The following is a 54,410-nucleotide window of genomic DNA, read 5'->3' as shown; positions in this document are numbered from 1 at the left end:
TGGTCACCTGGGCTCCGTGGGCTGCCATCCGAAAGCCCAGCCTATTACGCATCTGCAACATGAATGCAATTGCGACTTAGTTTCACGAAAGCCGGGTAAAGATCAGCCCTAAAGCGCGGTGTAGAGACAGGTCGCGCCCAGGATGATGCCGGGCACATTGGCGACGATGATCGGCCAGTCCTTGTCCTTGTGCAGCCAGCCATAGGCCGCCCACAGGCAGGTATTGAGCACGGTCGCCAGCGGCTGGATCACCGATCCCTTGTCCCCGGCCAGGTTCATCCGGATCTGGTCCAGATAGGAACCATACATGAGGATGGCAGTGACGGTCGCGATCCAGCCGACCACCCGCAACGTCCGCTCGTCGAGATGCCGTGCCATCCTGCCCCCATGCCTGTCGTCCGCGGCACTTAGCCACCGACCGCCGCCCGCGCGCAAGACCGCAATTACCCGGAGGCGCGCATGGCACCGCCGGGCATGGGGTAGCAGGCAACCTCCCCCCGATGGAAGGAGGCGCCGGGCGTCAGTCCAGGTTCGGGCGCAGATAGCGCTCGGCGGTTTCCAGGTCGATGCCGCGGCGCTGGGCATAATCTTCCAGCTGGTCGCGGCCGACGCGGGCGACGCCGAAATATTCGGCCTGCTGATGGCCGAAATAGAAGCCGCTGACCGCCGCCGTCGGCAGCATGGCGAAGCTTTCGGTGAGCGTCGCGCCGGTCGCATGATGGGCGTCCAGCATCTCGAACAGGATCAGCTTCAAACTATGTTCCGGGCAGGCCGGATAGCCGGGCGCCGGGCGGATGCCGCGATATTCTTCCTTGATCAGCGCCTCATTGGTCAGTTGCTCGCCCTCGGCATAGCCCCAGAGCGCGGTGCGGACATAATGGTGCAACCGTTCGGCAAAGGCTTCGGCGAGACGGTCGGCCAAGGCCTTCAGCAGAATATCCGAATAATCGTCGATCGCATTCTTGAAGCGGGCGAGGTGCGGCTCGATGCCGTGGATCGACACGGCAAAGCCACCCATCCAGTCGCCATCATGGCTGATGAAGTCGGCCAGGCACATGTTCGCCCGGCCTTCGCGCTTGGCGATCTGCTGGCGCAGCATCGGCAGGGTGTAATGCTTCTCGTCCTCGACATGGACGATGATGTCGTCGCCCTGACGACGGCAGGGCCACAGGCCGGCGACGCCGCGCGCGGTCAGCCATTTCTCGTCGATGATCTTGGCAAGCATCTTCTGCGCATCGGCGAACAGGCTGCGGGCGCTTTCGCCGACAATCTCGTCATCCAGGATGGCGGGATAATTGCCGGCCAGTTCCCAGGCGCGGAAGAAGGGGGTCCAGTCGATATAGTTGACCAGATCCTTCAAGTCCCAGTCGGGGAAGCGATGGGTGCCGGGCAGCAGCGGGCGCGGCGCCTTCAGGCTCTCGTCCATTTCGAAGCCGTTGGCGCGGGCGTCCTCGAGCGACAGGAGCTGGCTCTGCCCCTTGTTCGCGCGGGCGACGCGGACATGCTCATAATCATCCTTGGTCTTCTGGACGAAATCGGCCTTCTGCGTTTCGGACACCAGGGCGGTGGCGACGCCGACCGCGCGGCTGGCGTCGAGCACATGGACGACCGGGCCGGTGAAGGCCGGGTCGATGCGCAGCGCGGTATGGACGCGCGAGGTGGTCGCGCCGCCGATCAGCAGCGGCATGGTCATGTTGGCGCGCTGCATTTCCGCTGCCACCGTCACCATCTCGTCGAGCGAGGGGGTGATGAGGCCGGACAGGCCGATCATGTCCGCGTCATTCTCGTTCGCGGCCTTGATGATGTCCTGCCAGGGCACCATCACGCCCATGTCGATCACCTCGAAGCCGTTGCACTGGAGCACGACGCCGACGATATTCTTGCCGATATCATGGACGTCGCCCTTGACCGTCGCCATGATGATCTTGCCCTTGCCCTTGGCGCCGGGTTCCTTGGCCGCCTCGATGAAGGGCAGCAGATGGGCGACCGCCTTCTTCATGACGCGGGCGGACTTCACCACCTGCGGCAGGAACATCTTGCCCGCGCCGAACAGGTCGCCGACCACGTTCATGCCGTCCATCAGCGGGCCTTCGATCACCTGGATCGGCTTTTCGGCGGCGAGGCGGCATTCCTCGGTGTCTTCCACGACATACATGTCGATGCCCTTGACCAGCGCATGTTCGAGGCGCTTGGCGACCGGCCAGCCGCGCCATTCCTGCGCGGCCTTTTCCGATGCGGCGTCCTTGCCCTTGAAGGATTCCGCGAGCGCAACGAGGCGGTCGCCGGCTTCGGGATCGCTGTTCAACAGCACATCCTCGCACGCCTGGCGCAGCGCCGGGTCGATCGCGTCATAGACGTCGAGCTGGCCGGCATTGACGATCGCCATGTCGAGGCCGGCGGGGATGGCGTGATAGAGGAAGACCGAGTGCATCGCCCGGCGCACCGGTTCGTTGCCGCGGAAGGAGAAGGAGAAGTTGGACAGGCCGCCCGAGATATGGACATGCGGGCAGCGCTTCTTGATCTCGCGGCAGGCCTCGATGAAGTCGACGCCGTAGTTGTTATGCTCCTCGATCCCGGTCGCGACGGCGAAGATATTGGGGTCGAAGATGATGTCCTCGGGCGGGAAGCCGATCGTCATCAGCAACTTGTAGGCGCGCTCGCAAATCTCGACCTTGCGGGCCTGGGTATCGGCCTGGCCGGTCTCGTCGAAGGCCATGACCACCACGGCCGCGCCATAGGCCATGCAGAGTTTCGCATGGTGCAGGAAAGCCTCCTCGCCCTCCTTCATGCTGATCGAATTGACCACCGGCTTGCCGGAGACGCATTTCAGGCCGGCTTCAATCACTTCCCATTTTGAGCTGTCGATCATCACCGGCACGCGGCTGATGTCCGGCTCCGACGTCATGAGCTTGAGGAAAGTGGTCATCGCCTCGACCGCGTCGAGCAGGCCTTCGTCCATGTTCACGTCGACGATCTGCGCGCCATTTTCGACCTGCTCGCGGGCGATATCGATCGCCGCGGCATAGTCGCCGGCCATGATCAGCTTCTTGAACTTGGCGGAGCCGGTGACGTTGGTGCGCTCGCCGATATTGACGAAGGTGGCGCCAGAAAGATCGGGGGAGGTCGTGGTCATTTTATTACCTTCTCCCCTCCCTATAGGGAGGGGTCGGGGGAGGGCATGTAAGGAAAAGCCGCAAACAGGCCCTCCCCTAACCCCTCCCGCAAGCGGGAGGGGGACTAATTCGCGCTAGGCCGCGATGTGCATCGGTTCGAGGCCCGCGAGGCGGGTCACGACCGTCAGTTCGGGCACCTGGCGCGGCTTGTGGCCGTCGAGCGCCTTCGCCACCGCGCCGATATGGGCGGGCGTCGTGCCGCAGCAACCGCCGACCATGTTGACCAGCCCTTCGTCCACCCACTGACGGATCAGCTTCGCGGTGGTTTCGGGCAGCTCGTCATATTGCCCCAGTTCATTGGGCAGGCCGGCATTGGGATAGGCCAGGATCAGCGTGTCGGCATTTTTCGACAGTTCGGCCAGATAAGGCCGCAGCAGGTCCGCGCCAAAGGCGCAGTTCACGCCGATGGTCAGCGGCTTCAGATGCCGCAGCGAATACCAGAAGGCGTTGATCGTGTGGCCCGACAGGTTGCGGCCCGACATGTCGGTGATGGTGAAGCTGAGCATCACCGGCACCGAACGGCCCGCCGCTTCCTCCGCCTCGCGCGCGGCCATGCCGGCGGCCTTGGCATTGAGCGTATCGAAGCAGGTTTCGATCAGCAGGAAGTCGACGCCGCCGGCGATCAGCGCATCGCACTGTTCGCGATAGTCGGCCTTCAGCGTATCATAGTCGACCTCGCGATAGGCGGGATCGTTGACGTCGGGCGAAATCGACAGCGTCTTGTTGGTCGGGCCGATCGAGCCGCAGACGAAGCGTGGGCGTCCGTCCTTGGCCGTTGCCTTCTCGCACGCCGCGCGCGCGATCTTGGCGGCCGCGACATTGATGTCCCACACCAGATGTTCGCAGCCATAGTCGGCCATCGCGATCTTGGTCGAGGAGAAGGTGTTGGTCTCGATCATGTCGGCGCCATTGTCGAGATAGGCGGTATGAATGCCCTCGACGATGTCCGGCCGGGTCAGGCAGAGCAGGTCGTTATTGCCCTTCTGGTCCTTGGCAAGGTCCAGGTCACCGCGATAATCGGCTTCGGTCAGGCCATGCTTCTGGATCGACGTGCCATAGCCACCGTCGAAGATCAGGATCTTTTCCGCCGCCAGGGCGCGCAAACGTGCTTCGGCGTTCATGCCGTCTTCTCCAGTTCAGCCGCAACCTGCGGGCGCAGGCCCAGCAGGTGGCAGATCGCATAGCTTAGTTCCGCCCGGTTGAGCGTATAGAAATGGAAGTCGCGCACGCCGCCCATATAGAGATTGCGGCACAGTTCCGCCGCCAGCGTGGCAGAGACGAGCTGGCGCGCGGCGGGATGCTGGTCCAGCCCGTCGAACAGGCGGCCCATCCAGGCGGGGACATCGGTGTTGCACATCGCCGACATCCGCTGGACCGCGGCGAAATTGCTGACCGGCATGATGCCGGGAATGACGTCCGCATCAATGCCGGCGGCGGCGACCGTGTCGCGGAAGCGGAAGAAGGTGTCCGCCTCGAAGAAGAATTGGGTGATCGCGCGGGTCGCGCCGGCGTCAATCTTGCGCTTCAAATTGTCGATGTCGCTCTGCGCGCTCTGCGCATCGGGATGGGTTTCGGGATAGGCCGCGACCGAAATCTCGAAATCATGGCGCTTGCGCAGCCCCTCGACCAGTTCGGCCGCGCCCTTGTAACCATCGGGGTGCGGCTGGAAGGCGGTGCCGGCCTCCGGCGGATCGCCACGCAGCGCGACGATATGGCGCACGCCCGCTTCCCAATAGGCATCGGCCACTTCGTCGATCTCGGCCTTGCTGGCAGCGACGCAGGTCAGGTGCGCGGCGGCGGCCAGCGGCGTTTCCCTGGCGATGCGCGCGACCGTATTATGGGTGCGCTCGCGGGTCGAGCCGCCCGCGCCATAGGTCACCGACACGAATTTGGGCGCCAGCGGCGTCAGCGTCTCGATCGCCGACCAGAGCTGCTCCTCCATCTTCTCCGTCTTGGGCGGGAAGAATTCGAAGCTCACATTGAGGTCGCCGGCCAGATCCGCATAGAGCGGCCCTTCGGCATCATGGCGGGCGCGGTCAGTCTGGGTCATGCGGAAATCCGTTCTTCGATGGGCAGGATGTCGGCGCCGCGCTGGCGCCCGAGCCACAATTGTACCGTCAGTTCCTGGCCGGGCAGCATGTCCACCCGCTCCAGTTCCAGGCCCGCCTGCGCGAACCAGCCTTCGATCTGCATGTCGGAAAAGCCCAGCCGCGCATGCTGATCGCGGGTGCGCAGCTCCTCGCGTTCATGGGCGGCGAAATCGACGATCAGCACCCGGCCGCCGGGCCGCAGCACCTGCGCCGCCTGCGCGATCACCTGCTCGGGCGCCTGAGCATAATGCAGCACCTGATGCAGCAGCACCGTGTCGACACTGGCGGGATCGATGGGCAGCGCGGCGAAATCGCCGAGCAGCAGCGCATATTTGTCGCCCGCATCCTCGGGCAGCTTGGCACGGGCGAGCCGCAACATATCGGGGCTGCGATCAAGCGCCGTCACCTGATCGGCGGCGGGGCCGAACAATTCGATCATCCGCCCGGTGCCAGTGCCGATATCGAGCAGATGGCCGATCGCCTGCCCGTCCAGCATCGCGCGCATCGCCGCTTCCACATCGGCTTCGGCGACATGGAGCGAACGGATCGCATCCCATTCCTCGGCATGTTCGGCGAAATAGGCTTCGGCGGCGCGCGCACGCTCGGCCCGCACGGCGGCAAGGCGCGCGAGATCCGCATTTTGCCATGCGGCCTCGGCGGCCGACGGCTGCAACTGGTCGAACAAGGTGATGAAGGGTTGGACCGACGCCTTCTGGCCCAGCCGCAGGAAGACCCAATTGCCCTCCTTGCGCCGCTCGACCAGGCCGGATTCCACGAGAATGCGGATATGGCGCGACACCCGCGGCTGGCTCTGGTCGACCACCTGCGCCACTTCGCCCACGGCCAGTTCCATCGCCCGCAACAGGTGGACGATGCGCAGCCGCGTCGGGTCTCCAAGAGACCGGAAAATGTCGAGGGCGCCACTCATGCAGCAATCATATAAAGAAATCTTTATATGCGTCAATGGCCGTCCATTGCGGGCACTTCCGACAAAAACCGCGCCTTATCAGGCCCTCCCGCTCAGGAATGGGATTGCCTTGCTTCGCCCAAAGCATTACGAATCAGCGCGCAGGCGCAATGGGGGGTGAGCTTTTCTCCGAGAGTGGTCTGCATCTTTTTTTTCTCTGAGAGGGGTTTGCCCATGTCCAAGTCGATTGCTCTTTCGCTCGTTCTCGCCGCTTCGCTGGGTCTGGCTGCTTGCGGTGGCCACACCGCCGAAAACGCTGCCAACAACGCCGCCAACGCTGCTGAGAACGCTTCGAACGCTGCCGACAACGCCATGAACGCCGCGATGAACGCTGCCGACAACGCTGCGAACGCCGCTTCGAACGCGACCAACAACGTCGCCAACGCGATGTAATTTCCCTTTCGGGAAGAGTTTTTGGAAAAGGGCCGCACCGGAAACGGGAGCGGCCCTTTTCTTATGCGCGAAAGGATCGGCGATTGACCAAGCGACCTGCCCTGCTGCTCCTGCTGGCGCTGGGCGCCTGCAATTCCGGCCAGGATGATGGCGTCGGCGGCGTCAGCGCGGCCGAAGCCAGCGCCCTCAATGCCGCCGCGGCGCAGCTCGATGCGCGCGCCGGTGCCGCGTCGCCGCAGGAGGCCGGGCTCAACCCCGCCGCCGTCGCAGCCGCCCGCGCCGACCGGCGACAGGGCGCAAGCAACGCCGCCCGATAGCAAGAAGGCCGCCCCCTTCACGGGGACGGCCCTTCATCGTCATCAGTTGGGGTGACGCTTAGCAGTTGCGGTCGATCGCGCGGCCAGCCAGCGCGCCGACGCCTGCGCCGATGATGGCGCCCGTGGTGCCGTCGCCACGACCATAGCGGCTGCTGCCCTTGCCGACTTCGTTACCGAGCAGACCACCGGCGATCGCACCGATGATGGTGCCGCCCGTGCCATTGTCCCGGCAGCGATAGCCGCCGCGATAACCGCGATAATCATTGCGGTAATAATTGCCGCGATAGCCGCCACGATAGCCACGGTCGCCGCGATAATAATCGCCCCGATACCCACGATAGCCACGGTCACCGCGATAGCCGCGATCACCCCGGTAATAGTCGCCGCGCTCATAGCCGCGGCCCCAGCCATCGCGCGCCATGGCGGGCGTCGCGGTGACGGCCAGGGAGGCAGCGCCCATGGCGAGCGCAGCACCCAGATTGATCAGATACTTCATCTTCATGGCGTTGCTCCTCAGATTGCCATTTCCGCAGTGAACCGGACGGGCCGATCACCAGGATTGATGCCCTTATGACTGATTCGCGTTGAGTGGAGCCTGAATGGCGGTGACAGCCACCGTTCAGCTGGCAACGCTTTGCCACTCCCCTGCTGCGTCCCGCCGACATTTCCCCTATGGCAGAGCGCGATGCGTCGAATCCTGATCGTTCTCGCTCTTGCGATCCTGCTGCTGCCTGCCCCGCCGTCCACCAAGCCCGCCGCCGTGCGGCCGGGCACCTTGCTGGTGACGGCGCGGGCCGTGCCGCTCGACAGCAGCGATCCCGATCGCCGCCGGGTCGGCACGCTCACCTATCTGGGCGGCTGGCAGCTTGGCAGCGACAATCCGGGCTTTGGCAGCATATCCTCGCTGCTGGTCGACGGACCGGGCCAGATATTGGCGCTGAGCGATGCCGGCGTGCTGATGGGCTTCCATGTCGGCCCCGGCCGCGCCAGCCGCCGCCCCTTCATCGCGCCGCTGCCGGTAAGGGCGCAGGACAGGGACCGGCCCTGGTGGTCCTGGGATTCGGAATCCATGACCCATGATCCGGCCAGCGACCGCTATTGGGTCGGGTTCGAGCTGCTCCAGGCGATCTGCCGCTATTCGCCCGGCTTCGCGCGGGTGGAGGCGTGCCGGACCTGGCCGGAAATCGTCGCCTGGCCCAAGACCGGATCGATCGAATCCTTCACCCGCCTGCCCGACGGCCGCTTCATCGCGATCGGCGAGATGGGCATGACCGCCGACGGCCATCATGACACCTTGCTCTGGTCGGGCGATCCGGCCGAACATGACACCGCCGATCCGATCCATCTCCATTATGTCGCGCCGCAGGGCTATCGCCCGACCGACATGGTCGCGCTGGACGATCGCCATCTGCTGGTGCTGAACCGGCGCCTGACCCTGCAGGAACTGTTCACCGCGACGATCGCGATGATCGAGCTGCCTGAAAATCCCGCACCGAACACGGAGCTGCGCGCCCGGACGCTGGCCCGGCTGGCGCCGCCGCTGCTGGCCGATAATTTCGAAGGACTGGCACTCAGCCGGGAACAGGGCCGGACGATCCTGTGGGTCGCATCCGACGACAATCACGAATTCTTCCAGCGCACCTTGCTGCTGAAATTCCGATTGGATTGATCGGGCTGGTGCGGCGCATTCCCTGCTCAGCAGGGAATATCAGAAAACGCAAAAAAGCGGCCTGTTGCCAGGCCGCTTCTTATGCCGAAACGAATCGAAGCGAATCAGGCGGCTGCGGCAGCCTGCTTCTTGACGATGTCGCGCTTCAGGCGACGGGCCTTCAGCGACAGCTTGTCGTCGCTGGTCTTGACCAGCCAGTTGTCGAGGCCGCCATTATGCTCGACCGAGCGCAGACCATGGGTCGACACGCGCAGCTTGACGGTGGTTTCCAGCGTTTCGGAGATCAGCGACACGTTCTGCAGGTTCGGCAGGAACACGCGCTTGGTCTTGTTGTTGGCGTGGGAAACATTGTGACCCACCTGGCGACCCTTACCGGTCAGCTCGCAAATGCGCGACATAGTCAATCAACCTTTGAAATTCGGGTTCGTTCGGAAAGCGGCGCCGATAGCGGGATTCCCGCTCGCCGTCAACCTTCCGCTCGGTTCGTGGCACTATCGCAACCATTTCACCGGGCCCCGCGTTCATCCCCCCGTTCAATAGAGGAGAGTGCCATGCGTTTCATCGGCGGATTGCTGCTGATCGCGCTTATCGTCATCGGCGCCGGGATAGCAACCGGATTCATCGACCTGCAGAAGACTCAGGAGGGTCGCCTGCCCGAAGTCTCCGTAAAACAGGGCGCCCTGCCCAAATATGAGGCGAGCGTCGCCAAGGTCGAAGTGGGCAGCCGCAACGAAACGGTCGAGGTTCCGACCGTCGACGTGAAGAAACCCTGAGTCGATTCGCGGCATTTTGATGCGCCTCCCGGCGCATGGACGGCACCAGCCCGCACCCCCACCCGGCCACCCAACAGCATATCCTGGAATGGGCGGCCGGGTGGGGGTGCGGGCTGGTGCGGCCCTCCCTCTCCGACTAAGGCGGGGTCATGACCTCGCCCTTTCCCTTGCCCGAACCGATGCGCCGCGCCTTTGCGCTGGCGCGGCAAGCCGAAGCGGCGGGCGAGGTGCCGATCGGCGCCGTTGTCACGCGCGATGGCGTCATCATCGGCGAGGGCGAGAATCGCAACCGCCGCGACAATGACCCCACTGCCCATGCCGAAATGGTGGCGATTCGTGCCGCCGCCACCCGGATCGGCGACTTCCGCCTGACCGGCTGCGACCTGTGGGTGACGCTGGAGCCGTGCCCGATGTGCGCGGGCGCCATCTCCCACGCGCGGGTAGCCCGGCTCTATTATGCGGTGTCCGATCCCAAGGGCGGCGCGGTCGAACAGGGACCGCGCCTCTTTGCCCAGCCGCAATGCCTGCACCGCCCCGAAATCTATGGCGGGCTGGCCGAGGCGGAAGGATCAGCGCTGCTGCGCGACTTTTTTGCCGCCCGGCGCTGAATAATTGATGCGGTAGAGCGTGTAGGGCAGCGTCATAGCCGTCTTGAGCGTCACCGGCTGCAACCAGGCGGGAATCGTGCCGCGCATCAGGTCCGCATAGAAGCCGCGCGGGCTGCGCGACTGATAGATGGTCCCTTCGGGGAAATTGGGACAGACCAGCAAATAGGTCGCATGATGCTTCGCCGCGATCGGGCGGAAGGCGGCGGCCGGCCCGTCATAGGCATGATGCATGTCGAGGATCGTCGCGCCATTGCGATGATAGGGGCCGGCCACCGCGCTATGATGCGTCGTGGCGATGATGCGCGGTCCCAGATCGACCATGGTGAAGATGGTCGCCGGCGGCAGCTGGTCCAGCACCTCCAGCGCCGGCAGCGTGCGACAGCGGCCATTGGCCTTCTTGATCGCGTCGGTGCGGGCGATGGCGGACGGGCGCCAGGGCTTGGGCTTGGTGCCGGTCGCCTGCTGCCACAGCGCGATCACCTGCGGATAGAGCGGATAGGCACAGGCAATGGCGCCGACCAGAAGCGCGCCGATGCCCGCCAGGATGCGCACCCGGCGCGATCCGGTGAAGATCGCCGTCACCAGCCGCCATCCGGCCCAGGCAGCGGGCGGGATCGCCAGCAACTGCGCCGCCGGCCCGGCGCGCAGCTGCCAGAAGAGCAAAGCGGTCGAGAAAAGCATCATCAGGCCGATCGTCGCGAACGCCCAGAGCCGGTCGCTGTCGCGCCGCAATTCCCATAGCGCCCAGATCAGGCCGATGAGGCCCACCGCCGGCAGCGCCATCAGCGGCACGACCAGGCTCTGGGCCTGCGCGGTGATCGGCTTTGCCTCGCGGATATTGGCGAGCCAGAGTTGCTGCAGCTCGGGCGAGATCTGATAGGGGGTCAGGCATTGCGGCCAGTTCAGAAGGAAGAAGAGGCCCACCGCGCCGCCGACGATCATGCCGGCGATCAGCCGCTGCCACCAGAGCCGCAGCGGCAGGCGGCTCAAGAGCACCATGCCCGCGCCGGCCGCGCCGAACACCGCGACCCAGATGGGCGAGATGGCGTCGCACACCATGTGGCGATTATCGTAGCTGGCGAAGAGGACGTAGCAGAGCGAGGTCGCCCCCGCGAGGCTGAGGCCATAGGGCAGCATCCGCCGCCCGGCGCCATCGCGGAACACCCAGCGCAGCGCCACCAGCGCGCCGCCGGCCGCCAGATAGACGATCATCTCCATGCCGATCGCCACCGACAGGGCGCTCGACACGCCCGCCACCACGCCGCCGCGCAGCCAGTTGCGATCGATCAGGCCCGCCATCATCGTCAGCGCCAGCGCCAGCTGCCAGCCATGATGGTCGATCCGCATCGGCGCGAACATGCCCAGGCCCATCTGCGCGGCAAGCGGCGCCAGCACGGCGAACAGCCAGGCCCAGCGCGCGCCGACCGCGTCGCCCGCCAGCCGCCGGGCGATCGATCCCAGGCTCAGCATCAGCAGGAACAGCGGCAGCAGCGGCGCGATCGCGCAGGCCAGCCGGTCGGCCAGATCCTGTTCGACAAAGGCGCGGAAGAACAGCATCAACCCGGCGAGCGGGATGTCGACCAGCCGCGACCAGTGGATATTGGCGCCGCCCGGCGGATCGAGCCGATATTGGCGCAGATCATACCAGCCCTGCCCGGCCAGCCAGTCCTTGACCTGGACGAAGCGGATATTGTCGTCCGTGTCGCTGAGCGTCAGCCAGTGGATGGCGGGCCAGCGATCGACCAACATGCCGACCAGGATCGCGATCCAGATCAGGAAGGTCAGCCACTTCCAATAGCGATCGGCATAGGCGGTGAGGATCGCGAACCAATGGGACGCGCGGGCGCGGAAAGCAGGCCAGCTTTGCAAATTCATGGCCGGTGGATTAGACGCTCCACACCAAAGCGCAACGGGGCTCCATGAAAATCATCGACCGACTGTCGCCGGCCCATCAGGCCCTGTTCTGGCAGATATTGCGCTATGGCATCAGCGGCCTGTTCATCACCGCCTGCCAGGCGGCGATCTACTGGACGCTGGCGGCGCCGGTCGGCCTTCATCCCCAGATCGCCAACGGCATCGGCTATCTCTGCGCCGTGGTCATCGGCTATGTGCTGCACAATGCCTTCACCTTCCGCGGCCATGGCAGCCAGGCGGGCCATGCCGCGCGCGGCTTCCGCTTCGTCGCGGTCTCGCTGGTCAGCTATGCGCTCAACGCCCTGTGGGTCTATCTGTGCGTCACCCATATGCGCTGGCCCGAATGGTCGCCGATCCCGGCGATGATCTTCCTCACCCCCGCCGTGGTCTTCGGCCTCAACCGGCAATGGGTGTTCCGCTAAGGGAATCCCCCCGATCTCAAATCGCCAGCGCCCGGTTTGGCATGGCGCGCAAGCGGCCGACGTCGCGCTGCGGTGGGGCGCCGAACAGGCGGCGATATTCGCGGCTGAACTGGGACGGGCTGTCATAGCCGACCTGATAGCCAGCCTCGGCCGCGTCGATCCGCTCCGCCAGCATCATCTGCCGCGCCTGCTGGAGCCGCAGTTGCTTTTGATATTGCAGCGGCGTCATCGCCGTCGCCCGGCGAAAATGATCGTGGAAGCTCGACAGGCTCATGCCGGCAAGATCGGCCAGCACAGGGCCGCTGAACGGCTCGCGATAATGGGCCTTGAGCCAGCGGATCGCGCGCGCGATCTGGCCGGTGCGGCTGTCGCCGCTGGCAATCGCGCGCAGCAGCCCGCCACTCGGCCCCATCATCAGCCGCAGCAGCAATTCCCGCTCGACCAAGGGCGCCAGCAGCGCGGCACTGTCCGGCTGGCCGAGCAGGCCGGTGAGCCGGCTCGCCGCGTCCAGCAGTTCGGGCGTGATCGGATGGAGCGAGAGCGCCCGGCCCTCCTCCACTACCGCAGCAGCCGGCAGGGCCAGCGCGATGTCGGACAGCAGCGCCGGGTCGAGATAGAGGCAGAAGCAGAGATAGGGGCTGTCCGCATCCGCCTGCGTCACCGTGCCGGTGATCGGCAGGTCGAGCGAGGCGACCAGATAGCTGGCCGGGCCATAGGCTATGACCGCGTCGCCCATCATCACCTGCTTGGCGCCCTGCGCGATGATGCACAGTGCCGGGCGCTGGAGCATATGCACCGGCTCGCCCGGCTGCGACCAGCGCACCAGCGTCAGGCGCGGGATCCGCGTGTCGACTATGCCGTCCGCGTCCATATGGCGGGCGATCTGCTCGCCCAGATGCTCATGAGTCATGCGCGCCACATCCCAGGAATTTCAGGCAATCGAGATAGCCCATAAGCCCACCAATGGCCACGCCCGATCATTCATTCGGAATATCGTGCAATCATGGCGCAGGACCATTCTACCGCTCCACGGCCGAACGGGCGCATTCCTGCTCCATCGGATCGGATGTCGATCCGCCCCAAGGATGGAGCTTCAATCATGGCTATCGAGAACAAGGTCATCGCGATCACCGGCGCCAGCAGCGGCATTGGCGAGGGCACGGCGCGGCTGCTGGCGGCGCGCGGGGCGAAGTTGATGCTGGGCGCCCGCCGCACCGATCGACTGGCGGCGCTTGCCGACGAACTCAATGCTGCCGGCGGCACGGTCGCTTTCCGCGCGCTCGACGTCACCGACCGCGCCGATGTCGAGGCGTTCATTGCCGCGACGGAGGCCGAATTTGGCCGCATCGACGTGCTGGTCAGCAATGCCGGGCTGATGCCGCTGTCGCGCTTCGACAGTTTGAAGGTCGAGGAATGGGACCGGATGATCGACGTCAATGTCCGCGGCGTGTTGCACGGCATCGCCGCCGCCCTGCCCCGCTTCAAGGCCCAGCGCAGCGGCCATTTCGTCAATATCTCGTCGATCGGCGGCTATCGCGTCTGGCCGACCTGCGGCGTCTATTCGGCGACCAAATATGCGGTGCGCGCCATTTCCGACGGGCTGCGGATGGAACATGACGATATCCGCGTCACCATCGTGTCGCCCGGCGTGGTCGAATCCGAACTGGCCAGCACCATCACCGAAGCGGGCGCCGCCGCCGCGATGGAGGATTTCCGCGCCATCGCCCTGACGCCGGACGCGATCGCCCGCGCCATCGCCTATGCGGTGGAACAGCCCAACGATGTCGATGTGAATGAATTGATCGTCCGTCCGGTGCGGACGATGGACTGAGGAAAAGGGTGCGGGATCGGTTCAGGCCATCCCGCACCAAACGGCCGGCCGCCCCTGCACGGGCGGGCGGCGCCGTTTCGTCAGTGGACGAAACGCGCGACGACGTCGCGGTAGGAACGGCTGACCTTCACCTGGGCGCCGGATTCCAGCACCAGGAAGCATTCGCCGTTGGTATGGGGCTTCACCTGGCGCACCTGGCTCAGGTTGACGATAGTCGAGCGATGGACGCGCTGGAAATTGCGCGGGTCGAGCCGCTTTTCCAGATCCTTCATCGTCTCGCGCAGGATCAGCGAATTGTCGGCGGTATAGATGCACATATAGTCGCCCGCCGCGTCGATCCGCTCGATCGAATCCACGTCGACGCGGAAAATCTGCCCGCGATCCTTGATGTTGATGAGCTTCTCGAAGCGGTTCGACGCCGGCGCATCCTCGTCGCCATTGGCAAAATCGTGCATCGCGTCGGGCGCCACTTCGGCCAGCACCTCGCGCAGCTTTTCCGCTTCCTGCACCTGCTTCTTCTCGGACAGGCGCAGGCGCACCCGGTCGAGCGCATCGGCCAGGCGGCCTTCATCCACCGGCTTCATCAGATAATCGACCGCCTGCGCCTCGAAGGCGCGGATCGCATGGTCGCTATAGGCGGTGACGAAGATGAACAAAGGTGGTTCGACCTCCATCATCCCCTGGACGACGGAGAAGCCGTCGAAGCCGGGCATCTGGATATCGAGGAACACAAGGTCGGGTTTATGCGTCTTGATGGCACGGATGGCTTCGCGGCCATTGGTGCAGGTCTCGATGATTTCGACATCCTCATGCGCTTGCAGACGGAGCTTAAGGCCTTGGATAGCCAGGCTTTCGTCGTCGACGAGGATTGTTCTGATGGTCATGCGGCCACTTTCGATGTTTCATCCATGTTAAGCGGAATTTCGATGATGACCGAAAATCCGCTTTGCGTGGAACGCGTTTCGAAGCGCTGTCGTTCCCCGAAGGCCTGAATTAACCGGTCCCGGATGTTCGGCAGGCCGACGCCCGTCCCCTCGCTGACCGGAATGTGTGGCTTCATTGCGCCATCGTTCAATCCCGGCCCGCTGTCCGACACGACGATCCGGACATTTTCACCGGCGGGTTGCGCCGAGACCGAGATTTCCGCCCCTTCCTCCTTGGGCGTGACCGCATATTTGATCGCATTTTCCACCAGCGGCTGCAGCAGCAGCGACGGCAGGCGTGCATGGGCGACCGAGGGATGGACGTCGAAGGACGGGCGCAACCGGTCCTCGAAGCGCATCTTCTCGATCTCCAGATAGAGTTTCAGCGTCTCGATCTCCTGCTCGATCGTCACCTGCGCGGTCGGCTCGTTGATCAGCGTATAGCGCAGGAAGGAGGACAGCCGCGACAGCATCGCATTGGCGCGCGTCGTTTCCTTGAGCAGCACCAGGGTCGAGATGGAGTTGAGCGTGTTGAACAGGAAATGTGGATTGAGCTGATAGCGCAGCATGGCGAGCTGCGCGCTCGACGCCTGATTCTCCAGATGCAGCAGCTGGTCCGCCTGCTCCTCCACCGTCAGGTAGAAATTGATCGCATAATAGAGCGCCGACCAGGCGCCCAGCAGCGTCATCGACAGATAGAAGGCGCCCAGGAACAGCTGCAACCCGGCGGTTTCGCTGCCCTTATTCTGGGTCGAAAAGACCCAGGCATCGATGAAGGCGACCATCGCGGCGGCGGCGACCACGGTGACGATCGACGCGCCCCAGGTCAGGATCGGCCGCTGTTTCTGCAGGAAGCGGAAGGCGACCGCGATCAGCAAGGTCGCCGAATAGCCGGTAACGGTGGAGATCAGCACCGGGATCAGGCTGGACAGCGGCTGACCATTGGCGATGGTGGACGACCCGCGCAGCAGGAAGGCCCCGGCCCAGCCAAGCGACTGGAGGTTCCAGAAAGCGCGATTCTTGTCCGCGAAAAAGGGTTTGGGCTGCAGGGGATGGACTGACATTGCCGACAGCCTAGGCGATTTCAGCGCCATGGTGAAGCCGCCCCGTCGTCCGGTATCAGGCCGCCGCAGCCGGCTCTTGCGCCATCGGGGTCACTTCGTCGCGGCACAGCCAGACCAGATCGCTCAGGTCCAGCGTGCGGCCGTCATGCGCCTGGATCGCGATCGCGCGGATCGGCAGGCCATCACGCTTGTCCGCCAGCACCTGGCAAAAGGGCGGCGCGCTGCCCCATTTCTCGCCCCACTGGCGCAGCGCGATCATCGCGGGGGCCAGTTCCTGCCCCTTTTCGGTCAGCCGATATTCGACCTTGCGCCGGTCGCACTGCATCGGCTGGCGCAGCATGATGCCATTTTCGACGAGCCGCGCGAGGCGGTTGGCCAGGATGTTGCGGGCGATGCCCAGCGTCGACTGGAACTCCTCGAAATGGCGAATGCCCGACAGGGCACCGCGCAGGATCAGGAAGGACCAGCGCTCACCCATCGCCTCCAGCGCGGCGGGAAGGGCGCATTGTTCCAGGTCCTGGGCAAGATTATGTTTCATGATGTCGATCTAATAGCGCAAAGCGGCAACCGTTGCAAAAGTTGCACAAAGGCAACCCAAATCACACAGATCGGGATTTTTTTGTTGCGCTGCAAGGCGCTTCCCACACAATCGGGAAACGATGCTACGTCAATATGAACTTGTCGAACGGGTAAAGCGCTACGATCCGGATGCGGATGAAGCGATGATCAACCGCGCTTATGTCTTCTCCGTCCAGAAGCATGGCAGCCAGAAGCGTGCCAGCGGCGACCCTTATTTCAGCCATCCGATCGAGGTCGCGGGTATCCTGACCGACTTCTATCTGGACGACCAGACGATCGTGACGGCGCTGCTGCACGACACGATCGAGGATACGCTGGTCACCTATGACGAGATCGAGGAGGCGTTCGGCAAGGATGTCGCCCGCATGGTCGACGGCGTGACCAAGCTGTCCAAGATCGAGGCCATGTCCGAAAATGAGCGGGCGGCCGAGAATCTGCGCAAGTTCCTGCTCGCCATGTCGGACGATATCCGCGTGCTGCTGGTGAAGCTGGCCGATCGCCTCCACAATATGCGCACGCTGCACTTCATCAAGAATGAGCAGAAGCGCCGCCGCATCGCCAAGGAGACGATGGACATCTATGCCCCGCTGGCGGAGCGGATCGGCATGTATGACTTCATGCGCGAGATGCAGTTGCTCGCCTTCCGCGTGCTGGAACCCGAAGCCTATGACAGCATCACCAAGCGGCTGGAGCAGCTGAAGGAAGGCGGCCATGACAAGGTCGACCGGATCGGCGCGGAACTGCAATTGCTGCTGGGCGGCCATAATCTGTCGGTGACCGTGTCGGGCCGCGAGAAGCATCCCTATTCCATCTGGAAGAAGATGCAGGAGCGGCACATCAGCTTTGAACAGCTGACCGACGTCATGGCCTTCCGCGTCATCACCGAGACGACCGAGGATTGCTATCGCGCACTCGGCGTCATCCACCAGACCTTCAAGATGGTGCCGGGCCGGTTCAAGGATTATATCTCCACCCCCAAGCGCAACGGCTATCGCTCGCTGCACACCACGGTCATTCATCAGGAAAATGCCCGTATCGAGGTGCAGTTGCGCAGCCGCGACATGCATAATGACGCCGAACTCGGCCTCGCCGCGCACTGGGCCTACAAGCAGAAGGGCGACGCCACCGATCAGAATGCAGCCTGGCTGCGCGACCTGGTCGAAATCCTGGAACAGAGCCAGGATGCCGACGAACTGCTCGAACATACCCGCATGGCGATGTATCAGGATCGCATCTTCGCCTTTTCGCCCAAGGGCGAGCTGCACCAGTTGCCCAAGGGGTCGACCCCGGTCGACTTCGCCTATGCCGTCCACACCTCGCTCGGCAACCAGACCGTCGGGGCAAAGGTGAATGGCCGGGTGGTGCCGCTGCGCACATCCCTGGAAAATGGCGACCAGGTCGAAATCCTGAAATCCGCCGGCCAGGAACCCCAGCCCGGCTGGCTCAGCTTTGCCATCACCGGCAAGGCGCGCGCCGCCATCCGCCGCTTCATCCGCCAGAAGCAGCGCGGCGAGGAAGTGGCGCTGGGCGAAAAACTCTATGAGGAAATCATCGGCCGCTTCTCGCCCGAACTGGCGAGCGAGCTGGGCGACAAGGCGCTCAATGCCGCGCTCAAGCGGTTGAAGCTGGAGGATCGCGCCTCGCTGATGGTGGCGATCGCTACCCATCGCCTGCTCGATTCCGAAGTGATGGAGGCGCTGATCCCCGGCTCCACCAGCGGCGAGGAACTGGTGGAAGCCCATCCGCGCCAGCATGCCCCGGTCTCGATCCGCGGCCTGACGCCGGGCATCGCCTACAAGCTGAGCGAATGCTGCCACCCGGTGCCGGGCGACCGCATCGTCGGCATCCGCCGCACCGGCGAGCCGATCGAGGTCCACACCATCGACTGCCGCACGCTGGAGGCGGGGCAGGACGACGACTGGGTCGATTTGAGCTGGGACAGCAAGTCCAAGGGCGGCACCGCCCGGCTGCAGGTCATCGTCAAGAACCAGCCCGGCGCGCTCGCTGCGGTCGCCAATGTGTTCGGCGCGACCAAGGCGAACATCCTCAACCTGCAACTGGTCAACCGCGAAGGCCCCTTCCACACCGATATCATCGACTTGGAAGTAGCCGATGCCCAGCATTTGAGCCGTATCGTCTCCGCACTCCGTGCCCTCGACACGGTGGTGCAGGCGGACCGGGTCTAGGACCATCCTCGCTTCGGCGGTGGCACCTATCGCCACTGCCGAAGCGGGCCATCGATCAGGCAGCCGCCTCGATCCGCATCCGCAGGCCCAGCGCCGGCAGCAGCTTCAACATGCTGCCCAGCGTCGGATTCCCGTCGGGGCCGAGCATCCGATAAAGTTGCTGGCGCTTCATGCCCGTTGCCTTCGCCAGTTCGGTCATGCCATGCGCCCGCGCCACGATCCCGATGGCCTGGGTGATGACATGCACGTCACCGGTGGCGAACGCATCGGCGAGCAGCTCCGCCTGATCCTCCGCTTGCGTCAGCGCCTCAGCCGCATCGAAGCGGGTCAATTCGATCGTCATACCAGCCTCCTTGGCCGGGTCGATGAGGGACAGCTCAATCGATCCGGGCCGCCATATCCTTTGCCCTGGCGATGTCCCGCGGCTGGCTCGACTTGTCGCCACCAACCAGCAGGACGATCAGCCGATCCCCGCGCCGCACGAAATAGAGGCGATAGCCCGGACCGAAATCGACACGCGCCTCCAGCACACCATCGCCCACCGACTTCACATCGCCCAGCAATCCCAGTTCGAAGCGGGCAATCCGCCCGGCAATCTTCGACCGCGCCCGGCGATCGCGAAGCGCGGCGAACCATTCTGCAAAGATCGGCGTTTGCAGCACTTCCATGCCGACAACATATATGTGACACGTCGACGCTTATCAAGCCATCGTCGGCCGCACCCGCCGTCCTGCCAGCGTTTATCCGTTGCGTTCCATGCCCAAAATCTGTAAGGGCGCCCCAGCAGACCCGTGGCTGATGCCATTGGTCTTCCGTCCGAGACAGTTGGTGAAGGGAATTTGCCCTTCTTAATCTCCAGCCTAGACGGGGAAAAGTTCTTTACCGGACGGGCCACGCGCCCGATTCGGGTCTGCCTGATTTCCTTTTCGAGGATATGGGCCAGTCGACCTCTCCCCTTCGGACTTAACTGCCCCATGGCTTGCCATGGGTTTTAGCCGTTCGCGTGGCGCAAGCGACGCGAACATGAAGTGGAGAATGGCATGGATCGTAATCAGAAATCTGAGATCGTCTCCGCGCTGAACGCTCAGCTGGCAGAAGTTGGCGTGGTCGTCGTGACCCGCAACCTCGGCATGACCGTCGCTCAGTCGACCGTCCTGCGCCAGAAGATGCGCGACGCCGGTGCGTCCTACAAGGTTACGAAGAACCGCCTCGTCAAGATCGCCCTCGAAGGCACCGACTATACCGGCATCAGCGACCTGCTGACCGGCCCTGTCGGCCTCGCCTCGTCGGTCGATCCGGTTGCAGCCGCCAAGGTTGCAGTCGATTTCGCGAAGACCAACGACAAGCTTGAGATCGTTGGCGGCGCGATGGGCGAAGTGCTGCTCGATGCGGAGGGCGTCAAGGCCCTGGCATCGATGCCGTCGCTGGATGAACTGCGTGCGAAGCTGGTCGGCCTTCTGGTCGCCCCGGCTACCAAGCTCGCAACCGTCACCCAGGCACCGGCTGCGCAGCTTGCGCGCGTCTTCAACGCCTATGCGGAGAAGGAAGCGGCCTGAGCCGCCCCTCATCCTCATTAACTTTTGAACCTCATTTGTTCGGGGCGATCGCCCCTTAGAAGGAATTGAAAAATGGCAGACATCAACGCTCTGGTCGATCAGCTCTCGGCCCTCACCGTCCTCGAAGCCGCTGAGCTGTCGAAGGCTCTGGAAGAAAAGTGGGGCGTTTCGGCCGCCGCTGCTGTCGCTGTGGCCGCTCCGGCTGCTGGCGGCGCCGCTCCGGCTGCTGAAGAGCAGACCGAATTCGACGTGATCCTGACCGGCGACGGTGGCAAGAAGATCAACGTCATCAAGGAAGTCCGCGCCATCACCGGCCTGGGCCTGACCGAAGCCAAGGCTCTGGTCGAAGGCGCCCCGAAGGCTGTCAAGGAAGGCGCCAGCAAGGACGAAGCCGAAAAGCTGAAGAAGCAGCTGGAAGAAGCCGGCGCGACCGTCGAGCTGAAGTAAGCTGTTGCGGCCTTGCTTCGGCAAGGCCCGGCTTTCCGGTTGCAACCGGAGAAATTTGGGGTGGTGCCTTCGGGCGCCGCCCCTTTTTCTTTGTCCGATCAAGCTGATTGATTTCCGCGCCATATTTGCCTCTATTCCCGCCCAGACAATGGAATGGAGGATGCAGGCGATGCGGCGGACCACTATCATCGGGCTGAGCGCCCTGTTGCTCGGCACCGGCACCCTTGGCACGGCGCCGCTCGCCGCCCGTTCCCCCACGCCCCAGCCGCAGATGGTCCAGACCGAGGCGGGTATCGTCCATGGCGCGCTCGACGCCGGGGTAGAAAGCTGGAAGGGCATTCCCTTCGCCGCGCCGCCGGTCGGCGACCTGCGCTGGCGCATGCCCCAGCCCGTGGCCCGCTGGCAGGGCGTGCGCGAAGCCACCGCCTATCGCAACGACTGCATGCAGCTTCCCTTCCCCAGCGACGCCGCGCCGCTCGGCACCCCGCCGGCCGAGGATTGCCTCTACGCCAATGTCTGGAAACCCGCCGGCGCGAGCGCGAAGCTGCCGGTCCTGTTCTGGATCTATGGCGGCGGCTTCGTGAATGGCGGATCGTCGCCGCCGACCTATTCGGGTGCCGCGCTGGCAAAGCAGGGGCTGATGGTGGTCAGCTTCAACTATCGGCTCGGCCGCTTCGGCACCTTCGCCCACCCCGCCCTTGCCGCCGCAAATGAGGACAAGGGCCTCGCCGGCAATTACGGCCTGATGGACCAGGTCGCGGCGTTGCAATGGGTGAAGCGCAACATCGCCCGCTTCGGCGGCGATCCCGCCAACATCACCATCATCGGCGAAAGCGCGGGCGGCATGTCGGTCCATGCGCTGCTGACCTCGCCTTTGTCGCAGGGCCTGTTCCAGCGCGCGGTCATCATGTCGGGTGGCGACGGCCAGATGATGGGCCCCAAGGACGGCAGCGCCGCGACGATCGGCGAAGCCTTCGCCGCGACCAAGGGGATCAAGGGCAGCGACGCCGCCACGCTCAAGGCGCTGCGCGCCCTGCCCGCCGACCAGGTGATCGACGGCCTCAATCTGGAGGGCATGTTCAAGGGCCAGCTCGGCCCCTACAGCCCGCCCTTCCCCGACGGGAAGATCGCGGTCAATCCCGCCGCCGCCTATGCCAGCGGCAATTTCGCCCATGTGCCGGTGATGGTCGGCGCGACCGGCGCCGACATTGGCGGCCCCACGGGCTTCATGGTCGGCGGCGCCCGCACCGTCGCCGCCACGCTCGCGGCGGCGAAGCTGCCGGTCTATGCCTATCGCTTCGACTATGTCGCCACTTCGATGGGCAAGCCGGGCGCCGGCCATGCCACCGACATCCCCTATTTCTTCGACACCCAGGCGATCAAATATGGCGCCGCGACCACGCCGCGCGACAATGATATGGGTCGCACCATCAGCGCCTATATCGTCAATTTCGCGCGCAGCGGCGATCCGAACGGCACCGGCCTTGCCGCCTGGCCGCGCTATGACGCGAGCGAGGACCGGATCATGTTGTTCAACCCCGGCGGCAAGGCCGCAGCGCAGAAGGATCCGCTACCGCCGGTCACGCCCTGAGGGTAGATTGGCCGGTCAGTAGTTCCACTGCACCTGGGTGCGGATCAGATTGCCTTCCGCCCGGCCGGTGCGGCGTTCGTCGGCTTCGGCGCGCTTCATCCGGCTATAGGCGAAGGTGAATTCCAGCGCCTTCCACGGCTGCCATTCGATACCCAGTTCGAACTCGTCGGTTTCCAGCCGCGGCGCGTTGGTGCCGGCCTTCCACCCGCCGCGATAATGCTGCCAGCGGCCATAGGGCATCAGCGCACCGATCGTCTCGGTCGGCAGGCGATACATCATCTGGACATAGCCGCCGCTCAGATTCTTGGTCGTGATCGACTGGAGGTCGCGGTCATATTCCGGCCCCTTGCCCCAATTCCATTCGGCCTGGATGCCGAAGGGCTGGGGATAGAGGATGGCGTGCAGGCCGACGCGATCATCGTCATAGGCGATCGTGCTGACGCCGCCGCTACGCAGTTCGGGCTGCACATCGTTCATCATCGCCGATCCGCCGATTTCCAGCACCTGCCCCTCAAAGGCATCGCCCAGCCCATCCAGCTCGAACGGCCAGGTCGCAAAGGCGACCTTCATCAGCCCGCGATTCTGTTCGGTTCGGTTGGTGCCCTGCCCGTTGAAGACACCAAGGCCGAACGCGCCATAATTGCCGAACAGCTTCTGCCCGTCATGCCCCAGCCGGTCCCAGATCTGCTGCACCGACGACGGGGTATAATAAGTGACAATGCCCAGATCGCGCTCGCTGGGCACTGCGCTGTTGATCGCGTCGCTGCGGTCCAGTGTCAGCCGGTTGGATGAGGACTGCATATTTTCCCAGCCGAACGGCACCTTCGACTGACCGAAGCGCACACGCCAATTCTTGTCCTTGTCGAGGAAGACGTCGGCATAGGCATCGCGCAGCTGGACAAAGCCCTCGCGCCGCTCGCTGCCCGCCTGGTTGTTCACCGCCGACGCGAAATCGGACTGGAGATAGAGCGACACCCGGTCCGACACATCGCCCTGCAGCACCAGCCGCGCCCGGCGCAGCGAGAAGCCGCCGCGGTCCGAGATCGAACTGTCATGGGGAGAACGCAAACGGGACTGGCCGGCCGGCGCCGTATCGTCGCCCGACAGGAAGGCGTTGTAGCGCATCTGGGTATAGCCGCGCAGCGACAGCTTCTCATACCAGGCCTTGGACTTGGGCGCCTCCGCCGACACCGGGACGGCCGCCGGCGCGGGCGGCGCAGCGGCGAGCGTGACAGGCGCAGCAGGCGCCGCAGCGGCTTCCACTGCGGGCGCGGGCGCGGCCGCCATCGGCTGCGTGCCCTTGTTGGCGGCCAGTGCGGCGGTCAGCGCCTGCACCTGCGCCTTGAGTTCGTCGATCTGGCGCTGCAAGGCCGCATTATCCTGCGCCTGTACCGGCGCGGAGATCATCAGCGTAGCCAGCGCGGTGCCGGCGGCCAGTCGCAATCGGAGCGTCATTCCTGTCCATTCCCCTGTTTCGGGGACGCCAGTATGAATCTTATGTTACATCGCAGCGTCTTTCAGATGTCGGTTTTGTGACATCGGCAGAAGCGCCGATCGCGGTTGGCGGCGGCGCCCCATCGGGCTAAGCCCGTTCCTGCATGTTCGCCGTCCCGCCTCGCCTGCGCGCCCTGTCGCGCCGCGCCGCCCTGATCGCCGGGGCCAGCCTCGGCCTCGCGCTCGGCAGCTGCTCCGACGAAGGCAGCGGCCCGGTGGTGGTCAGCGTCATCGGCAGCCGTACCGAACTTGCCAAGCCCTTGCAGAACCTGCCCAATCCGGCGGCCAAGCTGATCCTGGAGGCCACCGCCCAGGGGCTGGTCGCCTTCGATGCCGGCGGCGACATATTGCCGGCCCTCGCCCAGCGCTGGGTGGTGGAGGATGATGGGCGCAGCTATATTTTCCGCCTGCGCCGCGCCTTCTGGGCCAATGGCGCCCGCGTCACCGCGCCCGATGTCGCCCGCATGCTGATGGCGCGGATCGAGATGCTGCGCCAGCTCGACCCCGACGGGCCGCTCGACGCGGTGCAGGCGGTCGTGCCGATGACCGGCGAGGTGATCGAGATTCGCATGGCCGCCGCCCGCCCCTATGTGCTGCAGATGCTGGCCCAGCCGCAAATGGCGGTGCTGTCGCGCGACGGCGGCACCGGCCCCTATCGCAGCGTCTGGCGCAGCGGCGCGGCGATGCTCGCCCCGGTCGATCGCCTCAGCGGCGACGATGCCGACAGCGATGAGGAGGAAGCCGGCGTCCCCGCCTGGCAGACCCGCGTGCTGCGCGCCGAGCGCGCGTCCCTCGCCATCATCCGCTTCCGCGAGAAACAGTCGGCGCTGGTGCTGGGCGGCCGCTATGCCGACCTGCCCCTGCTGGTGCCCGCCGGCATCGATCGCGACGCCGTGCGGATGGACCCGGTGCAGGGCCTGCTGGGCCTTGCCGTTACCGGCAAGGGCGATCTGCTCGACGATGACGGCGTGCGCGCCGCGATCAACATGGCGGTCGATCGCAACCAGCTGCTCCAGATGTTCCCGCTGGGCGGCTGGGCGATCAGCGAGCAATTGCTGCCCGGCCAACTCGACCTGCCGGTGGCGCCGCCAACGCCCGCCTGGGTCGGGCAGGCGATGGATGATCGCCGCGCACAGGGCCGCGCCATCATCGACCGCTGGCGCGCCACCCATGGCGATCCGCCGCCACTGCGCATCGCCCTGCCCGCCGGCCCCGGCTCGACCCTGTTGTTCGGCCTGTTGGCGCGCGATCTGGGCGCCATCGGCCTGGCCGCAGAGCGGGTCGATCTGGCCGACAAGGCGGACCTGTCCCTGATCGACGAGGTCGCGGCCTATGACAGCGCGCTCTGGTATCTCGGCCGCATCGGCTGTGCCCGCAAGATTCACTGCAGCCCGGAAGGCGAATCTGCGCTGCAGGCCGCCAGCCTTGCCAGCACGGCGGAGGAACGCGCCGCCCGCGTCGCCCAGGCAGTGGGTCTGATTCAGGCCCATAATGGCTATATCCCGCTCGGCGCGCCGATCCGCTGGTCGCTGGTGTCGAAACGGCTCAGCGGCTTTCTGCCCTCGCCGCGCGGTCGCCACCCATTGAACCATCTCTTCCGCAGCACCAATTAAGGGTCTGCGCCCTTTTTGCTGCGCCGGACGTTATCCGGCAGCACAGGGCTTTGGAGAGTGATGGAATGCCCGTTTCGGCCAAGCAGTTCGATGACCTTGTTCGTGACATGCCCGGCTTCGGCCGCGACCCCGCCTCGATCCGGCGCCGGATCGAGATGATGGAGGCCGTGCTGGAGGGGCTGTTCGTCATCCCCGGCACCAAGCGCCGGGTCGGCCTCGACAGCCTGGTCGGCCTCGTCCCCGTCGTGGGCGACATCGCGACCGCCGCCATGGGCGCCTGGATCGTGTGGGAAGCCCGCAATCTCGGCCTGTCGAAATGGCAGCTCACCCGTATGGCCGCCAATGTCGGCGTCGACACGCTGGTCGGCGCCATCCCCTTTGCCGGCGATATCTTCGACTTTCTCTACAAGTCGAACACGAAGAATCTGCGCATCATCCGCAAGCATCTCGATCGCCACCATCCCTCGACGGTGACGATCGACGGCTGACATGCACCATCGTTGATCCTCCCCTGCCAGGGGAGGGGGATCGGCAAAGCCGGTGGAGGGGCGTCCCGCTCTCGGTCGAGCGCCGCCCCTCCGCCTGACCCGCGATCATTGCCCCTTCCACGCGGGAAAGGGCGCCTGGGTCTCAGCCCCTCGGCTCGATCCGCAACTGCGCCCGGTCGCGCACGCCCCCCTGCTGCGGCGGGCAGGCCATGTAGCGATATTTGCGGTCCATGCAGATCCACACTTCGCTCAACGCGCCGTCGCGGCTGACGTTCAGGCGAATGCCGTCCGCCACCATGCCCTTGTTCTCCGCCGCGAATGCCTTGGCGAAGTCCTGCGCCGACAGGGTCGGCCGCGCGGCCAGCGCCGCCATGTCGGGATAATGCAGCGCCTGATAGAGCTTGCGCGACAGGGCAAAGAATTTGGTCGGCATGGTCGGCATGCAGGTGCCATGCTTGACCCACTCATGCTGGATCAACTGCACTGACGGCGTCGAACAGAGATGCTCGCGGATCACCTTGCGCGGCAACGGGGCGGCCGGCTTGCAATATTGCGGCCATTCCTTGCCATAGCCGTCGGGCCACAGGCCATGCAGGGTGAAACCGAAATCATTGCCCGACCCGCACTGGAAAGCATCGCGGGCGCCGCCGCGCGACGTCTTGCAATATTGCGGGCTCCAGCTGACCGCCAGCGTGTAATAGCCGATCGGCAGCACGCGCTTGGGCTCGTCGGCGCTCGGCCCTTCCACCTGCGGGCGGGCGATGATCTCGGGCAGGCGGCACTGATTGGCCTGGGCATGGGCGATGCCGGGCAGCAGCAGGGCAATCAGGGGCAGCAGATATTTACGCATGGGAAAAATCCAGTCCGATGTCGGCGGCAGGGGCAGATTGGGTGAGGCGGCCGACGCTGATATAGGTAACGCCGGTCTCCGCCTTGGCGCGGATCGTCTCCAGCGTGACGCCGCCCGATGCTTCGGTCGGCACCCGGCCGCCGACCAGGGTGACGGCGCCACGCAACGTGGCTGCATCCATATTGTCGAGCAGCAAATGGGTGGCACCGGCGGCCAGCGCCGGCTCGATCTGGTCGATCCGATCGACCTCGACGATGATCTGGGCGATGCCGGCGGCAACCGCACGGCGCGCCGCTTCCTCGACCGACCCGGCGACCGCGACATGATTGTCCTTGATCATCGCCGCATCCCACAGGCCCATGCGATGATTGGTCGCGCCGCCCATGCGGGTGGCATATTTCTCCAGCCGGCGCAGGCCCGGAATGGTCTTGCGCGTATCCAGCAAAGTCGCGCCCGTGCCCAGGATCGCGTCGACATAGGCGCGGGTCATGGTGGCGATGCCGGTCAGATGCTGCACCGTGTTGAGCGCCGACCGCTCGGCCGTCAGCAGCGCGCGCGCCTTGCCCCGGATGCGCATGATGTCGGTCCCCGCCGCCACCCGGTCGCCATCCTGGTGCAGCAGTTCGATCTCGACATCGGGATCAAGCGCGCGGAAGAAGGCGACCGCGATCGGCAGGCCGGCCAGCGTCACCGCATCGCGGCTGTCCATCACCCCGTCGAAGATCGCATCGGCCGGGATCACCGCCTCGCTGGTGACGTCGCGCCCCTCCGGCCCCAGATCCTCCGCCAGCGTCGAAGCGACAAAGGCGTCGAGATCGAAGCCCTCCAGGGTGAAAGCCGTGCTCACTTCTTCTTCTCCACCAGTTCGCGGGTGAGGAAGGCGTGCAGCAGCGCCGCGCGCACCGCATCCTCGGCATGGTCGGCGCCGACCGAATGGCCGCCTTCGCGATATTCATGATAATAGACCGTGCTGCCGGTCGCCTTCAGCTTCGCCGCCATCTTGCGCGCATGGCCCGGATGCACCCGGTCATCCTTGGTCGACAGGTAGAAGAAGGCGGGCGGATAATGCACCCCGGCCTTCACATTCTGATAGGGCGACCATTTGGCCATGAACGCCCAGTCCGACGGCACATCGGGATCGCCATATTCCGCCACCCACGACGCGCCGGCCGACAAATGCGAATAGCGCTTCATGTCCTCCAGCGGCGACCCCGCGATCACCGCACCATAAAGGTCGGGCCGCTGGGTCATCGCCGCGCCCACCAGCACGCCGCCATTGGAGCGGCCGGAAATGCCGATATCGCCCTTGGTCGACACGCCGGTCTTGACCAGATCCTCGGCCACCGCCGCCAGATCGTCGAACGCATTCTGGCGCTTCTCGCGCAGCGCATCCTGATGCCAGGCCGGGCCATATTCGCCGCCGCCGCGGATATTGGCGAGGACATAGGCATTGCCATCCTCGACCCAGAACAGGCCCAGCGGCCCGGCGCGATAGGGTTCGGTGGTGAGGTAGGTCGGCGTCTGCGCCGCGCGGAACCCGCCATAGGCATGGATGAACGCCGGCACCGGCCCCGTCACGCCCTTCTTGCGCGCCAGGAAATAGGGTATTTTCGTCCCGTCCTTCGACGTCGCAAAGCGCTGCTCCACCACGAACTGGCTGGCGTCGAAGCGCGCCGGCAGTTGCTGGATCGTGCGTGCCGGCCCCTGCGCGCCCGCCACCATCAGGCTCGGCGGGGTCAGCATCCCCTCGACCGAGGCGAACACCCGGTCGCCCTTGTCATCGGTGCCGACCAGATGGACCGTCGCCTTGTCGGCCAGCGGCACCGAACGGCTGGTCCAGCGGCCGGTGGCGGCATCGCGGTTCATCGCCAGCAGCGCGCCCGACACATTGTCGAGCTGCTTCACCCACAGGATATGGTCGGTGGTGCGCACTTCCTCGACCACGGTGGTCGCGGTCGGCTTCAGCACGACCTGCGGCGCCCCCGCCTTGCCCGCCGCCACATCGGCGATCGGCCAGGACACCAGCGATCCGGTCGGAATATCACCCAGCGGCTTGTTCAGCAGCACGATCATCTGGCCGCCGATCAGGCCACGGAAATCGGCCGTGTCGGGCACCGGCGTGCGGATCAACTGGCCGTTCGCGCCCTGGATATAGAGGTCGTTGGTGTAGAAGGTCAGCGCCCGGTCGATGAAGACCCAGCGCTTGGCCCCGTCCTGCTCGACGCGCGGCCGCACCGAAATATCGCTGTCGACGCCTTCCTTGACCAGCGTTGCGGCCGACAGCGGCGTGCCCCGCTTCCAGCGCTTGACGATACGCGGATAGCCCGACGCGGTCAGCGATCCCGCGCCATAGTCGGTGCCGACCAGCAGCGTGTCCTTGTCGGCCCAGGCGACGTCGCTCTTGGCTTCGGGCAGGGTAAAGCCGCCCTCGACGAACTTGCCGGTGGCGAGGTCATATTCGCGCACGACATCGGCATCGGTGCCGCCCGCGCTCAGCGAGATCAGGCAACGGCTGTAGTCGGGCGCCAGGCAATCGGCACCATGCCAGACCCAGCTCTTGCCCTCCGCCTTGCCCAGCGCATCGACGTCGATGATCGTCGTCCAGTTGGGCTTGCCGGCGAGATAGGATGCCAGATCGCTCGACCGCCACAGGCCGCGCGGATTCTTCGCGTCGCGCCACAAATTGGTGACGCGGTCGCCCATCACCTTGTCGGGCACCGCAATCTGGCTTTCATCGTCCAGGATCGCCCGCGCCCGCACCCGGTCCGCCTCGAAATGCGGGCTGGCGCGCAACAGCTTTTCCGTCTCGCCATTCCACTGCTCGACCTGCGCGATCGCCTTGGCGCCCTCGATATCCTCCAGCCAGAGATAGGGATCATCGCCCGTGGCGGGCGCGGCGGCGATCAGGGCAGGAGCGGAAGCGATGGCGATCGCCATCAGGGCGGAACGGAGCGTCAGCTTATGTCTCATGGCCCGATGCGATAGGCGATGATGCGGGGCCGTTACAACAGCGAGCCGACCATCCGCGCGACATTTTCCGCAACCTTGCGATAGAGCGGCCGCGCCCGCCATGTTTCGCGGTCCAGCGTCTCCGCCCGCGCCATGAAACGGCGCTGCACCAGCTCCACCGCCGCCACCGTTTCCGCGTCATAGATGAGCAGACTCGCTTCCTCGTTCAGCTCGAAACTGCGCATGTCGACATTGGAGGAGCCGACCACCGCCAGCCGACCATCGATGCTGACCGTCTTGGCATGGACGAATTCGGGCCGGTGGGCATGGATGCCGATGCCCGCCGCCATCAGCTCGGCATAATAGGAGGCCTGCGCCGCATGGACCAGCCACTGGTCGACCGGCTTGGACACGATCAGGTCGACCTTCACCCCGCGCACCACCGCCGTGCGCATCGCATCGACCAGGTCATCGTCGGGGATGAAATAGGGCGTCACCAGCATCACATGGCTGCGCGCCTGGTGCAGCTGCCACACCAGCAGCGTCTTGAACCCTTCCAGCGGATAGTTGGACCCGCTCGGCAGCAATTGCGTCACCGCGTCGCCGGCCGGCTCGGGAATGACCACCGGCCCATCGGGCAAGCGGTGCGTCTCCATATACCAGTCGGCCCGCACCAGCGCCTCCAGCTCCGCCACCACCGGCCCGGTTACCCGCGCCACCAGTTCCTGGTTGACGATGCCGGGCTTGAAGTCGCGCGCGACGATATTCTGCGATCCGACATGGCCGATCACCCCGTCGATCACGAACAGCTTGCGATGGTTGCGCATGTCGCGCCTTGTCCGTCCGCGGATCCAGCGGAACGGCAGGGCAGCACACAGCTCGACGCCCGCCGCCGTCAGCATCGCCTCCATCCCCTTGCGCCAGGGCCGCGACCCGACCGGATCATACATCACCTGCACGGTGACGCCGCGCTTCACCGCCGCGCCCAGCGCATCGGCCACCCGCCGCCCCACCGCATCATCGGCAAAGATATAGACCAGGATGCGCACGCTGTGCCGCGCGGCGTTGATATCCGCCACCAGCCGGTCGATCGCGACGATATAGTCGAAGATCAGATCGACCCGGTTGCCGCCGGTCGCCGGCATCTTGCCCAGCTTTGCGGCGAGGTCGACGATCGGCGCGCGATCGGGGTCGGGTGATGGCGCATGGGGCAGCAGCCGCGCGGCAATGCCGCCGAACCAGGGATCAAGCTCGCCGAACCGCGCGCGCCGCCATTCGGGGAAACGCGGGCTGCCGATGATCCAGAAGAGGATCAGCCCCGGCACCGGCAGGAAGAAGATCAGCAGCAGCCAGGCCCGCGTCGCCGCCGGCGTCCGGCGAAAGGGCACGGCGATCAGCGCGCCGATGCGGATCGCCCATTCGAGGCAATAATAGAAAAGGCCGAAGTCGCTGTCGGGGAGGTTGACCATGTGACCGACCTCCCCCGTCTATCCTCAGCGTGCGCCCAGATCGCCCTGGCCGACCGTGCCGCTGGCCATTTCCAGCATCCGGTCCAGGCTCTTCTTGGCGGCGACACGCAGCGTCTCGTCCATCTCGATGCGCGGGCTCAGGTCGCGCAGCGACAGATAGAGCTTCTCCATCGTGTTGAGCGCCATATAGGGGCAGATATTGCAGTTGCAGTTGCCGTCCGCGCCCGGCGCGCCGATGAAATTCTTGTCCGGCACGCTTTTTTGCATCTGGTGGATGATATGCGGTTCGGTGGCGACGATCAGCGTGTCGCCCGGCATCGTCTTGGCAAAGTCGAGGATGCCGCTGGTCGACCCGACATAATCGGCATGGTCGACGATATAGGGCGGGCATTCCGGGTGCGCGGCGACCGGCGCCTGCGGATGCTGGGCCTTGAGCTTCAGCAATTCGGTCTCGCTGAACGCCTCATGCACGATGCACACGCCCGGCCACAACAGCATGTCACGACCCAGCTTGCGCTTGAGGTAGCCGCCCAGATGCTTGTCAGGGCCGAAGATGATCTTCTGATCCTTGGGGATCTGCGCCAGGATCTTCTCGGCCGACGACGATGTCACGATGATGTCGGACAGCGCCTTCACCTCGGCCGAACAGTTGATGTAGCTGAGCGCAATATGATCGGGATGCGCCTCACGGAACGCCTTGAACTGGGCGGGCGGGCAGCTGTCTTCCAGGCTGCAGCCGGCGTCCATGTCGGGCAGCACCACGATCTTCTGCGGCGACAGGATCTTCGCCGTCTCGGCCATGAAGCGCACGCCACAGAAAGCGATGACATCGGCGTCGGTCTCGGCCGCCTTGCGCGACAGTTCCAGGCTGTCACCGACGAAATCGGACAGATCCTGAATCTCGGGCGACTGGTAATAATGGCCCAGGATGACAGCGTTGCGCTCCTTGCGCAGGCGGTCGATCTCCACGCGCAGGTCCGTCCCCTGCGGAATATCGGTGAAAGCGTTCATACCCTGTGACTCCTCGGTCCCTTTGCGGGGTCTTGGCACGCGCCCTAGCGCTGTGGGCGCTTGTTTGCCAGTACCTCGTTAACCGGCGTGGTCACGTCCCAGCGATCGCGATTGGGTCGTTCCGCCGGAAAAGTGACGATCACCCGCGCATCGCCCTGCCCGGCCGCCGCCAACGGCGCCGCCATCAGCTTTACCAGCGCGGCCCGGCCATATTCGCGCGCCTGCGCCATCCGCTCGGGCGACCCGGCCGATTTGGCGGCCCGCGCCTGCGCGTAAGCAGACGTGCGCCGGCTCAGTTCCTCGCCCGCCTCGCGCGTCACGAACAGGCCGCTGGTGCGCACCAGGGTGCGCTGGCTCTCGTCGACATTGGGCTTGCCGACGGTCACGTCAGGCGCATTGACGATCAGGGTGCGGCGCTCCGCATCCCATTCCAGGTCATCCGCGCCGATCGCGCCGACATTGACGAAATAATCGACCGAAAAGGGCATCTTCACCACCTGGTCGGACTTCAGCCAGCCAAAGCCGCGCACATCGCGCGCGCTGCTCTGGATCGTACCGCTGAGTTCCGAAACCTTCAGGCTACTGGTGCCGGCGATCCTTTCGGCAATGACCTTGGTCACCGCCGTCCCGTCATCCTCGACGCTCACCACATAGTCGCGATTATAGCGCTGCCAGCCGACCAGCATCGCCCCGCCGACGATCAGGATCAGCAGTGCGACCGCGACCGGCCCGGCATAGCGCTTCAGCGCATCTGCCATCGCCCATCCTCCAGCGGCACGGCCATGCCCCGGCCATTGAGGTCGATCAGGTGCGCCAGCACCGATCGCCCGGCCGCCCCGTAAAGGCGCGGGTCCACGCCTTTGTACATCTCCGCCACCATGTCGGGAATGGCGCTGTCGCCATTGCGCTCCAGGAAGCGCATGATCTGTCCCTCGCGCTGCTTGCGATGGCCCATCATGCCGCGCACCAGCCGCTGCGGATTGTCGATCGGCTCGCCATGGGCCGGATAATAGACGATATCGTCCCGCTCCAGCAGCCGCTGCATCGATCGCATATAGGCGGTCATGTCGCCATCGGGCGGGGAAATGACGCTGGTCGACCAGCCCATCACATGGTCGCCGGTGAACAGCGCCTTGTCCTCAGCCAAGGCAAAGCAGAGATGATTGGACGTGTGGCCCGGCGTCGCCACCGCCGTCAGCGTCCAGCCGGTGCCGGCCATCCCCTCGCCATCGCCCAGCACCCGGTCGGGCCGATAGTCCGCGTCGAAGGCCGCGTCCGCGCGCGGCCCGTCGTCGTTCAGCGTCAACGGCGCACAGCCGATGATCGGCGCGCCGGTCAGCGCGCTCAGCGGCCGCGCCGCCGGGCTATGGTCGCGATGGGTATGGGTGCAGAGGATCGCCACCACCGGCCGCCCGCCGATCGCCGCGATCAGCGCGTCGAGATGCTCGGCCTCGTCCGGCCCCGGATCGATCACCGCCACATCCGCGCCCCCGACCAGATAGGTCTGGGTGCCGGTATAGGTGAAGGGCGACGGATTGGGCGCCAGCACGCGCGCCACCAGCGGCGACAGCGTCATCAGGATGCCGGTCGGCAAATCGGCCGGATCGAACGGGGTAGCCATGGCCCCCATGTGCCCATTTTCCGGCGGATTTCAAGGGCCGCAGATGACCGTCACCCGAGCCTTCGCTGGGGTGACGATCAGATAGGAGGGCCACCTGTCCTACATCGCCCCCCTCTGCTAGGCTGCCGCCATGCGCAACGCAGCCTCTCCCCGCATCTCCCGCTTCACGCAACAAGATTTCCAACTCTTGTTTCATACTGTCAAAATGTGCGGGAAATATGCGAAGTTAAGCGCGGCATTTCCAACATGACACCCTCCCTCCCCGAACGCTGGCGCCAGCATCTCAGCCTCGACCGGCGGCGCTCCACCCATACGGTGCGGGCCTATGTCGCCACCGCCGAGCGGCTGGTCGCCTTCCTCGCCGAGCATCAGGGGCAGGCCGTGACCGCCGCCAGCCTCGCCCGGCTGGAGCAGGCGGACCTGCGCGCCTATCTTGCCAGCCGCCGGGTCGACGGCATCGGCAACATCTCCGCCGCGCGCGAATTGTCGGCGGTGCGCGGCTTCCTAAAATTTGTCGGCGGCGCAGAAGCCCGCGTCCCCCAGCTCAAGGGGCCACGGGTCAAGCGCGGCCTGCCCCGCCCCATCTCCCCCGACGAGGCGCTGGCTCTGGCCGGCGACATTGCCGAGGGCGCGCGCGAAGAGTGGATCGGCGCGCGCGACTGGGCGGTGCTGCTGCTGCTCTATGGCGCGGGCCTGCGCATTGGCGAGGCGATGGGGCTGATGGGCGACATCATGCCGCTGGGCGACACGCTGCGCGTCACCGGCAAGCGCGGCAAGACGCGGCTGGTGCCGCTGCTGCCGCAGGTCCGCGCCGCGATCGAGGCCTATGCCGACCAATGCCCCTGGTCGCCGGAGCGCGACCAGCCACTGTTCCGGGGGGCGCGCGGCGGTCCGCTTTCGGCCGCGCTCATCCGCCGGTCGGTGCAGGGCGCGCGCGGGCGCCTCGGCCTGTCGGACCGCACCACGCCCCATGCGCTGCGCCACAGTTTCGCGACCCATCTGCTCGGTCGCGGCGCCGACCTGCGCTCTCTCCAGGAACTGCTCGGCCATGCCAGCCTGACCTCGACCCAGGTCTATACCCAGGTCGATGCCGCCCATCTGCTCGACGTCTATCGCGCCGCCCATCCCCGCGCCTGAAACGGCCATGGATTCGCCGTAATCCTGCGTCAGCCTGCCTGGCAGATCCCCGTTGCGACCGGAGGAACCCCAGGATGCTGCGTCTGTTGATGGCCCTGCAAAGCGTTGGCGGCACCGACATCCCGCCCGATTTCGACCTTCAGAAGGTGCAGCCCGCGCCCAGTCCCAACGCCATCGTCGTCACCGGCCGTCGCCGCGACGAACGGGTCGAGCGCGAGGTCGCCGCCACCGGTGACGAGCCACCGCTCGGCCGTGCCGAAACCACCCTGTTCGGCAAGGTAAAGGGCAATGTTCATGTCGAGAGCCAGGGCATGGGCAACGGCACAACGTCGCAGCGGGTGATGGTGGGGATCAAATTGCCCTTCTGAGCTTGTCTGAAAAATCGCGAAAGGGCGATTTTCAATACGGTACCAGCCCACTCCCCCGCCCAACCGCCCGATCCAGTGTCATCCTGTCGGGTGGTTGGGCGGGGGCGCGGGCTGGTACCGGCTTTCTCAAACAGACTCTTATCCTTTGGGCCGCCAGGTCGCCAGCCGCCAGAGATAGAGCAGCACCGCGCCGACCACACAGGCGGTCGCCACCGGTCCCACATATTTGTCGATGTCGCGGAAATTCTGGCCAAGCAGGAAACCGGCATAGGCCAGCACCAGATTCCACACCAGCGCGCCGCCGGCAGTCCAGATCAGGAAGCGCACATGGCCCATGCGGAACAGCCCGGCGGGCAGCGAGATCATCGTGCGGAAGGCCGGCATGAAGCGGAAGACGAAGACGACGATCTGGCCATATTTGCCGAACAGCCGGTCCAGCGCCTCGACATCGCGCCATTCCAGCGTCGCCCAGCGGCCATAGCGATCGACCAGCGGTTTGAGCCGCCCGAAGCCCAATATATGGCCGACCAGATACCAGAAATAATTGCCGATCGTGGTGCCCAGCGTGCCCGCCAGCAGCAGTCCCTCCATCGCCATCCGCCCCTGGCCGACGCGGATGCCGCCAATCCCCATGATCAGTTCGGACGGGATCGGCGGAAAGACATTTTCGAGGATCATCAGCAGGAAGATCCCCCAATAGCCCCCCGCATCGATCAGCCGCAGCACCCAGTCGGTCATGCCCCTATGTCCGTTCGTGCTGAGTAGCGGCTGAGCGAAGTCGAAGCCTCGTATCGAAGCATCGCGTGCAACATCCTTCGATACGCCATTTCGACATGCTCAATGGCTACTCAGGACGAACGGAGGAATGGCGCACATCCGTCAGGCCGCCGCCCGTGCCGCCAGGCGCGCGTCGATCGCGTCCCAGATCATGCCGCCGGTATCGGTGCCGTCGAACGCGTCGATCGACACGATGCCGGTCGGCGACGTCACGTTGATTTCGGTCAGCCATTCGCCGCCGATCACGTCGATGCCGACGAACAGCAGCCCGCGGCGCTTCAATTCCGGCCCCATCGCCTCGCAGATTTCGCGCTCGCGATCGGTCAGCACGGTCTTGGCCGCCGATCCGCCGACCGCCAGGTTGGAGCGGATCTCGCCCGCGCCGGGGATGCGGTTGACCGCGCCCGCGACCTCGCCATCGACCAGCACGATGCGCTTGTCGCCCTGCGCGACGCCGGGGATGAAGGCCTGCACCATGAAGGGTTCGACCCACGAAGCCTTGAACAGTTCCACCAGCGACGACAGGTTCGCGCCATTGCTGCCGACATGGAATACCGCGACGCCGCCATTGCCATAGAGCGGCTTCACCACGATCTCGCCATGCTCGGCGAGGAAGCTCTTCACCTCGGCCAGGTCGCGGGTGATCATCGTCGGCGGCATGAAGCGGGCATAGTCGAGCACGAACAGCTTTTCGGGCGCATTGCGGACGCTGGCCGGATCGTTCACCACCAAAGTCTCTTCCTGCACCCGCTCCAGCAAATGGGTGGCGGTGATGTAGCTCAGGTCAAAGGGCGGGTCCTGCCGCATCCACACGACATCGACGTCGCGGCCCAGATCCAGCATCTCCGGCTCGCCCAGCGCATAATGATCGCCATCGACCTTCTGCACCTTCACCGGCCGCGCCTTGGCCAGCACCCGGCCGTCGCGATAGGTGAGGTCGGGCGCCAGATAATGATAGAGCTTATGCCCCCGCGCCTGCGCCGCCAGCATGATGTGGAAGGTCGAATCGCCGGCGATCCTGATCCCTTCCATCGGGTCCATCTGCATGGCGACGGTCAGGGGGTTGAGTTCGGTCATCGGCGCGGTTTCCTTCCATATCCGTTCGTGCTGAGTAGGGACTGAGCGAAGACGAAGTCCCGTATCGAAGCATCATTCGGCACTCACCCTTCGATACGCCCCTTCGACTTTTCTCAGGGGGCTACTCAGGGCGAACGGCGGATGATTTTCACCCCCCATGCCAGACATTGGCCAGATGGCGTGGCGGGCGGCCGGGCGCAAGGAGGATGACGTCAATTCGCATGTCGTCTCCGGGTCTTGCCAGCTGATGCCACAATATTTCGGCGCTCGCCGCCACCCGCGCCAGCCGGCGCTGATCGATCGCGACGTCCAGTTCGGCGTCGGTGGCCCGGCTCTTCACCTCGACAAAGGCCAGCATCGCCCCCTTGCGCGCGACCAGGTCGACCTCGCCCGCGGGCGTGCGCAGGCGCTGGCCGACGATCTGCCAGCCCTTGAGGCGCAGCCACCAGGCGGCGATGCGTTCGGCCTGCCGGCCGCGCTTCTCCGCCTGCTGGCGGTTCACGCCTCGCGTTCTCCCTTGAGTTCGTTCGCCCGGTCATAAAGCGTCCGCCGGTCGAGCCCCAGCTTCTTGGCGACCTCGCCCGCCGCCTTCGACACCGGCAGCCGGGTCAGCGCCTCCCGCAGCGCCGCATCGGCATCCTCGGCGCTGGCCGGCGGCGCCTCGCCGGGCGGGCCTACGATGACCACGATCTCGCCCTTGGGCGGGGCATCGGCATAGCGGGCGGACAGTTCCGTGAGCGTGCCAGTCGCCGTCTCCTCGAAGGTCTTGCTGATCTCGCGACTGACCGCCGCCTCGCGATCGCCCAGCGCCGCCGCCATCGCGGCCAGGCTGTCCGACAGGCGCGGTCCGCTTTCGTAGAAGACCAAAGTCGCGCGCAGCGTCACCACCTCGGCCAGCACGTCGCCGCGCGCCTTCGCCTTGCTGGGCAGGAAGCCCATGAACAGGAACCGATCGGTCGGCAGGCCAGAGAGCGTCAGCGCCGCGATCGCCGCGCTCGGCCCCGGCAGGGTCGTGATCTTGCGCCCGGCCGCCCGCGCGTCGCGCACCAGCTTGTAACCCGGATCGGAAATCAGCGGCGTCCCCGCGTCCGACAGCAGCGCCACCGATTCGCTCGCCATCCGCTCGATCAGCCGCTGCCGCACATTTTCGGCGCTATGGTCATGATAGGGAATCATCGGCCGATCCGACCCCGCATGGCGCAGCAGCCTTGCGCTGACCCGTGTATCTTCCACGGCGACCACGTCGGCCAACCGCAGGACTTCCGCCGCGCGCGGCGTAAGGTCTCCAAGGTTGCCGATCGGCCCCGCCACGATGTAAAGCCCAGGCTCAAGCCCGGATGCCAATATAGTTTCCATAAGGATCCCAGATGACAGAGACGGATGCCCCCCGGCAAGCGAACATGTTCGCGGCGATGAAGCGCAGCGCGCGATTGCTGTTCGTTGCCAGCACCATCATGCTTGCCGCCTGTCAGTCGATCGTGCCCAAGGGCCCCGGCCCCGCCCAGCCCACCGGTCCCGCCAAGCCGACCGGCCCGGAAGTGACCCAGGGCCTGCCGACCGACACCGCGCGCCACCGCGTCGCACTGCTGGTGCCGACCAGCGGCCCCAATGCGGGCGTGGGCCAGTCGATCGCCAATGCCACCACCCTGGCGCTGATGGACATCAAGACCGACAAGGTCCGCATCACCACCTATGACACCGCCACGGGCGCGGCGGCCGCCGCCAACCGGGCGCTGGCCGACGGCAACCGCCTGATCCTGGGTCCGCTGCTCGCCGATGACGCCCGCATCGTCGGGCCGATCGCGGCCAAGGCCAATGTCCCGGTCATCAGCTTCTCCAACGACACCAGCGTCGCGGGCAGCAACATCTTCCTGATGGGCTATACCCCCAACCAGTCGATCGAGCGGGTGATCGGCTTCGCCCGTGAAAAGGGCCTGTCCAATTTCGGCGCGCTGGTGCCGCGCGGCACCTATGGCGAGCGCGCCGGCAATGCGCTGCTGCGCGCGGTCGAACAGGCCGGCGGTACGGTCGTGTCGATGCAGACCTTCGACCGCACCCCCGCCTCGATCACCGCTGCGGTCAAGAAGCTGCAGGCCTCGTCCAGCTATGACGCGCTGCTGATCGCCGACAGCGGCCGGGTCGCGCTGCAGGTCGCGCCGATCGTGCGCAAGAATGGCGGCGCCAGTGCCCGCCTGCTCGGCACCGAAATCTGGAATACCGAAGAATCGCTGGCCGCCAGCCCCGTGCTGCGCGGCGCCTGGTATGCCAGCGTGTCGGACGGCCTCTATCGCCAGCTCGCGACCAAATATCGCACCCGTTACGGCAGCGCGCCCTTCCGCCTGTCCTCGATGGGCTATGACGCGGTGCTGCTGACGGTGCGGATCGCCCAGGACTGGAAGCCGGGTTCGCCCTTCCCGACCGCGCGCCTGCGCGATCCGGGCGGCTTTGCCGGCATCGACGGCGCCTTCCGCTTCAACCGCAACGGCATCGCCGAACGCGCGCTGGAAGTGAGCGAGGTCGGCGCCGGCACGATCAGCGTGGTCGATCCCGCCCCACGCGGCTTCGGCAATTAAGCAAAGGGGGCCGGAAGGCCCCCTTTTTCGTTACGGATCAGACCCGCGCCGTCGGCACGATCAGCGGCAGGCCGTCGCTGACGTCGATCCGCGCGGCGACGCCATAGACGGATGCCAGGCGCTCCGGCGTCAGCACGTCCATCGGCGCCCCGTCCGCCACCAGCGCGCCGCCATCCATCAGCAGCAGCCGGTCGCAATAGCGCGCCGCCATGGCGAGGTCATGCAGCACGGTGACGACCAGCGCCCCGCCCTGCGCCTGCGCCCGCAACAAGGCCATAACGTCGATCTGGTGGCCGGGGTCGAGCGCGGCGAGCGGCTCGTCGGCGATCAGCGCCGGCGCGCCCACCGCCAGCGCCCGCGCCAGCAGCACCCGCGCCCGCTCGCCGCCCGACAGCTCGGTCGCGATCCGGCCCTTGAAGCCGGTGACATCGGCGCGGACCATCGCGTCCTCGATCGCCGCGTCATCGTCGGCGGTCAGGCGCGACAGCGGCCCCAGATGCGGCAACCGCCCCAGCGCCACCAGCCGCTCGACCGCCAGGGGCCAGTGCAATGTCTGGCCCTGCGGCAGATAGGCGATGGACCGCGCCACCGCCGGGCGCGACAGCCGCTCGACCGGCGTGCCGTCCAGCAGCGCGCGTCCGGCGGCCGGCTTCACCAGCCCCAGCAGTGCCCGCACCAAGGTCGACTTGCCCGCGCCATTGGGGCCGATCACGCCGATCAACTGGCCCGGCGCCATGGACAGATGGACGCCACGCACCGCCAGATGGCGGCCCAGCCGGACGTCCAGTTGCTCGGTCGACAGGGTCACCATAGCCGCCGCTCCCGCATCAGGTGAATGAGGAAGACCGGCACGCCCAGCATCGCCGTCAGCACGCCCAGTTTCAGCTCGCTGCTGGTCGGGATGATGCGCACGCCGATATCCGCCAGGGTCAGCAGCACCGCGCCGCCCAGCATAGAGGGCAGCAGCAGCGCGGAAGGCGAGCGATCGGTCAGCGGCCGCACCAGATGCGGCACGATCAGGCCGACGAAGCCGATCGATCCGGTCACCGCTACCGCCCCGCCGACGCCGATCGCGACGCCCGCCATCAGCCGCAGCCGCGCCCGCGACAGGTCGACGCCCAGCGCCCGCGCGCCATCCTCGCCCAGGGTCAGCGCGTCGAGCGCGCGCCCGTCATAGAGCAGCAGCGCCGCACCGACCGCGATGCAGGGCAGCGCCAGCAGCAGATGGTCGATGCTGCGATTTTCCAGGCTCCCCATCAGCCAGCTCATAATCTCCATCGCGGCAAAGGGATTGGGGGAGAGGTTCAGCGCCAGGCTGATCCCCGCCCCCGCCAGCGTCGCGACGGCAATGCCGGCCAGGATCAGCGTCAACGGGCTTTCCGACGGCCCGGCAAGCAGGAACAGCGCGCCGATCGCCGCCAGGGCCGTGACGATCGCCAGCAGCGGCAACGCCATCGGATGCAGTTCGGACAGGCCGAAATAGAGCGCGATCACCGCCCCCAGCGCCGCCGCATTGGACACGCCGAGCACGGCGGGTTCGGCCAGCGGATTGCGCAGATAGCCCTGCAATGCCGCGCCCGACAGGCCCAGCATGCCGCCGACCAGCAGGCCGATCGCCATGCGCGGCAAGCGCAGGTCGATGACGATCGCGCGCGCCACCATGTCGCCGCCGCCCGCCAGCACCGCCAGGATGCGGGCCGGCGCGATCGTCACCGATCCCAGCGCGACCGACGCGATCGCCGCGACCAGCAGCAGGGCGATCAGCCCCGGCAGCAACAAAGGATGCCGCCGCCCGCTCATGCGCGCCGCCCCTTAGAAGCGGACACGCACGCCGCCATAGGCCGACCGGCCATAGGTGCCATAGCCATAGGCCGTGGCGTAATCCGCATCGAACAGATTGTCGATCCGGCCATAGACTTCCAGATGCTCGCCCACGGGGAAGGATGCGCGCAGCCCGGCCAGCGCATAGCCGTCGAGCCGGCGCGTGTTGGCCGTGTCGTCATAGCTGTCGCCGACCATGGTCAGGGTCGCGCCGGTCGACAGGCCGAAGGCCCAGAGATAGTCGGCCGACACACTGACCGCATTGGCGGCGCGGCGCGGCAGGCGATTGCCGTCGGTGACCCCGCCCGACCGGTCGCGCGCATCGACATAGGAGTAGGATGCCGCCACCGTCAGCGCCTCGACCGGCTTCAGCGTCAGCGTCGCTTCCACGCCCTTGGCGCGGGTCCGGTCCAGATTGCCATAGGTGTAGGTCGCATAATCATAGTTGATCTGGTTGCGGGTATCGCGCCGGAACGCCGTCAGCGACAGCATAGCCTTGTCCCCGTCCAGGCTCTGGTCGAAGCCGACATCATAGCTTTTCGACCGCTCAGGCCGCAGCGCGCTGTTGCCGCTATAGGTGTCGTAGAGCTGATAGAGCGACGGCGCCTTGAACCCCTCGCCATAGGAAAGGCGGATATTGGTCGCGCCGGCGTTCGGCGTGTAATTGGCGTTCGCGCCAAAGGTGGTCGCGCCGCCGAACTGGCTATGATCGTCATGGCGCAGCCCACCAGTGACGGCGAGGCCGGCAAGCGGCTTCACCACCGCCAGCGCATAGACGCTGTCGATGTTCGCCTTCGCGCTCGCTATGTCGCCAAAGCCGAAATACTCATAGTCCGGCCGCTCATGCTCATAGCCGAAGATCAGCTTGGCCTGATCCACCGGGGCATAGACGCCCTCATATTCGAACCGCAGATTGGTGCCCGAATAGCCATAGTCCGGGTCAGTGCCGCGCACGAAATAATAGTCGCGATCGTTGCGCATCCAGGTGACGGCGGCCCGATTGGTCAGCTTGCCGTCGAGCAGCGCCAGGTTGATCCCGGCATAGCCGACATATTGGTCCAGCTTGCTGACGTCGCTGCTGTCGGCCGGCGCGCCGAAGAAGCTGTCATAGTCGAGATCGGCATGGATATAGTAACCGCGCAGGTCGAGGCTGAGCGTGTCGGAAAAGGCGATCTTCAGCTTGGCGTTGGTGGCGATATTCTCATAGCCGTCCTTCTCCACGCCGCCGAACGACCGGCCGACCGAGGAAATGCCGTCGGTGTTGAAATAGGCGACGCCGACGCCGCCGGACACCGCGCCACGCGTGCCCGACACATCGGCCTTGGCGTTCAGCGTGTCGCTATAGCCATAGTCGGCCGAGGCATTGACCTCGAAACCCTCGCTCGGCGCGCCGGTCATCACATTGACCACGCCGCCGATCGCCTGACTGCCATAGACGACCGAGTTGGAGCCGCGCAGCACTTCGATCCGGCGGATATTGCCGGTCAGCAGATGGCCGAAATCATAGCCGTCGCCGATGCCGCTCGGGTCGTTGACCTTGACCCCGTCGATCAGCACCAGCGTCTGGGTCGTCTCCGCGCCGCGCAGCGACACGCCGGTCACGCCGCCGGTCGAGCCATTGCGGCTGAAGCGGACGCCCGGCGTGGTGGCGAGCAGATCGACGACATCGACCGCCTGGCGCGTCCTGATCGTGTCGGCATCGATCACCGTGATCGCCTGGCCGACCTCGTCGCGCGGCTGCGCAATGCCCGAAGCGGTGACGACGATATCATCGTCTTGTGCCAGTGCCGGCGTAGCGGCCAGCAGCGCGATCAGCGAAATCCCCAACATCTTCATTTTATCGTCCCCCGGCGTCCGTCGATTTGGAACCGGGGCGTCCGCACATGCGGTCGCTGCGTGAGGATCGGGAAGACGCCAGCGCCCCGCCCCACGCACCGATGCGGCCCCGGCCGCCATGGGCGTCGCTCGACGGAAACACCGCGCCATGGCCATCCCCTGGGCCAGGGCAAGAGCGACCAGACGCCGGCAGGTCTCCTGGCTCGCGGGTCAGGGCAGCGATGCGCCAGCCTTCCCGGACCTGTCGGTCCAGTGGCCGGTTCCGGCCCTCCCCTTTTGAAGAGCCTGGGAACCCTGCGCATCGCGCTCACCGCTTACAGTTGCAGGGACAGCCGCGGATTTGGAAGGGCTTTGCCCCCCGCACCGCATTCCCGTTTTCAGCCCTTGCGGGCACCGGCGCGATCATGCGCGCCGGGGCCTTTGACCGCCCCGGCGCGCCGCCCCCATAAGCCAAAGCACAAGCCCTGCCAAGCGGGCCAGGATCGCCCCGGCGGATCGTTGCGCGGCGCCGATGGGCGGCTATGCAGGGGCCTCTGACCGAAGGAGCCGACATGACCGATTCGCTTGCTATCACTGCCGCCGACGTCGCCGATGCCGCGCGGCTGATCGCACCGGCGGCGGTTCGCACCCCGCTGATCGAGAATGCCGCGCTCAACGATTTGTGCGGCCGGCGCGTGCTGGTGAAGTTCGAGGGTGCCCAGCATAGCGGATCGTTCAAGTTCCGCGGCGCCTATAACCGCCTCGCCCGCCTCGATGCAGCGGAACGGGCGGCGGGCGTCGTCGCATGGTCCTCGGGCAATCATGCCCAGGGCGTCGCCTTCGCCGCGCGCCTGCTCGGCATCCCGGCAACGATCGTGATGCCGGCCGATGCCCCAGCGATCAAGACCGCCAACACGCGTGCGATGGGGGCTGAGGTCGTCCCCTATGACCGCTTCACCCAGAGCCGCGAGGCAATCGCCACCGCCCTTGCCACCGAACGCGGCGCAACGCTGGTTCCCTCCTTCGACGATCCCTTCATCATCGCCGGCCAGGGCACGATCGGCCTGGAGATACTGGAGCAAGCGCAGGCCGTCGGCGCCAACCCCACCCAGATTCTCGTCTGCTGTGGTGGCGGCGGGCTGGTCGCGGGCACGGCGACGGCGGTCAAGGCCGCCCGCCCCGACATCGCCGTTTATGCCGTCGAACCCGCCGGCTTCGACGATACCGCCCGCTCGCTCGCCAGCGGCGTGCGGGAAAGTGTCGCGCCCGACGCGCGCAGCATCTGCGACGCGCTGCTGGCCCCCAGCCCCGGCGCGCTGACCTTCCCGATCAACCAGGCCCTGCTCGCCGGCGGCCTCGTCGTCAGCGACGATCAGGTGCGCGACGCAATGCGCTTCGCCTTCATCACGCTCAAGCTGGTGGTCGAACCGGGCGGCGCGGTGGCGCTCGCGGCCATGCTTGCCGGCCTCGCCCCGCCCACCGACGGCACCACCGCCCTCGTCATCTCCGGCGCCAATGTCGATCCGCAGGATTATGCCGCGATCATTGGCGGCCAGAACGCCTGACCGCTGGTCTTTTGCCCCGTCCCGCACTAAATGCGGCGCCATGATGAGCCGCTTTTCCAAGATGCATGGTCTGGGCAATGATTTCGTCGTGATCGACGCGCGCCAGGCGCCGGTCGCGATGACGCAGGCGCGCGCCCGCGCCATTGCCGATCGCCACGCCGGCATCGGCTGCGACCAGTTGATCGTCATCGGCGAGAGCGACGACGCCGATGTGTCGATGCAGATATTCAATGCTGATGGCAGCGAAGTGGAAGCCTGCGGCAACGCGACCCGCTGCGTTCCCCTGTTCGTCGGCCGCGATGTGCTGATCCGCACCAAGGCAGGCCTGCTTGATGCAAAGAGCGTGGACGGCGGCGCCAGCGTCGACATGGGCGCGCCCCGCTTCGACTGGGACGCGATCCCGCTCGCTTATCCGATGGACACGCTGACGATGTCGGCCAGCTGGGAAGACCTGCCCGCGCCGGCCGCCGTCAATGTCGGCAACCCGCATGTGATCTTCTTCGTCGAGGATCTGGACGCGGTCGATTTCGAACGGCTCGGCCCGCTGATCGAGCATGATCCGCTCTTCCCCGCCCGCGTGAACGTCAATTTCGCGCAGGTCGTCGGCCCGCAGCATTTGCGCCTGATCGTCTGGGAACGGGGCGCCGGCCTCACCCGCGCCTGCGGCACCGGCGCCTGCGCCACCGCCGTCGCGGCGATCCGCCGCAAGCTGATGGCCGGCCCGGTGACGGTCAGCCTGCCGGGCGGCGACCTGGAAATCGACTGGGCACCGGGCGGCACGATCCGCATGACCGGCCCCGCCACCCATGTGTTCGACGGCGAGGCGGACTGGGACCGCTTCTGACCGTGGCCGGTCCCGACATCATCACCCTGGGCTGCCGGCTCAACATCGCGGAAAGCGAAGCGATCCGCGAAATGGCCGGCGCACAGGACGACCTGATCGTCGTCAACAGCTGCGCCGTGACGGCCGAGGCCGTGCGCCAGACCCGGCAGGCGATCCGCCGCGCCAGGCGAGACCGCCCCGACGCCCGCATCCTCGTCACCGGCTGCGCCGCCCAGACCGAACCCCAGACCTTCGCCGCCATGGCGGAAGTGGACGGCGTGATCGGCAACCGGGAGAAGCTGGAGGCAGCCGCCTTCGCCCCGGTGGCGGATAAGGTCAACGTCTCCGACATCATGGCCGTGCGCGACACCGCGCCGCACATGGCCAGCGCCTTTGCCGAACATGCCCGCGCCTTTCTGGAGGTGCAGAATGGCTGCGACCATCGCTGCACCTTCTGCATCATCCCCTATGGCCGGGGGAACAGCCGCTCCGTGCCCGCCGGCGCGGTGATCGACAAGGCGAAGCAACTGGTCGACGCGGGCTATGGCGAGATCGTGCTGACCGGCGTTGATGTCACCAGCTATGGCCCGGACCTGCCAGGTAGCCCTTCGCTCGGCCAACTCGTTGAACGGCTCCTCAAGCATGTCCCGGACCTGCCCCGGCTGCGCCTCTCCTCGATCGACAGTGTCGAGATTGACGAGCGGCTGTTCGACCTCATCGCCCATGAGCCGCGCATGATGCCGCATCTGCATCTCTCGCTGCAGGCCGGCGACGACATGATCTTGAAGCGCATGAAGCGCCGCCATGCCCGCGCCGACGCGGTGCGCATCGTCGAGCGGGTGAAGGCCGCCCGCCCGGACATCAGCATCGGCGCCGACATCATCGCCGGCTTCCCGACCGAGGATGACGCCATGTTCGCCAACAGCCTGGCGCTGGTCGCCGATTGCGACATCGTCCACGGCCATATCTTCCCCTATTCGCCGCGCACCGGCACGCCCGCCGCGCGCATGCCCCAGCTGGATCGCGCCACCATCAAGGCGCGCGCCGCACTGCTGCGCGATGCCTGCGCGGCGCAGCGCGACGCCTGGCTCGCCCGGCTGGTCGGCACCCGCCAGTCAGTGCTGGTCGAACGCAACGGCCTGTCGGGCCATGCGGAAAATTTCGCGCCGGTGCGCTTCACCACGCCCCAGCCCCCCTCCACGATCGTCGCGGCCCGCATCAGCGGCCTTGAGAATGGCGCGCTGATCGCGCAAGAGGCGCAATAATGACTGACACCGGCACCAGCTGGCGCGACCGCCTCTTCGGCGGCCTTAAGCGCACCTCCGACAAGCTCGGCGAGAATCTGACCGGCCTTTTCACCAAGGCCGCGCTCGACGACCAGACCCTCGACGAGATCGAGGAAGCCCTGATCATGTCCGATCTCGGCCCGGCCATGGCCGGCCGGGTTCGTGATCGCCTCGCCGAAGGGCGCTACAACAAGGAACTGACCGAGGAATATCTGCGCGAGATCATCGCGGAGGAGATCGAGAAGGTGCTGGCCCCGGTCGCCCGCCCGCTCGAGATCGAGGCCTTTCCGCGGCCGCAGGTGATCCTGGTGATCGGCGTCAACGGATCGGGCAAGACGACCACCATCGCCAAGCTCGCCAATAATTTCCTGGAACAGGATTATGGCGTGATGCTGGCGGCGGGCGACACCTTCCGCGCGGCCGCGATCGGCCAGTTGAAGGTCTGGGCCGAGCGTCTGGGCGTGCCCATCGTCGCCGGCAAGGAAGGCGGCGACGCGGCGGGCATCGTGTTCGACGCGGTCAAGCAGGCGACGGCCACCGGCATCGACGTGCTGATCGTCGACACCGCCGGCCGGCTGCAGAACAAGACCGAACTGATGGACGAGCTGGCCAAGGTGCGCCGCGTGCTCGGCCGATTGAACCCGGCCGCCCCGCACGACGTTGTCCTGGTCCTCGATGCCACCACGGGACAGAATGCGTTGAACCAGATCGAAGTCTTCAAGGAAACCGCACAGGTCACGGGCCTGGTCATGACCAAGCTGGACGGCACCGCGCGCGGCGGCGTGCTGGTCGCGGCGGCGGAGAAATATCGCCTGCCGATCCACGCCATCGGCGTCGGCGAAAAGATCGAGGATCTGCGCCCCTTCGATGCCGCCGACATGGCACGCGCGATCGCGGGGACGGCCTATGCCCGCTGACGCCAAGAAGCCCGCCCATGGCGGCAGCCTCAGCCTCGCGCTCGATTTCGGGCCGCTGCTGGTCTTTTTCCTGAGCTACAAGGGCGCGGGCTGGTTCTGGGGTGCGGGCAATCCGATCACCGCCATGAGCTTTGGCACCGCCGCCTTCATGGCCGCGATCGTCATCGCCGTCATCATCTCCAAGGTGAAGCTCGGCCGGGTCTCGCCGATGCTGTGGCTCTCGGCGCTGCTGATCCTCTTCTTCGGCGGCCTCACCATCTATTTCCACGACCAGCGATTCATCCAGTTGAAGCCGACCATCATCTACGCCTTCTTCGCGCTGATGCTGTTCGCCGGGCTGCTGCGCGGCAAGCCTTTGCTCAAATATCTGCTCCAGGCCGCCTATGACGGCCTGACCGAGGAAGGCTGGCGCAAGCTGTCGCGCAACTGGGCGCTGTTCTTCGTCGCCATGGCGGTCGCCAACGAACTCATGCGCCGGTCGATGAGCTTCGACACCTGGCTCGCGGTCAAGGTCTGGGGCGTGACCATCGTGTCGGTCGTGTTCGCCGGCGCAAACATCCCGATGCTGCTGCGCCACGGCCTGACCCTGGACGACGGCCTTGACAGCGACGAGGTGGGCGAAACCACCCCGCCGCAGGGCTGACACGGCACTGACCTGCGTGGTTCAGGCCTGCGCCTGAACCACTTCATCCACCATAATGTCGCGCAGATGGCCGTCGCGGTCCGGCCATAATATCGCATTGCCCGCCCGCATCCCGATCAGCGCGGCGCCGACCGGCGTCAGAATCGATATCCGGCCCAGCGCCACATCGGCATGACTGGGATAGACCAGTTCCACCCGGCGCGGCGTCCCGCGCGCGCCATCGCGATAGAGAATGGTCGATCCCATCGCCGCGACATCGGCCGGCAGTGCCGCCCGGCTGCACAATTGCGCCCGGCCGACCTCCTCCAGCAACAACTGGCTGACGTCCGGGAAGCGGTCGCGCGCCGCCCAGGCGAGGTCGGAAATCATGTCGGCTTCGGATTCGACGATATGGATCGGCGGCACGGCCGCCCACTTCTGTTGCAGGGTCATGGGAAAACTTCCTGATAGGGGTGCGCGCCCGGTCCTCGGGCGCAAGGCGTCAAGAAGGGTGCCCCGGACCTGCCGGCAGCGTGCCTGTCAGGTCCGGGGCGGATGGCCCGCGAGAAGCTGTCCCCCATGATGGCGGAAGCGCGCAAAGATGACCTTGAACGGCATGACCGGGATCATGTTCGGCCCCGTCCCGCCTGTCAAGCAAGCCGCCCAGCCCCTGCCCGGCCGTCACCGTCCGAAACCCCCGCCAACCGCCTGTTTCTGCGATCGTTTCGCAATAGGCACATATTGGTTTTCTTGGGCGTTGGGTGCGCATATGGGAAGCGACGGAGGCGTCCACGCCCCGCATGGACCATATGATAAACCGGCATCGCAACCATCACTGCGAGCCGCCCCATAACGAACCCGAGGAGTTCCGCCATGGCCTTTGTTCTGCCCGATCTTCCCTATGCCAAGGACGCCTTTGGCGACATCCTGTCGGTCGAAACCTTCGACTTCCACCACGGCAAGCATCACAATGCCTATGTCGTGAAGGCCAATGAACTGGTCGCCGCCGACGAGAGCCTGCAGGGCAAGTCGCTGGTCGAGCTGATCAAGTCGTCGAAGGGCGGCCTGTTCAACCAGGTCGGCCAGATCTGGAACCACACCTTCTACTGGAACTCGCTGTCGCCGGTGAAGACCGCCCCGACCGGCGAACTGCTCGCCAAGATCGAGGAAGCCTTCGGTTCGGTCGACGCGCTGATCGAAAAGCTCAAGGCAGAGGCCGTCGGCCACTTCGCCAGCGGCTGGGCCGCGCTGATCCTGAAGGACGGCAAGCTGGAAGTGACCAGCTATCATGACGCCGACACCCCGGTCGCCCATGAAGGCCACGCCCCGCTGCTGATCCTCGATGTGTGGGAACATGCCTATTATATCGACTATCGCAACCTGCGCCCTGCCTATGCCGAAAAGCTGCTGAAGGAAGCGATCAACTGGGACTTCGCTGCCCAGAACCTCGACGGCCAGGGCGCCAGCCGCGCCGACCAGCCGGCCTGATCGCGACAGGCTCCGATGGGGTCTGATCCACAGGATCGATGACAGAAGGACCGTCCGGTGCGCAGGCGCCGGGCGGTCCTTCTTTTTACAGGCTTTGCGCGCTTTGCCCGCCCTGCGCTCCAATCCCCTCTTAACGCCGGCCGACGCATGATCGCACGGCGCAGGGAGGATGATCGCGATGAACATGGACGAGTTGGGCACGCAGCATGAGGAGATCGCCCTGATCGCCGCGAAACTGCGCCAGGCGATCGCCGATCCCGATCAGGCCCAGGCGGTGAGCGCATTGCGCTGGCAACTGGCGCGCAAGCTGATGGCCCATCTCGCGCTGGAAGACCGCATCCTCTACCCCGCGCTCCAGCGCCAGGGCGACGATCGCGTCCGCGCCACCGCCGCGCGCATCCAGGCCGAAATCGGCGCGCTGGCCGAGAGCTTCGCCCGCTACATGGCCGCCTGGACCGACGAGCGGATTACCCGCGACTGGCGCGGCTTCTGCGCCGAGAGCGGCCGGATATTGGATGCCCTTGCCCGGCGGATCGATCGGGAAGAGCGCGTCCTCTACCCGCTGGCACGCTCCGTCGATGACGGGGCGACAAGCAAGATAGCCCGCGCCGGCTGACCGGCGATCAGGCCGCTTCCAGCTGCGCCACGAACAGGTCGGTCGCGCGCTGCAACTCCTGCGCGGTGCGCGACAGGCCGGCCGCCGCGCTCGACACGCGATCGGACAGATTTTCGGTATTGCGCGCGACATCGGCCACGGTCGCCATGCGCTGCGCCATATGATCGGCGTCGCGGGCGGTATCGCGCGCCGACTGGCCGATCGCCGCGGTCGCATCGCGCTGGTCGGCCACCGCACGCTGGATCGCCTGCGCCGCCTGGGCCAGTTCTTCGACGCTCCCGGCGACCTCGGACAGGGCTTCCTGCGCCACCCCGGCGCCCTGCCGCGCGGACGAGGCCAGCGACTGGATTTCGCCGGTCGCACTCGCCGTCTGGTTGGCCAGTTGCTTCACCTCGCCGGCCACCACCGCAAAGCCGCGCCCGACCTCGCCGGCCCGTGCCGCCTCGATCGTGGCATTGAGCGCCAGCAAATTGGTGCGGGCGGCAATCTCGGTGATCGAATCGGCGAAGCTGGTGATCGACGCGGTGCGCCCTTCCATCGCCTGCATCGCCTCATGCCCCGCCACCGACACGCGCTGCGCCTCGCCGCCCAGGCTCGCCTGCTGGCTGGCCGCCGCCGCGATTGCGCTGATCGATTCGGACAATTGCTCGATCCGCCGCGCCAGCACCGCCGCGCTGGCCGAGGATTGCCCCGCCGCCGCCATCGTCTCGTCCGTGCCCACGCTCGCGCGGCGCGCCAGATCATGCAGCAGCCCGGCCGATTCCTTGAGTTCGCCCGTCGCCGCACTGACCGCGCTCACCACGCCCGCCACCGACTGGCGGAAGGCGCCGACCAGCGCCAGCGTCTCGCTGCGCCGGTCCTGCGCCATCCGTGTCTTTTCGGCGTCCCGCTCGATCCGCAGATGCGCCTCGCGCGCGTCGGACTGGCGCTGGGCATCCATCGCCGATTCCGCCGCATTGCGCCCCGCCTGCGCTTCCCGCGCCAGCCGGGCGGTGTCCGCCACATGTGCATCCTGCGCCAGCAGCAGCGCATGCAATTTGATGCTGAGATAGCCCAGGATCGTGCCTTGCAGCACCACCGCAAAGCCATGGACGATGACCCGGCCCAGCTCCGCCTGCCCCGAAAACACCCAATTGGGCGCGACATAGGTCAGCACCAGATGGTGCAGCGCGATCAGCACCGACGCCAGCAGGATCGGCCGCCAGTCGTAGAGCACCGCCAGCGAGGCGAGCGCCACGAAGAAATACATGTGCGCGTCCATCTGCCAGACATGGCCGCTCAGCAGGAACAGGGTGATTGCCGGCTGCACCGCCGCCAGCGTCCCCATCACCAGCCGCACCTCCAGGTCGTTGCGACGCCGCATCACCATCCAGGTCGGCAGGATATTGGCCAGCGCCGACAGCAGCATGGCGGGCGCCGCCCGCTCATTGCCGATCATCATGCCGCCAATGCCGATCAGCACGGTCCAGATCAGGCTGCACAGCAGCAGGATGCGCAGGCCATGCAGGCGCAGGCTTTCGAGACTGTTGAACGCCATCAGGCCAATCCTCCCACCGGTTCGCCACAGGCCGCGGCAAAGGCGCGCAGCGGCAAGATCCCCCCCCGCAACAGGGGCAGCAGCGCGTCGCGCTGCCCTTCCACCACCATCGATCCGGGCAGGCGTCCGCTCGCCACCAGCCGGGCGCCATGCGCCACCGCATCGGGCACCAGATGCGCGCGCGCACCGGCCGTCATCGGGATCAGCAGGATACGCCCCTGCGTCGGCGGATTGCCGTAGAGCAGGGCGAGACCCAGGAGGATGATCGCGAGCTGGGCCAGCAGCACCGCACCGCGCGAGGAAGGAAGCCATATCCGCATGGCATCCCCCCTAGGAAATGTTGGTAAGGATAGGCTTAACAGGCCCGTCCGGATTTACGCATTTTGCGTAAGTCAGCCCGGATTCTGCGATTCCGCCTGCGCCGGCAGGTCCAGCGCCGCCGCCAGCGCGTCCAGATCCGCCCCCGGCCGTACCAGCAGCCAGTCGCGGCTCGCGGCGCCGTTGACCACGGTGATCGCGCCCCTGGGACAGACGCCCAGGCAATTCACCTCGATGATGCCGGCCGACGCCTTGCGCCCCTTCTTCAGCGACAGATGCCGCCGCAGCGCCTTGGCCAGCCGCTCTTCGCCATCCTTGCCGAAGCCGCCGTCCAGCTTCTTCGAGCATTTGCGGCAGACCAGCACGGCATTATGCCAGTTGGACCGGACATGATCCTTCAATCGCTGGCGCCCCGCGGCTTCCAGGTGCGCCGTTCCTCGGCCGCACGCAGCACCTCATAGGCGGCCTGGATCGTCTGGAACTGCACCGCCGCTTCGGCATCGCCCGGCTTCACGTCGGGATGATATTCCTTGGCCAGGCTGCGCCAGCTCTTGCGCACCGCCTCGAAATCGGCGTCATCCTCCAGCCCCAGCGCCTGCAGCGCGTGCATCTCGTCGCGCGACCGGCTGCCGTCGCCGGGACCGCCCCAGCCATGATGGGCGCTCGACTGATAGCCGCCGGCATCGCGCCGTTCGGTGCGCTCGCGCTCGGCCCGTTCTTCCTCGTCCAGTCCCTGAAAATAGTCCCAGTTACGGTTATATTCGGCCGCATGCTCGCTGCAAAAATACCAGCGGTCCGGGCTGTTGGGCGATTTGGGCGCGGGGCAGTTACCCGGCTGGTCACAGCCGAAACGGTCGCAGATGCGCACGCGCTGCGCTTCCCGCGTCGCGCCATAGGCACGCCAGCGGGGAAAACCCCAGTCATTGGATCGGCTCTGTCTTGCCATCGGACCAAATTAGGGAAGCCGCGCCCGGAAAGCCAGCCCCGCGCCGGGATTAGCGACGGAAAGTCACACCCTGCATGTTGCCGCCGCAGCCAAGGCCACCATCGGGACGATAGCTTTGCTCATATTTGGCCCGCGTCACGATCTTCGTGCCGTTGGTGCCAAAGATCATCGGCGGATAGGTGATGACGGCCCGCTGATTGCGGGTCGTGCCGTCCGCTGCGATGTCGAACTGGACCCGCGTCCATCCCTCGACGCCGACGGACACCATGTCCGTGGGATAATCGGCGGAGGATACCGGCGCGCTGCGCAGGCTGGGCTTGGCATCGACGATCGAACATTGCTGCGCCGACAGCCCGGTCGCGGCATAATCGGCCCGTGCCGCTTCCAGATTGCCGCCGGTCGCCTGCAGGCTGGCGCGCCGCACCAGCGCCGCCACGCGCAGCGGATCATTGGCCGGCAAGGCGCCATCGTCGATCACCGCGTTGAGCAGCGCCTGCGACCCGGCCTTTTCCCTGGGCCTCAGATCATCATAGGCCAGGATCGCGAAGGTCGCCCGTGCATCGGCATCGGCCTGATAGTCGGCGACGCGCAACGCATAGGGGGAATCGGCCCGGATACGGATATCTACATGTTCGGCGGCATCATGGACCAGACGGTCGACCAGCAATTGCGCCAGCGGCGGGGCATCCGCCGTCCGCACCACCCGGCGCAGCAGCGGGCCATAGG

General features: G+C 66.1%; 59 protein-coding genes and 1 riboswitch (2 of these 60 only partly in view). Of the genes, 23 read left to right on the top strand and 36 right to left on the bottom strand.

Features of this window, described 5'->3' with window-relative positions; all coding sequences use genetic code 11:
* From ACI6S0_RS00575 to ACI6S0_RS00550, 6 genes are all read right to left on the bottom strand, one after another.
* Positions 1-28 carry the beginning of a PepSY domain-containing protein gene (locus ACI6S0_RS00575; protein ID WP_434404590.1) on the bottom strand. Its footprint begins 2,531 nt before the window's first position, so only the first 28 of its 2,559 coding nucleotides appear in the window; the start codon lies at positions 26-28; the stop codon falls past the left edge of the window.
* An 80-nt stretch (positions 29-108) separates the two neighbouring features.
* The gene (locus ACI6S0_RS00570) at positions 109-378 is read right to left on the bottom strand and encodes a SemiSWEET family transporter (RefSeq protein ID WP_004210495.1); all 270 of its coding nucleotides are present in this window, start codon (positions 376-378) and stop codon (positions 109-111) included.
* A gap of 142 nt (positions 379-520) precedes the next feature.
* Positions 521-3,133, bottom strand: a complete 2,613-nt coding sequence (gene metH / locus ACI6S0_RS00565) for a methionine synthase (protein ID WP_434404589.1) — start codon at positions 3,131-3,133, stop codon at positions 521-523.
* 114 nt (positions 3,134-3,247) lie between these two features.
* Positions 3,248-4,294, bottom strand: coding sequence for a homocysteine S-methyltransferase family protein (locus ACI6S0_RS00560; protein ID WP_434404588.1), 1,047 nt, complete (start codon positions 4,292-4,294; stop codon positions 3,248-3,250).
* Positions 4,291-5,223 carry a methylenetetrahydrofolate reductase gene (metF, locus tag ACI6S0_RS00555; RefSeq protein ID WP_434404587.1) on the bottom strand — a complete coding sequence of 311 codons (933 nt, stop codon included), beginning with the start codon at positions 5,221-5,223 and terminating at the stop codon, positions 4,291-4,293. The genes ACI6S0_RS00560 and metF overlap by 4 nt, the downstream gene beginning before the upstream one ends.
* Positions 5,220-6,191: an ArsR/SmtB family transcription factor gene (locus tag ACI6S0_RS00550; RefSeq protein ID WP_434404586.1), complete on the bottom strand. Its 972-nt coding sequence runs from the start codon at positions 6,189-6,191 to the stop codon at positions 5,220-5,222. The genes metF and ACI6S0_RS00550 overlap by 4 nt, the downstream gene beginning before the upstream one ends.
* 213 nt (positions 6,192-6,404) lie before the next feature.
* On the opposite strand from ACI6S0_RS00550, the gene ACI6S0_RS00545 reads away from it, so the two are divergent.
* Complete coding sequence (locus tag ACI6S0_RS00545) at positions 6,405-6,623, top strand: hypothetical protein (protein WP_004210488.1); 219 nt, start codon at positions 6,405-6,407, stop codon at positions 6,621-6,623.
* An 83-nt stretch (positions 6,624-6,706) separates the two neighbouring features.
* Positions 6,707-6,940 (top strand): hypothetical protein, encoded by a 234-nt coding sequence (locus ACI6S0_RS00540; protein ID WP_434404585.1) that lies wholly within the window; start codon positions 6,707-6,709, stop codon positions 6,938-6,940.
* A 58-nt stretch (positions 6,941-6,998) separates the two neighbouring features.
* On the opposite strand, the gene ACI6S0_RS00535 is transcribed toward ACI6S0_RS00540, so the two are convergent.
* Positions 6,999-7,442: a glycine zipper 2TM domain-containing protein gene (locus ACI6S0_RS00535; protein ID WP_004210486.1), complete on the bottom strand. Its 444-nt coding sequence runs from the start codon at positions 7,440-7,442 to the stop codon at positions 6,999-7,001.
* 183 nt (positions 7,443-7,625) lie between these two features.
* Between ACI6S0_RS00535 and ACI6S0_RS00530 the strand changes: the two genes are divergently transcribed.
* Positions 7,626-8,609, top strand: coding sequence for an esterase-like activity of phytase family protein (locus ACI6S0_RS00530; protein ID WP_017502993.1), 984 nt, complete (start codon positions 7,626-7,628; stop codon positions 8,607-8,609).
* 104 nt (positions 8,610-8,713) lie between these two features.
* Here ACI6S0_RS00530 and rpmB read toward each other — a convergent pair whose 3' ends face one another.
* Positions 8,714-9,007 (bottom strand): 50S ribosomal protein L28, encoded by a 294-nt coding sequence (gene rpmB, locus ACI6S0_RS00525; RefSeq protein ID WP_004210484.1) that lies wholly within the window; start codon positions 9,005-9,007, stop codon positions 8,714-8,716.
* Between the two features lie 153 nt (positions 9,008-9,160).
* On the opposite strand from rpmB, the gene ACI6S0_RS00520 reads away from it, so the two are divergent.
* Both ACI6S0_RS00520 and ACI6S0_RS00515 read left to right on the top strand, forming a co-directional pair.
* Positions 9,161-9,382 (top strand): hypothetical protein, encoded by a 222-nt coding sequence (locus ACI6S0_RS00520; RefSeq protein ID WP_004210483.1) that lies wholly within the window; start codon positions 9,161-9,163, stop codon positions 9,380-9,382.
* 149 nt (positions 9,383-9,531) lie between these two features.
* Positions 9,532-9,990, top strand: coding sequence for a nucleoside deaminase (locus ACI6S0_RS00515; protein ID WP_017502992.1), 459 nt, complete (start codon positions 9,532-9,534; stop codon positions 9,988-9,990).
* Here ACI6S0_RS00515 and ACI6S0_RS00510 read toward each other — a convergent pair.
* Positions 9,952-11,865 (bottom strand): hypothetical protein, encoded by a 1,914-nt coding sequence (locus ACI6S0_RS00510; RefSeq protein WP_434404584.1) that lies wholly within the window; start codon positions 11,863-11,865, stop codon positions 9,952-9,954. The two genes, ACI6S0_RS00515 and ACI6S0_RS00510, sit on opposite strands and share 39 nt — an antisense overlap.
* Positions 11,866-11,909: 44 nt before the next feature.
* On the opposite strand from ACI6S0_RS00510, the gene ACI6S0_RS00505 reads away from it, so the two are divergent.
* Positions 11,910-12,326, top strand: a complete 417-nt coding sequence (locus tag ACI6S0_RS00505; RefSeq protein WP_434404583.1) for a GtrA family protein — start codon at positions 11,910-11,912, stop codon at positions 12,324-12,326.
* A gap of 16 nt (positions 12,327-12,342) precedes the next feature.
* Here the strand turns inward: ACI6S0_RS00505 and ACI6S0_RS00500 are convergent, their stop codons facing one another.
* Positions 12,343-13,236, bottom strand: a complete 894-nt coding sequence (locus ACI6S0_RS00500) for an AraC family transcriptional regulator N-terminal domain-containing protein (protein ID WP_434404582.1) — start codon at positions 13,234-13,236, stop codon at positions 12,343-12,345.
* Between the two features lie 189 nt (positions 13,237-13,425).
* On the opposite strand from ACI6S0_RS00500, the gene ACI6S0_RS00495 reads away from it, so the two are divergent.
* Entirely contained in the window at positions 13,426-14,157 is a 732-nt protein-coding gene (locus ACI6S0_RS00495) for an SDR family oxidoreductase (protein WP_434404581.1), read from the top strand.
* An 80-nt stretch (positions 14,158-14,237) separates the two neighbouring features.
* Here ACI6S0_RS00495 and ACI6S0_RS00490 read toward each other — a convergent pair whose 3' ends face one another.
* The 3 genes from ACI6S0_RS00490 to ACI6S0_RS00480 are packed head-to-tail and all read right to left on the bottom strand — an operon-like array spanning position 14,238 to position 16,682.
* Positions 14,238-15,041, bottom strand: coding sequence for a LytR/AlgR family response regulator transcription factor (locus ACI6S0_RS00490; RefSeq protein WP_004210477.1), 804 nt, complete (start codon positions 15,039-15,041; stop codon positions 14,238-14,240).
* A complete protein-coding gene (locus ACI6S0_RS00485) occupies positions 15,038-16,144 on the bottom strand; it encodes a sensor histidine kinase (protein WP_004210476.1) in 1,107 nt (368 codons plus the stop codon). Before ACI6S0_RS00485 ends, ACI6S0_RS00490 begins: the two co-directional genes overlap by 4 nt.
* 55 nt (positions 16,145-16,199) lie before the next feature.
* The gene (locus ACI6S0_RS00480) at positions 16,200-16,682 is read right to left on the bottom strand and encodes a winged helix-turn-helix transcriptional regulator (protein WP_010336740.1); all 483 of its coding nucleotides are present in this window, start codon (positions 16,680-16,682) and stop codon (positions 16,200-16,202) included.
* A gap of 121 nt (positions 16,683-16,803) precedes the next feature.
* On the opposite strand from ACI6S0_RS00480, the gene ACI6S0_RS00475 reads away from it, so the two are divergent.
* Positions 16,804-18,909, top strand: coding sequence for a RelA/SpoT family protein (locus ACI6S0_RS00475; protein WP_434404580.1), 2,106 nt, complete (start codon positions 16,804-16,806; stop codon positions 18,907-18,909).
* 55 nt (positions 18,910-18,964) lie between these two features.
* Here the strand turns inward: ACI6S0_RS00475 and ACI6S0_RS00470 are convergent, their stop codons facing one another.
* Entirely contained in the window at positions 18,965-19,252 is a 288-nt protein-coding gene (locus ACI6S0_RS00470) for an addiction module antidote protein (RefSeq protein ID WP_037506112.1), read from the bottom strand.
* A 34-nt stretch (positions 19,253-19,286) separates the two neighbouring features.
* Positions 19,287-19,577, bottom strand: a complete 291-nt coding sequence (locus ACI6S0_RS00465) for a type II toxin-antitoxin system RelE/ParE family toxin (protein ID WP_434404579.1) — start codon at positions 19,575-19,577, stop codon at positions 19,287-19,289.
* A gap of 372 nt (positions 19,578-19,949) precedes the next feature.
* On the opposite strand from ACI6S0_RS00465, the gene rplJ reads away from it, so the two are divergent.
* The 3 genes from rplJ to ACI6S0_RS00450 all read left to right on the top strand — a co-directional run bounded on the left by rplJ (position 19,950) and on the right by ACI6S0_RS00450 (position 22,503).
* Entirely contained in the window at positions 19,950-20,465 is a 516-nt protein-coding gene (gene rplJ, locus ACI6S0_RS00460; protein WP_004210472.1) for a 50S ribosomal protein L10, read from the top strand.
* Between the two features lie 72 nt (positions 20,466-20,537).
* Positions 20,538-20,912: a 50S ribosomal protein L7/L12 gene (rplL, locus tag ACI6S0_RS00455; RefSeq protein ID WP_004210471.1), complete on the top strand. Its 375-nt coding sequence runs from the start codon at positions 20,538-20,540 to the stop codon at positions 20,910-20,912.
* Positions 20,913-21,081: 169 nt separating this feature from the next.
* Positions 21,082-22,503 carry a carboxylesterase/lipase family protein gene (locus ACI6S0_RS00450; RefSeq protein ID WP_434404578.1) on the top strand — a complete coding sequence of 474 codons (1,422 nt, stop codon included), beginning with the start codon at positions 21,082-21,084 and terminating at the stop codon, positions 22,501-22,503.
* Positions 22,504-22,518: 15 nt separating this feature from the next.
* On the opposite strand, the gene ACI6S0_RS00445 is transcribed toward ACI6S0_RS00450, so the two are convergent.
* Complete coding sequence (locus ACI6S0_RS00445) at positions 22,519-23,958, bottom strand: porin (RefSeq protein ID WP_434404577.1); 1,440 nt, start codon at positions 23,956-23,958, stop codon at positions 22,519-22,521.
* A 143-nt stretch (positions 23,959-24,101) separates the two neighbouring features.
* On the opposite strand from ACI6S0_RS00445, the gene ACI6S0_RS00440 reads away from it, so the two are divergent.
* Complete coding sequence (locus ACI6S0_RS00440; protein ID WP_434404576.1) at positions 24,102-25,610, top strand: ABC transporter substrate-binding protein; 1,509 nt, start codon at positions 24,102-24,104, stop codon at positions 25,608-25,610.
* A gap of 65 nt (positions 25,611-25,675) precedes the next feature.
* Positions 25,676-26,098 carry a DUF4112 domain-containing protein gene (locus ACI6S0_RS00435; protein ID WP_434404575.1) on the top strand — a complete coding sequence of 141 codons (423 nt, stop codon included), beginning with the start codon at positions 25,676-25,678 and terminating at the stop codon, positions 26,096-26,098.
* 142 nt (positions 26,099-26,240) lie between these two features.
* On the opposite strand, the gene ACI6S0_RS00430 is transcribed toward ACI6S0_RS00435, so the two are convergent.
* The 7 genes from ACI6S0_RS00430 to ACI6S0_RS00400 are packed head-to-tail and all read right to left on the bottom strand — an operon-like array spanning position 26,241 to position 33,998.
* Positions 26,241-26,948: a ribonuclease T2 family protein gene (locus tag ACI6S0_RS00430; protein WP_434404574.1), complete on the bottom strand. Its 708-nt coding sequence runs from the start codon at positions 26,946-26,948 to the stop codon at positions 26,241-26,243.
* Positions 26,941-27,795: a carboxylating nicotinate-nucleotide diphosphorylase gene (gene nadC, locus ACI6S0_RS00425; protein WP_434404573.1), complete on the bottom strand. Its 855-nt coding sequence runs from the start codon at positions 27,793-27,795 to the stop codon at positions 26,941-26,943. Before nadC ends, ACI6S0_RS00430 begins: the two co-directional genes overlap by 8 nt.
* The gene (locus ACI6S0_RS00420; protein ID WP_434404572.1) at positions 27,792-29,918 is read right to left on the bottom strand and encodes a prolyl oligopeptidase family serine peptidase; all 2,127 of its coding nucleotides are present in this window, start codon (positions 29,916-29,918) and stop codon (positions 27,792-27,794) included. Before ACI6S0_RS00420 ends, nadC begins: the two co-directional genes overlap by 4 nt.
* A gap of 32 nt (positions 29,919-29,950) precedes the next feature.
* On the bottom strand, positions 29,951-31,366 hold the full coding sequence (cls, locus tag ACI6S0_RS00415) for a cardiolipin synthase (RefSeq protein WP_434404570.1): 1,416 nt from the start codon (positions 31,364-31,366) through the stop codon (positions 29,951-29,953).
* A gap of 24 nt (positions 31,367-31,390) precedes the next feature.
* Positions 31,391-32,377 carry a quinolinate synthase NadA gene (gene nadA, locus ACI6S0_RS00410; RefSeq protein WP_434404569.1) on the bottom strand — a complete coding sequence of 329 codons (987 nt, stop codon included), beginning with the start codon at positions 32,375-32,377 and terminating at the stop codon, positions 31,391-31,393.
* Positions 32,378-32,421: 44 nt separating this feature from the next.
* Positions 32,422-33,135 carry a DUF4230 domain-containing protein gene (locus ACI6S0_RS00405; protein WP_434404568.1) on the bottom strand — a complete coding sequence of 238 codons (714 nt, stop codon included), beginning with the start codon at positions 33,133-33,135 and terminating at the stop codon, positions 32,422-32,424.
* Positions 33,120-33,998: an MBL fold metallo-hydrolase gene (locus tag ACI6S0_RS00400; protein ID WP_434404567.1), complete on the bottom strand. Its 879-nt coding sequence runs from the start codon at positions 33,996-33,998 to the stop codon at positions 33,120-33,122. Before ACI6S0_RS00400 ends, ACI6S0_RS00405 begins: the two co-directional genes overlap by 16 nt.
* Before the next feature lie 246 nt (positions 33,999-34,244).
* Between ACI6S0_RS00400 and ACI6S0_RS00395 the strand changes: the two genes are divergently transcribed.
* Together ACI6S0_RS00395 and ACI6S0_RS00390 are read left to right on the top strand one after the other, a co-directional pair.
* The gene (locus tag ACI6S0_RS00395) at positions 34,245-35,135 is read left to right on the top strand and encodes a tyrosine recombinase XerC (protein WP_434404566.1); all 891 of its coding nucleotides are present in this window, start codon (positions 34,245-34,247) and stop codon (positions 35,133-35,135) included.
* A gap of 74 nt (positions 35,136-35,209) precedes the next feature.
* A complete protein-coding gene (locus tag ACI6S0_RS00390; RefSeq protein ID WP_434404565.1) occupies positions 35,210-35,503 on the top strand; it encodes a hypothetical protein in 294 nt (97 codons plus the stop codon).
* Positions 35,504-35,641: 138 nt separating this feature from the next.
* Here the strand turns inward: ACI6S0_RS00390 and ACI6S0_RS00385 are convergent, their stop codons facing one another.
* From ACI6S0_RS00385 to rsmI, 4 genes are all read right to left on the bottom strand, one after another.
* Positions 35,642-36,241 carry a DedA family protein gene (locus tag ACI6S0_RS00385; protein ID WP_434404564.1) on the bottom strand — a complete coding sequence of 200 codons (600 nt, stop codon included), beginning with the start codon at positions 36,239-36,241 and terminating at the stop codon, positions 35,642-35,644.
* Positions 36,242-36,382: 141 nt separating this feature from the next.
* Positions 36,383-37,357 carry a glutathione synthase gene (gene gshB, locus ACI6S0_RS00380; protein ID WP_313227870.1) on the bottom strand — a complete coding sequence of 325 codons (975 nt, stop codon included), beginning with the start codon at positions 37,355-37,357 and terminating at the stop codon, positions 36,383-36,385.
* A 148-nt stretch (positions 37,358-37,505) separates the two neighbouring features.
* Positions 37,506-37,859: a YraN family protein gene (locus ACI6S0_RS00375; RefSeq protein WP_004210447.1), complete on the bottom strand. Its 354-nt coding sequence runs from the start codon at positions 37,857-37,859 to the stop codon at positions 37,506-37,508.
* Complete coding sequence (rsmI, locus tag ACI6S0_RS00370) at positions 37,856-38,713, bottom strand: 16S rRNA (cytidine(1402)-2'-O)-methyltransferase (protein WP_434404563.1); 858 nt, start codon at positions 38,711-38,713, stop codon at positions 37,856-37,858. Before rsmI ends, ACI6S0_RS00375 begins: the two co-directional genes overlap by 4 nt.
* Positions 38,714-38,724: 11 nt before the next feature.
* On the opposite strand from rsmI, the gene ACI6S0_RS00365 reads away from it, so the two are divergent.
* A complete protein-coding gene (locus ACI6S0_RS00365) occupies positions 38,725-39,930 on the top strand; it encodes a penicillin-binding protein activator (RefSeq protein WP_434404562.1) in 1,206 nt (401 codons plus the stop codon).
* A 37-nt stretch (positions 39,931-39,967) separates the two neighbouring features.
* Here ACI6S0_RS00365 and ACI6S0_RS00360 read toward each other — a convergent pair whose 3' ends face one another.
* The 3 genes from ACI6S0_RS00360 to ACI6S0_RS00350 are packed head-to-tail and all read right to left on the bottom strand — an operon-like array spanning position 39,968 to position 43,587.
* The gene (locus tag ACI6S0_RS00360; protein ID WP_434404561.1) at positions 39,968-40,741 is read right to left on the bottom strand and encodes an ABC transporter ATP-binding protein; all 774 of its coding nucleotides are present in this window, start codon (positions 40,739-40,741) and stop codon (positions 39,968-39,970) included.
* Entirely contained in the window at positions 40,735-41,730 is a 996-nt protein-coding gene (locus tag ACI6S0_RS00355; RefSeq protein WP_434404560.1) for a FecCD family ABC transporter permease, read from the bottom strand. Before ACI6S0_RS00355 ends, ACI6S0_RS00360 begins: the two co-directional genes overlap by 7 nt.
* 12 nt (positions 41,731-41,742) lie before the next feature.
* A complete protein-coding gene (locus ACI6S0_RS00350) occupies positions 41,743-43,587 on the bottom strand; it encodes a TonB-dependent receptor plug domain-containing protein (RefSeq protein ID WP_434404559.1) in 1,845 nt (614 codons plus the stop codon).
* Positions 43,588-43,758: 171 nt separating this feature from the next.
* Positions 43,759-43,995: riboswitch (cobalamin riboswitch) on the bottom strand.
* A gap of 143 nt (positions 43,996-44,138) precedes the next feature.
* Between ACI6S0_RS00350 and ACI6S0_RS00345 the strand changes: the two genes are divergently transcribed.
* The 5 genes from ACI6S0_RS00345 to ispZ are packed head-to-tail and all read left to right on the top strand — an operon-like array spanning position 44,139 to position 48,800.
* Positions 44,139-45,131: a threonine ammonia-lyase gene (locus ACI6S0_RS00345; RefSeq protein WP_434404557.1), complete on the top strand. Its 993-nt coding sequence runs from the start codon at positions 44,139-44,141 to the stop codon at positions 45,129-45,131.
* A gap of 40 nt (positions 45,132-45,171) precedes the next feature.
* Complete coding sequence (gene dapF / locus ACI6S0_RS00340) at positions 45,172-45,975, top strand: diaminopimelate epimerase (protein WP_434404556.1); 804 nt, start codon at positions 45,172-45,174, stop codon at positions 45,973-45,975.
* A gap of 2 nt (positions 45,976-45,977) precedes the next feature.
* Positions 45,978-47,219, top strand: coding sequence for a tRNA (N(6)-L-threonylcarbamoyladenosine(37)-C(2))-methylthiotransferase MtaB (gene mtaB, locus ACI6S0_RS00335; protein ID WP_434404555.1), 1,242 nt, complete (start codon positions 45,978-45,980; stop codon positions 47,217-47,219).
* The gene (gene ftsY / locus ACI6S0_RS00330) at positions 47,219-48,157 is read left to right on the top strand and encodes a signal recognition particle-docking protein FtsY (protein ID WP_434404554.1); all 939 of its coding nucleotides are present in this window, start codon (positions 47,219-47,221) and stop codon (positions 48,155-48,157) included. The genes mtaB and ftsY overlap by 1 nt, the downstream gene beginning before the upstream one ends.
* Complete coding sequence (gene ispZ, locus ACI6S0_RS00325) at positions 48,147-48,800, top strand: septation protein IspZ (RefSeq protein WP_004210432.1); 654 nt, start codon at positions 48,147-48,149, stop codon at positions 48,798-48,800. The genes ftsY and ispZ overlap by 11 nt, the downstream gene beginning before the upstream one ends.
* A gap of 21 nt (positions 48,801-48,821) precedes the next feature.
* Here the strand turns inward: ispZ and rnk are convergent, their stop codons facing one another.
* Positions 48,822-49,232, bottom strand: coding sequence for a nucleoside diphosphate kinase regulator (gene rnk, locus ACI6S0_RS00320; RefSeq protein ID WP_037516172.1), 411 nt, complete (start codon positions 49,230-49,232; stop codon positions 48,822-48,824).
* A 420-nt stretch (positions 49,233-49,652) separates the two neighbouring features.
* Here rnk and ACI6S0_RS00315 point away from each other — a divergent pair, with 420 nt between their 5' ends.
* Both ACI6S0_RS00315 and ACI6S0_RS00310 read left to right on the top strand, forming a co-directional pair.
* On the top strand, positions 49,653-50,267 hold the full coding sequence (locus ACI6S0_RS00315) for a superoxide dismutase (RefSeq protein WP_069335930.1): 615 nt from the start codon (positions 49,653-49,655) through the stop codon (positions 50,265-50,267).
* A gap of 169 nt (positions 50,268-50,436) precedes the next feature.
* Complete coding sequence (locus tag ACI6S0_RS00310) at positions 50,437-50,883, top strand: hemerythrin domain-containing protein (protein ID WP_434404553.1); 447 nt, start codon at positions 50,437-50,439, stop codon at positions 50,881-50,883.
* Between the two features lie 7 nt (positions 50,884-50,890).
* Here the strand turns inward: ACI6S0_RS00310 and ACI6S0_RS00305 are convergent, their stop codons facing one another.
* The 5 genes from ACI6S0_RS00305 to ACI6S0_RS00285 all read right to left on the bottom strand — a co-directional run.
* Entirely contained in the window at positions 50,891-52,420 is a 1,530-nt protein-coding gene (locus tag ACI6S0_RS00305; protein WP_278394645.1) for a methyl-accepting chemotaxis protein, read from the bottom strand.
* A complete protein-coding gene (locus ACI6S0_RS00300) occupies positions 52,420-52,740 on the bottom strand; it encodes a hypothetical protein (RefSeq protein ID WP_434404552.1) in 321 nt (106 codons plus the stop codon). Before ACI6S0_RS00300 ends, ACI6S0_RS00305 begins: the two co-directional genes overlap by 1 nt.
* Positions 52,741-52,812: 72 nt before the next feature.
* Positions 52,813-53,163, bottom strand: coding sequence for a (2Fe-2S) ferredoxin domain-containing protein (locus ACI6S0_RS00295; protein ID WP_434405888.1), 351 nt, complete (start codon positions 53,161-53,163; stop codon positions 52,813-52,815).
* Positions 53,136-53,684, bottom strand: coding sequence for a J domain-containing protein (locus tag ACI6S0_RS00290; protein ID WP_004210421.1), 549 nt, complete (start codon positions 53,682-53,684; stop codon positions 53,136-53,138). The genes ACI6S0_RS00295 and ACI6S0_RS00290 overlap by 28 nt, the downstream gene beginning before the upstream one ends.
* Positions 53,685-53,733: 49 nt before the next feature.
* Positions 53,734-54,410, bottom strand: partial view of a hypothetical protein gene (locus tag ACI6S0_RS00285; protein ID WP_434404551.1) — the end only. It continues 1,321 nt past the right edge of the window; 677 of the gene's 1,998 nt are visible here — the last part of the coding sequence; its start codon lies off the right edge, out of view; its stop codon occupies positions 53,734-53,736.

Source organism: Sphingobium sp. DN12 (genome assembly GCF_051058005.1).
GTDB lineage: Bacteria > Pseudomonadota > Alphaproteobacteria > Sphingomonadales > Sphingomonadaceae > Sphingobium > Sphingobium yanoikuyae.
This window is presented reverse-complemented; position numbering and strand designations above follow the sequence as displayed.

Coding starts and splice junctions, on each gene's coding strand:
- ACI6S0_RS00570 (WP_004210495.1), bottom strand. CDS start 378: ATGGCACGGCATCTCGACGAGCGGACGTTGCGGGTGGTCGGCTGGATC.
- metH (WP_434404589.1), bottom strand. CDS start 3,133: ATGACCACGACCTCCCCCGATCTTTCTGGCGCCACCTTCGTCAATATC.
- ACI6S0_RS00560 (WP_434404588.1), bottom strand. CDS start 4,294: ATGAACGCCGAAGCACGTTTGCGCGCCCTGGCGGCGGAAAAGATCCTG.
- metF (WP_434404587.1), bottom strand. CDS start 5,223: ATGACCCAGACTGACCGCGCCCGCCATGATGCCGAAGGGCCGCTCTAT.
- ACI6S0_RS00550 (WP_434404586.1), bottom strand. CDS start 6,191: ATGAGTGGCGCCCTCGACATTTTCCGGTCTCTTGGAGACCCGACGCGG.
- ACI6S0_RS00545 (WP_004210488.1), top strand. CDS start 6,405: ATGTCCAAGTCGATTGCTCTTTCGCTCGTTCTCGCCGCTTCGCTGGGT.
- ACI6S0_RS00535 (WP_004210486.1), bottom strand. CDS start 7,442: ATGAAGATGAAGTATCTGATCAATCTGGGTGCTGCGCTCGCCATGGGC.
- ACI6S0_RS00530 (WP_017502993.1), top strand. CDS start 7,626: ATGCGTCGAATCCTGATCGTTCTCGCTCTTGCGATCCTGCTGCTGCCT.
- rpmB (WP_004210484.1), bottom strand. CDS start 9,007: ATGTCGCGCATTTGCGAGCTGACCGGTAAGGGTCGCCAGGTGGGTCAC.
- ACI6S0_RS00520 (WP_004210483.1), top strand. CDS start 9,161: ATGCGTTTCATCGGCGGATTGCTGCTGATCGCGCTTATCGTCATCGGC.
- ACI6S0_RS00515 (WP_017502992.1), top strand. CDS start 9,532: ATGACCTCGCCCTTTCCCTTGCCCGAACCGATGCGCCGCGCCTTTGCG.
- ACI6S0_RS00510 (WP_434404584.1), bottom strand. CDS start 11,865: ATGAATTTGCAAAGCTGGCCTGCTTTCCGCGCCCGCGCGTCCCATTGG.
- ACI6S0_RS00505 (WP_434404583.1), top strand. CDS start 11,910: ATGAAAATCATCGACCGACTGTCGCCGGCCCATCAGGCCCTGTTCTGG.
- ACI6S0_RS00500 (WP_434404582.1), bottom strand. CDS start 13,236: ATGACTCATGAGCATCTGGGCGAGCAGATCGCCCGCCATATGGACGCG.
- ACI6S0_RS00495 (WP_434404581.1), top strand. CDS start 13,426: ATGGCTATCGAGAACAAGGTCATCGCGATCACCGGCGCCAGCAGCGGC.
- ACI6S0_RS00490 (WP_004210477.1), bottom strand. CDS start 15,041: ATGACCATCAGAACAATCCTCGTCGACGACGAAAGCCTGGCTATCCAA.
- ACI6S0_RS00485 (WP_004210476.1), bottom strand. CDS start 16,144: ATGTCAGTCCATCCCCTGCAGCCCAAACCCTTTTTCGCGGACAAGAAT.
- ACI6S0_RS00480 (WP_010336740.1), bottom strand. CDS start 16,682: ATGAAACATAATCTTGCCCAGGACCTGGAACAATGCGCCCTTCCCGCC.
- ACI6S0_RS00475 (WP_434404580.1), top strand. CDS start 16,804: ATGCTACGTCAATATGAACTTGTCGAACGGGTAAAGCGCTACGATCCG.
- ACI6S0_RS00470 (WP_037506112.1), bottom strand. CDS start 19,252: ATGACGATCGAATTGACCCGCTTCGATGCGGCTGAGGCGCTGACGCAA.
- ACI6S0_RS00465 (WP_434404579.1), bottom strand. CDS start 19,577: ATGGAAGTGCTGCAAACGCCGATCTTTGCAGAATGGTTCGCCGCGCTT.
- rplJ (WP_004210472.1), top strand. CDS start 19,950: ATGGATCGTAATCAGAAATCTGAGATCGTCTCCGCGCTGAACGCTCAG.
- rplL (WP_004210471.1), top strand. CDS start 20,538: ATGGCAGACATCAACGCTCTGGTCGATCAGCTCTCGGCCCTCACCGTC.
- ACI6S0_RS00450 (WP_434404578.1), top strand. CDS start 21,082: ATGCGGCGGACCACTATCATCGGGCTGAGCGCCCTGTTGCTCGGCACC.
- ACI6S0_RS00445 (WP_434404577.1), bottom strand. CDS start 23,958: ATGACGCTCCGATTGCGACTGGCCGCCGGCACCGCGCTGGCTACGCTG.
- ACI6S0_RS00440 (WP_434404576.1), top strand. CDS start 24,102: ATGTTCGCCGTCCCGCCTCGCCTGCGCGCCCTGTCGCGCCGCGCCGCC.
- ACI6S0_RS00435 (WP_434404575.1), top strand. CDS start 25,676: ATGCCCGTTTCGGCCAAGCAGTTCGATGACCTTGTTCGTGACATGCCC.
- ACI6S0_RS00430 (WP_434404574.1), bottom strand. CDS start 26,948: ATGCGTAAATATCTGCTGCCCCTGATTGCCCTGCTGCTGCCCGGCATC.
- ACI6S0_RS00420 (WP_434404572.1), bottom strand. CDS start 29,918: ATGAGACATAAGCTGACGCTCCGTTCCGCCCTGATGGCGATCGCCATC.
- cls (WP_434404570.1), bottom strand. CDS start 31,366: ATGGTCAACCTCCCCGACAGCGACTTCGGCCTTTTCTATTATTGCCTC.
- nadA (WP_434404569.1), bottom strand. CDS start 32,377: ATGAACGCTTTCACCGATATTCCGCAGGGGACGGACCTGCGCGTGGAG.
- ACI6S0_RS00405 (WP_434404568.1), bottom strand. CDS start 33,135: ATGGCAGATGCGCTGAAGCGCTATGCCGGGCCGGTCGCGGTCGCACTG.
- ACI6S0_RS00400 (WP_434404567.1), bottom strand. CDS start 33,998: ATGGCTACCCCGTTCGATCCGGCCGATTTGCCGACCGGCATCCTGATG.
- ACI6S0_RS00395 (WP_434404566.1), top strand. CDS start 34,245: ATGACACCCTCCCTCCCCGAACGCTGGCGCCAGCATCTCAGCCTCGAC.
- ACI6S0_RS00390 (WP_434404565.1), top strand. CDS start 35,210: ATGCTGCGTCTGTTGATGGCCCTGCAAAGCGTTGGCGGCACCGACATC.
- ACI6S0_RS00385 (WP_434404564.1), bottom strand. CDS start 36,241: ATGACCGACTGGGTGCTGCGGCTGATCGATGCGGGGGGCTATTGGGGG.
- gshB (WP_313227870.1), bottom strand. CDS start 37,357: ATGACCGAACTCAACCCCCTGACCGTCGCCATGCAGATGGACCCGATG.
- rsmI (WP_434404563.1), bottom strand. CDS start 38,713: ATGGAAACTATATTGGCATCCGGGCTTGAGCCTGGGCTTTACATCGTG.
- ACI6S0_RS00365 (WP_434404562.1), top strand. CDS start 38,725: ATGACAGAGACGGATGCCCCCCGGCAAGCGAACATGTTCGCGGCGATG.
- ACI6S0_RS00360 (WP_434404561.1), bottom strand. CDS start 40,741: ATGGTGACCCTGTCGACCGAGCAACTGGACGTCCGGCTGGGCCGCCAT.
- ACI6S0_RS00355 (WP_434404560.1), bottom strand. CDS start 41,730: ATGAGCGGGCGGCGGCATCCTTTGTTGCTGCCGGGGCTGATCGCCCTG.
- ACI6S0_RS00350 (WP_434404559.1), bottom strand. CDS start 43,587: ATGAAGATGTTGGGGATTTCGCTGATCGCGCTGCTGGCCGCTACGCCG.
- ACI6S0_RS00345 (WP_434404557.1), top strand. CDS start 44,139: ATGACCGATTCGCTTGCTATCACTGCCGCCGACGTCGCCGATGCCGCG.
- dapF (WP_434404556.1), top strand. CDS start 45,172: ATGATGAGCCGCTTTTCCAAGATGCATGGTCTGGGCAATGATTTCGTC.
- ftsY (WP_434404554.1), top strand. CDS start 47,219: ATGACTGACACCGGCACCAGCTGGCGCGACCGCCTCTTCGGCGGCCTT.
- ispZ (WP_004210432.1), top strand. CDS start 48,147: ATGCCCGCTGACGCCAAGAAGCCCGCCCATGGCGGCAGCCTCAGCCTC.
- rnk (WP_037516172.1), bottom strand. CDS start 49,232: ATGACCCTGCAACAGAAGTGGGCGGCCGTGCCGCCGATCCATATCGTC.
- ACI6S0_RS00315 (WP_069335930.1), top strand. CDS start 49,653: ATGGCCTTTGTTCTGCCCGATCTTCCCTATGCCAAGGACGCCTTTGGC.
- ACI6S0_RS00310 (WP_434404553.1), top strand. CDS start 50,437: ATGATCGCGATGAACATGGACGAGTTGGGCACGCAGCATGAGGAGATC.
- ACI6S0_RS00305 (WP_278394645.1), bottom strand. CDS start 52,420: ATGGCGTTCAACAGTCTCGAAAGCCTGCGCCTGCATGGCCTGCGCATC.
- ACI6S0_RS00300 (WP_434404552.1), bottom strand. CDS start 52,740: ATGCGGATATGGCTTCCTTCCTCGCGCGGTGCGGTGCTGCTGGCCCAG.
- ACI6S0_RS00290 (WP_004210421.1), bottom strand. CDS start 53,684: ATGGCAAGACAGAGCCGATCCAATGACTGGGGTTTTCCCCGCTGGCGT.